We start from the raw sequence: 47,197 nt of genomic DNA on the forward strand, positions 1-47,197 counted from the left end.
CCACCGCGGTCCTGGAAGTCGCCTCCCAGGACCCCTACCGCTCCGTCCCGGTGCGTGTGCTGCCCGGGGTCACCGCCGCCAATGCCGCCGCCGCCCGCGCCGGCGCCCCGCTGGGCCACGACTACGCGGTCATCTCACTCTCCGACCGCCTCAAGCCCTGGGACGTCATCGCCACCCGCCTCCGTGCGGCGGCCTCCGCCGACCTGGCCCTGGCCCTGTACAACCCCGGCTCCCGCTCCCGTACCTGGCAGGTGGCCAAGGCCCGCGAACTCCTCCTGGAGCACCGCGCGCCGGACACCCCGGTCATCCTGGCGCGCGACGTCGGCGGCCCGGAGGAGTCCCTGCGGACCGTCCCGCTCGCCGACCTGGACCCGGACCAGGTCGACATGCGCACCATCCTCCTCGTCGGCTCGTCGCAGACGCAGGCGGTGCGGCGCGACGACGGGACCCAAACCGTGTGGACGCCCCGGAGATACCCGGAGTCCTAGGTCCTGCCCGATGGGCCAGGGGGGGGTGGAACATCCCCAAGTCTGCTCGTTCTCAGCCGAGTTGGCGGGTGACGCGCGGCAGTCCGAGGCCCGTCCGCAGCCAGTCCGCGGCCTCCTCCGGCCCCGCGGCCACCGGTACCCCTTCCGGGGTGGGTGGCCGCTGGACGACCACCACCGGGATCCCGGCCTCCCGCGCCGCCGTCAACTTGGGGGCGGTCGCCGCCGCGCCGCTGTCCTTGGTCACCAGGACGTCGATGCGGTGGCGGCGCAGCAGGTCCCGCTCCCCGTCCAGGGTGAAGGGGCCGCGGTCCAGGACGGCCGTCATACGGGGTGGGTGTGGCGGCTCGGGCGCGTCGACGGAGCGGACCAGGAACCAGAGGTCGGTGAGGTGGGCGAAATGGGACAGCCCCATCCGGCCCGTGGTGAGGAAGACCCGGGACCCCAGATCGGGGAGGGCGCGGGCGGCATCGGCCAATGAGGGGACCTGGTGCCAGTTGTCGCCGGGTCCGGGGACCCAGCCGGGGCGGCGGAGCGCCAGCAGGGGAATATGGGCGGTGGCGGCGGCCCGGGCCGCGTGGAAACTGATCGTGCCGGCGAAAGGATGGGTGGCGTCGATGAGCGCGTCCACCGCATGCTCGCGCAGCCAGCGGGCGAGGCCCTCGGGGCCGCCGAACCCGCCGATGCGCACCTCCCCTGCGGGCAGCCGCGGCGCCGCCACCCGCCCGGCGAGCGAGCTCGTCACCCGTACCGCCGGCTCCTGCTCCAGGACGGCGGCCAGGCGGCGGGCCTCCGTGGTGCCGCCGAGGACGAGTACGTGGCGGGCGGTGTCGTTCATCGGCATGGGTAGCGGGTTCCTCCGTGGCTGACGCGCAACCGAAGGGTACGGGAGGCCGCAACGCACAGCTCGCGCACACCGGACTGCGGCCTGGGTGGACGACCGGGGCGTGTGCCACCGCGGCGAGCAGCGCCGCGTACACGGCACTGCTGAGCGGAGAGTTCCCGGACCCGGTGACAATCACGCTGCCGAAGGGGCAGACGCCGTCCTTCGCCCTCGCCGTCGAGGAACTGACAGCTCCGGGACCGGGGCCGGTCCGCGCCATGGCCGGGGTGGTGAAGGACGCCGGGGACGATCCGGACGTGACGCACGGGGCGTTGGTGCGCGCCACGGTGCGCGCGCTGCCGGCCGGTTCGGGCGTGGTGTTCCGGGCCGGTCCCGGGGTCGGGACGGTGACCCGGCCGGGGCTGCCGCTGGATGTCGGCGAACCCGCCATCAACCCCGTACCACGCCAGATGATCCGGGAGCATCTGGCGGCCGTGGCCGAACGGTACGGCGGCGGGGGAGCCGCGGCGGACGTCGAGGTGGAGGTCTCCGTCGACCACGGGGAGGAGATCGCCCGCAGTACGTGGAATCCGCGGCTGGGAATCCTGGGCGGGCTGTCGATCCTGGGGACGACCGGGATCGTCGTGCCGTACTCCTGCTCCGCGTGGATCGACTCGATCCGGCGCGGGGTGGATGTGGCGCGCGCCGCGGGACGGCGGCATGTGGCCGGGTGTACGGGATCGACGTCGGAGAAGGTCGTCGTCGCGCTGCACCATCTGCCGGAGGACGCGCTGCTGGACATGGGGGATTTCGCAGGGGCGGTGCTCAAGTACATCCGCCGCCATCCCGTCGACCGGCTGACGATCTGCGGCGGTTTCGCCAAGCTGTCCAAGCTGGCGGCCGGCCATCTGGATCTGCACTCGGCGCGGTCCCAGGTGGACAAGGGCTTCCTGGCCCAGCTGGCCCGGCGGGGCGGTGCGGACGAGGCGCTGGCGGAGGCGGTGGCCGAGGCCAACACCGGCCTCGCCGCACTCCAGTTGTGCGCGGCGGCCGACGTTCCGCTCGGCGACCTGGTGGCGACCACGGCACGTGACGCGTCACTGGCCGTGTTGCGCGAGGCGCCGGTAGCGGTCGATGTCATCTGTATCGACCGGGCTGGACTGGTGGTGGGACGGGCAGAGCCGCGCGGGCCGGGAGGCTGAACGGGCCGCTGCCGGACGGTTTCACGTGAAACCGCCGCGGCGGTCGGACGCCGGCGGAAACCGGCGCCCCGCCGCGCGGCCCGTCGCCACTACTGCGACATCTCGCTCCGACGCCCGAAATCGCCCTCACGGTCAATGTCCGTGCGCTGGCGAGCGCTTCTCTCGTGGTGCCCGATGGGTCCGTAACCGTGGTCCCGCCAGCAGCTGGCATCACCACCGGTCAGCGCGCCCAGCGCCGTCCCGAGGGCACATGCGGCCATCCTGATCGGGCTTTCCTTCATCTCGGGGTGATGGCGCCTGGCCTTCCCGGGGACGTCGTCCCTGCCGTCGGCGCTGGCGGCGGTGGTGCCGCAGAGGGACAGCAGGATCGCGGCGACGGCCGCGCCCGCGGCCATTTTGGTACGCATCGTGGCGTGCTCCTTTGCATCGGTCCCCCCGGTGTCGCAGCTTCCTTACCGGCAGCCCCGAACACGGAAACGGACATTCACCCCGATGCGGTCATATAATCAGCCGGACAGGCTCGATGGGCCCCTCACGGCGCTGACACGCCCTCAGCGACCGCCGGTTCTCCGCACGGTGCGTGCGGGCGCTCCCGCTCCGCCGAGTAGAGGTGGCTGTCGCGGAACTGCTCGGCGCCCAGCGTGCGGCCGACCATGATCACTGCCGTCCGGACCACCTCCGCGTCCTTCACCTGGCCGGCGATATCGCCGAGCGTGCCGCGCAGGACGAGTTCGTCGGGACGGGAGGCCATCGCCACGACGGCGGCCGGGCAGTCCGCGCCGTAGTGCGGCAGGAGTTCGTCCACGACCCGGTCGACGTACCGGGCCGCGAGGTGCAGCACCAGCAGCGCACCGCTGCGCCCCAGGGTAGCCAGGTCCTCGCCGTCGGGCATGGGGGTGGCGCGCTGTGCGATGCGGGTGAGGATGACGGTCTGCCCGACGGTGGGCACCGTCAGTTCGCGCTTGAGGGCCGCCGCGGCGGCGGCGAACGCGGGCACGCCGGGCACGACCTCGTACGGCACCCCGGCAGCGTCCAGCCGGCGCATCTGCTCGGCCACCGCGCTGAAGACGGACGGGTCGCCGGAGTGCAGCCGGGCGACGTCGTGGCCCTCCTGGTGCGCCCGCACCATCTCCGCCGTGATCGTGTCGAGGTCGAGCTGCGCGGTGTCGATCAGCCGGGCCCCGGGCGGGCATTCGGCGAGCAGTTCGCGCGGCACCAGGCTGCCCGCGTACAGGCACACGCCGCAGGCGGCGAGAGTACGGGCGCCGCGCAGGGTGATCAGGTCGGCGGCGCCGGGACCCGCGCCGATGAAGTGGACGGTCATGGTTCCTCGGTCTCCTGGAGGACGGGGTGCACGGAGGTTTCCCGGGCACCGGGTTGTGCGGGTTTCACCGCCGACCACTGGGTGACCGGCATCGCCTGCCGCCAGCCCGTGAAGCCGCCGACCGGCACCGCGTGCGCCACCGCCAGCCGCACCAGTTCGCCGCCGAACCGCCGGTACCGGTCGGCGAGCAGCGCCTCGGACTCCAGCGTCACGGTGTTCGCGACAATCCTGCCGCCCGGCGGCAGCGCCGCCCAGCAGGCGTCCAGCAGCCCGGGGGCGGTCAGGCCGCCGCCAATGAACACCGCGTCCGGGGTCGGCAGCCCGTCCAGTGCGGCGGGCGCGGGGCCGTGCACCACACGCAGTGCCGGTACGCCGAGGGTGTCCGCGTTGCGGCCGATCCGTGCCGCTCGTTCGGCGTCGCGCTCGACACTGACCGCACGGCAACTGCGGTGCGTGCGCAGCCATTCGATGGCGATGGAGCCGGAGCCGCCGCCGATGTCCCAGAGCAGTTCGCCGGGCGCGGGCCCCAGCGCGGCCAGGGTGGCGGCCCGGACATGACGCTTGGTCAGCTGGCCGTCGTGTTCGTAGGCGTCGTCCGGGAGCCCGGGAACGGCCGGCAGCCGCAGTGCGCCCGGCGCGCGGACGCAGTCCAGCGCGATGACGTTCAGCGGATCGCCGGCCGGTGCGTCCCAGCCGTCGGCGGTGCCCTCGGCCATCCGCTCGCGCGCGCCGCCGAGTTGCTCCAGGACACGCATCCGGGTCGGCCCGAAACCCCGCACCCGCAGCAGCGCCGCGACCTCGCCGGGCGTCCCGGCCCCGGCCGACAGCACCAGCACCCGCCGTCCGTCGTGGAGCGCACCCGTCAGATTCCCCGCGGGCCGCCCGACAAGCGTGACGACCTCGGTGTCCTCCACCGCCCACCCCAGCCGGGCGCAGGCGTAGGACACGGACGACGGATGCGGCACCACCCGCAGCGGCCGGGGCGCCGCCGCTCCCTCCGCCAGCACCTCGGTCAGCGTCCGGCCGATCCCGTGGAACATCGGGTCCCCGCTGGCCAGTACGCATACCCGGCGGCCTTCGTACGCGGCGAGCAGCCCCGGTACGGCGGGCCGCAGCGGCGAGGGCCACGGCACCCGCTCACCCGTGCACTCTGCGGGCAGCAGCCCGAGTTGCCGCGCCCCGCCGATCAGCACCTCGGCCGTGGACAGGTCCCGCCGGGCGGCGGCGGACAGGCCGTCCCACCCATCGGCCCCGATGCCTACGACGGAGAGGGGTGGTGGGGCGCTCACTGCCGGTACCTCAAGGGGCGCGAAGGGACGGGTGCCGAACTCTACTGACCGGTGGGGCCGCGCCCTCCCGCGGGGAGGCCGCAGCGCGTCCGCGGGGCGACCGAACGCCCCTATTGCACATAGGTTGCAATTACTTGCTATTACTGTCCGGGGACACCGAACAGGACACGACGCGAGGGGAGTGCGGTCCATGAGCTCGCCAGTGGTGCTGGGCATCGAATCGTCCTGCGACGAGACGGGCGCCGGCCTGGTGCGCGACGGGCGGCTGCTCGGGCACGCACTCGCGTCGAGCATGGACGAGCACGCCCGGTTCGGCGGCGTGGTGCCGGAGATCGCGGCACGGGCGCATGTGCACGCGCTGACCCCGGTGGTGCGCGGCGCGCTGGCCGACGCGGGACTGCGGGCCGCCGACATCGGGGCGGTGGCGGTGACCACCGGACCGGGGCTGTCCGGTGCGCTCCAGGTGGGACTGGCCGGGGCCAAGGGACTGGCGTATGCGCTGGGGGTGCCGCTCTACGGCGTGCACCACCTGGCGGGGCATGTCGCCGCGGACACCCTGGAGCACGGACCGCTGCCCGACCCCTGCGTGGTGCTGATCGTCTCCGGTGGGCACACCTCGCTGCTGCTCGTACGCGACCTGGCCCGCGACCGCATCGTGCACCTCGGCGAAACTCTGGACGACGCCGCCGGGGAGTGCTTCGACAAGGTCGCCCGGGTCTTCGGGCTGCCCTATCCCGGCGGCCCGGCCATTGACCGGACAGCGCGCGAGGGGGATCCGCGCGCTGTCCCCTTTCCCCGCCCGCTCACCGCGGGCCCGCCCGAGAAGCGGTTCACCTTCTCCTTCTCGGGGCTGAAGACCGCAGCGGCGCGCTGGGCGGAGGGCCACCACGCCGCGGGGCGTCCGCTGCCGGTCGCCGACGGGGCGGCGGCGCTCCAGGAGGCGGTCGCCGATGTGCTGACCCGCAAGGCGGTGGCCGCCTGCACCGAGCACGGTGTGGGGACGCTGGTGGTGGTCGGCGGGGTGGCCGCCAACTCCCGGGTCCGCGCGCTGGCGGAGGAGCGGTGCGCCGCGGCGGGCATCGCGCTGCGGGTACCGCCGCTGCGACTGTGCACGGACAACGGCGCGATGATCGCCGCGGTCGGCGATCTGCTCGTCCGGGCGGGCGCAGAGCCCGCTCCGCTCGATGTCTCGATCGACCCGTCGGCGCCGCTGGAGTATGCCGCGCTGCATCCGGTGGCGGCGGGGCGGGCGCTCTCCGCATGACAGGCGCCCGGTGCGCGGCGCGGTGGGCGCGCCGCTTCCGGGACGGCGTTGTCTCCGGCATGGCGTGTTTCACGTGAAACTGCGGCCGGCCGCGCGCCGAGGCCGGCCTGCGCCGCTTGGCAGCGGTCCGTGCCGTTGGCCCACCACACCGCTCTGACCAGGGAAGATACGCCGTTCGACGGTAATGACAACGGTCACCGGTGCAGCCTTTGGATCTTTTGTCGAAGTGCGGTTTGCTTCGCAGCGAGGACCCAGGAAGGAGCGCGCCCATGACCGAGCACGCCCACAGCGGCCACAGCCACGCGCACGGCCACTCGCACGCCGTCTCCCCGGACGCCGACCGGCGCTGGCTGCGGGCCGCACTCGTCCTGCTCACCGCCTACATGGCGATCGAGGTCTCCATCGGCTTCCTGGCGCAGTCGCTGGCGCTGATCTCGGACGCCGCCCACATGCTCACCGACGCGGTCTCGATCGTGCTGGCGCTGGTCGCGATGCGGCTGGCCGCGAAGCCCGCCCGGGGTGGATACACGTACGGCCTCAAGCGCGCCGAGATCCTCTCCGCGCAGGCCAACGGCATCACCTTGCTGCTGCTGTCCCTCTGGCTGGCCTACGAGGCGATCCAGCGGCTGATCTCGCCGCCCGCGGTCACCGGCGGGCTGGTGGTGGTCACCGCGCTGTCCGGTGTGGTGGTGAACCTGATCTGCACCTGGTTCCTGTCGAAGGCCAACCGGTCCAGCCTCAACGTGGAGGGCGCCTACCAGCACATCCTCACCGACCTGTTCGGCTTCATCGCCACCGCGATCTCCGGTCTGATCGTGCTGACCACCGGCTTCGAACGGGCCGACGCGATCGCGTCGCTGGTCGTCGTCGCGCTGATGCTGAAGGCCGGTACGGGCCTGGTGCGGGAGTCCGGCCGGATCTTCATGGAGGCTGCCCCGGCCGGGATCGACCCGGACGCGCTGGGCGATCACCTCGTCGCCGCCGACCAGGTCGTCGAGGTCCACGACCTGCACATCTGGCAGATCACCTCCGGGCAGCCGGCGCTCTCCGCGCACATCCTGGTCGCGCCCGCCGGCGACTGCCACAAGGTCCGCCGCAATCTCCAGGAGCTGCTGAGCGGGGAGTACGGCATCACCCACGCCACCCTCCAGGTCGACCACATCGGCGAACAGGACGACGACGAGTTGCTGACGCTCGGACCGGGCCCCGGGCCCGAGCCGGCCGCCGGCCACTGCGACGACTCCCACGGGCCGGTGCACCGCCCGGGACCGCACGAGCACTGAGCCTGCCGCACGGGCCGCCCTCACTCGGGTGAACCCGGGCCCGCGAGCGCCCGGCAAGCCACCGGCCCGGGCGGCCCCGGTGCTCGGATGACGGCATGAGAACCGCCGTCGTCTGCGCGCTGCTGTACGCCGCCACGCTCCCCGCACCACCGGCCGCCCCGGTCCCGCCCGCCGTTTCGGTGTCGGTGTCGGTGACCCACGGGGTCGACCGGGCCGATGCGGGCAGGCGGCTCGACTACCGCATCACCGTCCACAACCTGGGCGCCGCCGACGTCCACCGGGCCCGCATCGAGCAGGAGATGCCGGCCACCACCGTCTCCGCCACGGCAGCCGGCGGCACCGTCGACGGTCACGGGACAGGCCGCCAGAAGGTCGTCTGGCGCGCCGATCTGCCCGCGCACGACATCCAGGTCTTCACTGCGGGCGCGGTGCTCGGCGCCCCCCGCGACCTCGACACCACCGCCGCTCCCGGCACCCTGCGGGCCGCCTCCACGGTCTGCGTCTACGCCGGACCGTCCGCCGCGCCCACCGCCTGCTCCGGCAACCTGGACGACCTGCCGACGTCCCGGTCCGGTCCGGAGCGCCGGGACCAGTGGGTGTGGCGGGGCGCGGCGGCCCTGATCTGCGCGCTGTTCGTCCTCGGGGCGGTCCAGGCCATCCGGCGCGGCCGGGCCCGGCGGTCCGGCTGACCGCGGCGACCGCCGGCTGTCCGGGAGCCCGGACGGTCGTCCACCCGTACGGTCACCCATTGGCACCGGCCCCGCTCGCGGCCGGCCGCCCCACGCACTTGCCTGGAGCGTGGCCGTAGTCCGCCGTTTCAGGAAGGACCGGGAGGCGATGTCAGCGAGCGCACCCGTACGCGCCGACGGCCGGGTGGCGGCGGCGCGGTGCCCTCCTCGGCAGCCGCCGCACCGCGGACGCTCGCTGGCCGGCGGGGTACTGCTGCTGGTCGGAACGCTGCTGCTGCCGCTGAGCCTGGCCGCCGTATGGGCCCGCGCGGAACTCACCGACACCGACAGCTATGTGGACGCGGTCGCCCCGCTCGCCGGGAATCGCGCCATCCAGAACGCCATCGTCGACGACGTCACCAACGGCGTGATGCCGCACATCCGGCTCGACGGGCTGCTCAAGGTCGTCCCGCGAGCCGAACGGCCCGCGCTGCGGCAGAAGTTCACCCGCGGCATCCGCGAGTTCGTCGACAAACAGGTCCGCCAGGTCGTCACCGGCCGCACCTTCCCCTCCGTCTGGACCGGCGTGCACCGCACCGCGCACCAGACCCTGGACGGCACGCTGGCCACCTCGGTCGACGCCCCCGTCACCCTCGACCTCACCCCGGTCCTCGCACGCGTCAAGCACCAGCTGTCCGGCAACGGCCTGGGCATCGACATCGCCCGCCGGGTGCCGCGCACCGGTGCCACGATCGTGCTGCTCAGACCGCCGGACGTGCCGCGGTTCCGCACGGTGTTCCAGGCCGCGCGCACCGGCGCACTGGTGCTGCCACCGGCCACCGCGCTCTGCCTGCTGGCCGGGCTGCTCCTGGCGCGGCGCCGGCGCCGGGCGCTGATCTGCGCGGCGGCGGGCTGCACGGTGGCCTGTGCGCTGCTGGCCGCGGCGCTGGCGCTGGTCCGCACCCGGATCCTGGACGCGCTGCCCGCCTCGGTCTCCCGGCCGGCCGCCGATGCGTACGCGGACGCGCTGACCGACCCGCTGCGGACCGGTGCGTGGTGCGCCGTCGGCACCGGAGCGCTCGTCATCGCGGTCGCCGCCGCGGGCCCGCCGGCCGCCCGCGCACTCCGCTCACCGACCCGCCCGCCCGCTCCCGCCGAGTCCTCCTGACCGCGGCGCCCGCAGCCGCGCCATCGAGGAACAGCAGCACCTCACCGACGAGCAGAACGCGCACCGCACCGGGGCCCTGTGTGCTGGGTGCGACCGCCCCAATGCCCCGAAGAGTGGGAGGAGTTGACGGTACCGGGGGGAGGCCGGCCTCAGATCGCCAGGACGGTCTTCCCCTGCGCCCGGCCGGTGCGACTCGCCGCCAGTTCCTCGGGGGCCTCCTCCAGCGGGACCTCGCGGCCCACGAGCACCGTCAGGCGGCCCGCGTCGAGATGGCCGGCGAGGATGTCCAGCAGCTGCGGGGACGGGCGGTTGACGAAGTTGAAGCCGCGCAGATTGTGCTCGGTGAGCACATCGGCGTCGGCCGAGCCGATGAGCGAGACGGCCGTGCCACCGTCCCGCACGGTCCGAGTCAGCTCGATGAACTCCTCCGGGCCGCTGGTCATGTCGATCAGGACGTCCACCCCGTCCGGATGCGCCGCCAGCACCTGGTCGGCGACCGAGCCCGCGGTGTGGTCCACGGTCTCCGTGGCGCCCAGGGTGCGCATCAACTCCGCCTTGGACGGACGGGCGGTGGCGATCACCTCGGCCCCGCGGCCCGCCGCGAGCTGGGTGGCGAAGGTGCCGACCCCGCCGGTCGCGCCGACGATCAGCACCCGGCGGCCCTCGCCGATCCGGGTCTCCTCGACGAGGTTGTAGGCGGTCATCCCGGCCGTCGGCACGGCGGCGGAGGTCGCGTAGGTGACGCTGCGGGCGGCCGGCGCGACGGAGTTCTCGTCGGCGACGGCGAGTTCACAGTACGAGCCGCCGCCCCGCTCCGGCCGCTGGAACTGGCCGAACACCGGGTCGCCGACGGTGAACCGCCGTACGCCGGGCCCGACCGCGACCACCTCTCCCGCTCCATCCGTCCCCATGACCAGGGGGAAAACGGCCTGCACGGCGTCCCCGAACATGCCGTCGGCCAGCTTCCAGTCGACCGGGTTGAGCCCGGCGGCGGCCAGCCGCACCAGGACCTCCCCGGGCCCCGGCTCGGGCTGCGGCAGGTCCATGAGCTGCGGCTGTTCACCGAATGCGCTGACTGCTACGGCTCTCATGCAGCGTTCCCTTCCACCCGTCCGAGGAGGCCGGGTGGATCGTAAGCACGCGGGCCGGGCCGGACACGGCAGGACGGGAGGCGGTGCCTCGGAAGCAACTCTTACGGCCCCCGTCCCGTCTCGGCTTCCCCACTCGATTGCCCGCATGACGGGACCGGCGGCGGACCGCGGGATTCAATGGCGCAATGATCCGGTTCGAGTCCGTCACCAAGCGCTACCCCGACGGGACCACCGCTGTCGACGACCTCTCCTTCGAAGTCGGCGAGGGCGAGTTGGTGACTCTCGTCGGACCGTCCGGCTGCGGCAAGACGACGACCATGATGATGGTCAACAGGCTCATCGACCCCACACACGGCCGGATCTTCGTCGAGGGCTCGGACATCGCGGGCGTCGATCCCGTCAAGCTCCGCCGCCGCATCGGCTACGTCATCCAGCAGACCGGCCTCTTCCCGCACCGCACCGTCCTCGACAACACCGCGACCGTGCCGTACCTGACCGGCTGGAAGAAGACGCGGGCGCGCGAGCGGGCCGCCGAACTCCTCGACCTGGTAGGGCTGGACCCCGCCGTCTACGGCTCGCGCTATCCCGACCAGCTCTCCGGCGGACAGCGCCAACGGGTCGGTGTGGCCCGCGCCCTGGCGGCCGACCCGCCCGTGCTGCTGATGGACGAGCCGTTCGGCGCGGTCGACCCGGTCGTCCGCGATCGCCTGCAGAAGGAGTTCCTGCGGCTCCAGGCCACCATGCACAAGACGGTGCTGCTGGTCACCCATGACATCGAGGAGGCCATCCGCCTCGGGGACCGGATCGCGGTCTACGGACAGGGCCGGATCGAGCAGTACGACACCCCGGCGAGCGTGCTCGGCGCCCCCGCCACGCCCTATGTCGCCGAATTCGTCGGCACCGACCGGGCGTTGAAGCAGCTCTCGGTCACCGGTATCGACCGCGACGACCTGGAGCACCCGCCGTTCGCCCGGCTCGCCGAACCCGCAGCCGAGGCGGTGACCCGGTTGCGGTCCGAGGGCGCCCGCTGGGCGGTGGTGCTGGACAGCGACGGCGCACTGCACGGCTGGGTGGCAACGGAGAAGCTGGCCGGGGCCGGCGGCACCGTCGCCGACCACGCCCGGCGGATGGAGGCCTGGGTCCCCGTGACCGGCACCCTCAAGGCGGCCTTCAGCGAGATGCTCAAGCATGACGCCGGCTGGATCGCGGTCCTGGACGGCCGGCGGTTCCTGGGCGTCCTGACCCCCACCACCCTCCACGAGGCGCTGCGTCGCACCATCTCCCCGGACGAACGGGGAGTGCCGCGAGGGCGGGCAGAGGTGGACTCGGTCCCCACGGAGTGAGGCGGACCGGACGCCACCGCACAGCAGGAACGTGGCGTTTCACGTGAAACGTGTCGGATGGCGCACCGTTTCACGTGAAACACCGGCATATCGCTGTTGTTTCACGTGAAACAACGGCCCACCCCCGTCAGTGCTTTCCCAACAGCCCTTTCGACACCAGGTAGTTGTGCGCAACGTCCGCCGGAAGCCGCCGCCAGCTGTCGACCTGTTCGTTCAGGTTTGCCAGATCGGCGGTGGTCAGCACGGTGTTGAGGCGGTTGAGCGTGGCGGCCGGACGGGCGCTGCCGGCACGGGCGCGGTTGACGACGGGGACGACATAGTCGGCGTTCTGGAGTTTCTTGTCGTCGTCGAGGACCACCAGCCCGAACTGGTCCAGGGTCGCGTCCGTGCTGGTGGTCAGCACCATCTGGTCCTGCCCGTTCTGCACGGCCTGCTTCGCGGGCGTGGTGCCGACCCCCTTCGGGTCGACGGCGGTGATGTCGATCCCGTACGTCTTCCGCAACCCCGGTGCGCAGAAAGGCCGCTGGACGCATTCGTCGCCCGCCGCCAGCCGGACCGGCAGCTTGGCGCGGCCCAGGTCGCCGAGGGTCCTGAGACGGTGCCCGGCGGCATACGCGGCGCTCACCGCGAAGGCGTTCTGGTCGACGGCCCGGCCCGCCGGGAGCACGGTCAGGCCGCGCGGGGTGGCCAGTCGGCGCAGTGCGGCCATGGTCGCGCCGAGGTCGGGGGAGGCGACCGGGGTGGCCTTCGGGCCGTGCTCCTTGGCGTTGAGCCAGTCCGCGAGGGTGGCGGCGTATTCGGGCACCACGTCGATCTGGCCGGACTCCAGCGCCGGCTCGTACAGCTCGCGGTTGCCGACGGTGAGGATGTCGGTGTGGTAGCCGGCCTGGCGGAGCAGCGCCGCGTACATCTGGGCCAGCAGCTCGCTCTCGGTGAAGCCGGCCGAACCGACGGACAGATCACGGCTGTTGCCGGGCGAGGCGGTGATCGCGCCGCGGTTCTCCAGGGAGGGCCCGCCGGTGCACGCCGTCAGCCCCGCCAGTGCGACCAGCGCGAGCAGCACCGCCGGGAGAGCGCTGCGGACCGTGGGCACCGAGCCCGGCGCACGGGACGGTCTCACCGGGTCCGCCCCCACACCCACCCCGGCGCGAACCGCTGTACCAGCTCGAAGACGGCCTCCATCAGCAGCGCGAACACCGCGACCACCACCGCCCCGGCCACGACCTGCGGAGTGCTGGCCAGGTTGAAGCCCGCGGTGATGATGCGGCCGAGTCCGCCGCCGCCGACCAGCGCTGCGAGCGTGGCGGTGGCGACCAGCTGCACGGCGGCGATCCGGACGCCGGTCAGCACGAGCGGAAAGGCAAGCGGCGCCTCGACGCGCCACACCAGCTGCGTCCCGGTCATCCCCATGCCCCGCGCGGCCCGCACCACGTCCCGGTCGACCTCGCGCATTCCGACGTACGCGTTGGTCAGCAGCGGCGGAATGGCGAACAGCACCAGCGCGATGACCGTCGGCCACTGCCCGTGCCGCCCGATGGGCGTCAGCAGCAGCAGGACGAGAACGGCGAAGGTGGGCACCGCGCGGCCGACATTGGCGAGGTTGACCGCGAGCGCGCCGCCCCGCCCCAGATGTCCCAGCGTCAGTGCGATCGGCAGCGCGATCAGGGCGCTGATGGCGAGACAGGCGAAGGTGAGGACGAGATGCTGCTCCAGCCGGTGGCCGATGCCGTTCTCGCCCGACCAGTTGGCGGCGGTGGTCAGCCAGGCCCAGACCGCGGAGAGGGTGTTCATGCCCGCTGCCCGGGGGCGAGCAGCTGCCTCCCGCGGCCGGTCCGGGGCCTTCGGCCCGCCCGCCGCCACGGGGTGAGCAGGCGTTCCGCACCGAGCAGCAGCACGTCGAAGACCACCGCGATCAGCACGCAGAGCACGGACGCGGTCAGCACCTGCGCCTTGAAGAACGCGTTCATGCCCGCGTAGATGAGGTTGCCCAGCCCGCCGTAGCCGACGATCGCCCCGACCGTGGTCAGCGCGACCGCGGAGACCGTCGCGATCCGCAGCCCGGCCATCGCTGCCGGCACCGCCAGTGGCAGCTCCACCGTCAGCAGCTGCCGCATCGGCCCGTACCCCATGCCGCGGGCGGCCTCCTTGGCCTCGGCCGGGACGCCGTCCAGCCCCGCCAGGATGTTCCGGACGAGCAGAGTGAGGGAGTAGAGGGCGAGTCCGACCACGACGAGGGTGGCGGAGAGCCCGTAGACCGGCAGCAGCAGCGAGAACATCGCCAGCGACGGGATCGTGTAGATGACGGTGGTGATGCCGAGCACCGGCCCGATCGTCCAGCGCCTGCGCCGGGCCAGCAACGCCAGCGGGAGAGCGATCACCAGCCCCAGCGCCACCGAGACCACTGTCAGCTGGACGTGCTGCCCGACCGCGTCGAGCAGGATCTGCCGGCGGGAGCTCAGGTAGTCGCCACAGATCCAGTCGTTACGGGCCAGGCAGTCGTCCGGCGGTGCGGTCACGGTAGAAGTCCACCCCGGGCCGGGCGGGGTGTCGCGCGGGGAGCGTCCGATCGGGCTGTCGCCGGCCTCGCACCACGTATCCACTGCATCTATACGCACAGTGTGTACTGTCTATGTATAGTCGCCGGGGTCCGTACGCCCCGGATCGGCGCATCGGGCCACGGCTCGTCCGTGCCGGCTTCGTCATGCCCGAAAGCGCAGGTCACGGACGTACCCGCGGCGCCCGCGCCCGCAACGCCCCGCAAAGAGCCCGCACGAACCCCGAGAAGAGACCCAGGAAAGACATCGCATGCCGAAGCACAGATCCGCGGCCCGCCGTACCGCCCTCGCCGGGCTGCTGACGACCACCTCCCTGGTTCTCGCCCTCAGCGGCTGCGCCTCGTACGACGTGACCACGCCGGCCGACGCACGGGCCGACGCCCCCGCGTCCGGCAGCACGGCCCAGGACACGAAGGCCGCGGGCGCCAAGGGCCGGGGCGCGGACGGCGGCAGCGACGTCGACTGCCGCAAGGCCAAGTGCGTGGCGCTCACCTTCGACGCCGGCCCCAGCGAGAACACCAACCGCCTGCTGGACATCCTCAAGGAGAACAAGGCCCACGCGACCTTCTTCATGCTCGGCAAGAACCACATCGCCGAGCGCCCCGCCGAGGTGAAGCGGATCGACGCCGAGGGCCATGAACTGGCCAACCACACCTGGTCGCACCAGATCCTGACGGAGATCAAGCCGGACGAGGCCAGGCGCGAGATGTCCCGCGTCCAGGACGCGGTCCGCAAGATCACCGGCAAGACGCCGAAGCTGATGCGCCCGCCGCAGGGGAGGACCGACGGAGAGGTCTCAAAGATCAGCAAGGACCTCGGCCTGGCACAGGTCCTGTGGAGCGTGACCGCCAAGGACTACCAGACCAACGACTCGGCCCTGATCACCAAGCGGGTCCTCGACCAGACCGAGCGCGACGGCATCATCCTGCTGCACGACATCTACCAGGGCACCGTGCCGGCCGTCCCCGGCATCCTCAAGGAACTGAAGAAGCGCGGCTACACGGTCGTCACGGTCTCCCAGCTGCTGTCCCCGGCGAAGCCGGAGCCGGGGATGGTCTACCGGCCCTGAGCGGGGCCCCGTTGGGGCGGGGAGTACGGCCGTGCCCGGCCGACGGCCGTACACGCAAGGGGGGCGCCGGACCCGGTCCGGCGCCCCCCTTCGCGCTGTGCCGCGCGCTACGGCGTACGCATCACCCCTGCGGGCTCTCCGCCTCAACCCGCTTGTGCGCCTTGTCATCGGCGGGCGGCTGCCCCTTGGACGGCATGCTCCTCGCCTGCCCCGGCGCCGGCTTCTGCGGGGCACCCGCCTCCGTGTCCTGCGGGAAGGTCAGCTGCTGGCTCTGCCACTCCAGGGCCGGTACGACCTCGCGGCGCCAGGTGCCGAACTGGTGGCTGCCGTGCGGCAGGATGATGGAGTCGATCGTCATCGGCGGCTTCGCCGCGTGGATGAGCTTCATCGTCTCGCCGTAATCCGACTCGCCCCGGCGGCTGCTGGCCACCAGCGCGGAGATCTGCGGCGCCGGCAGGTTCTCCAGCCGCCACAGCAGGTCGTGCTCCCGCTCGCGCTGGGCGCCCTCCGGGCCGGGGCCGAAGAGGCTGCCGGTGGTGAGGTCGTCCTTGATCGCGTAGTCACCGGACAGCGAGACCGCCGAGGTGTACGCCTTCGGGTTGCGCATCGCCAGCTGGAGCGCGCAGGTGCCACCGGACGAATACCCGAACGCGCCCCAGGCACTGGGGTCGTGGCCGACCCGGTAGGCCGACTTCATCGCATCCGGCAGATCCTTGGTGAAGAACGTCTCCGCCTTCGGTCCGCCCGGCACATCCACACACTCGGTGTCCCGCGGCGGCGCGATCGTCGGCCTGACCATCACGATCACCGTCGGCTGCATCTTGCCGTCGGCAATCAACCGCCCCGCATTCTGCGGAATCTGGAGATGCTGGGCGAGATTCATGATTCCGCCCGGATAGCCGCTGATAACGACCATGACGGGGAACCGTTGCCGGTGGAACTGCTGCTGGAAATACTGCGGCGGCAAATAGACAAAGGCCGGGTTAATGGCCCGTGTACGACGGCCGACGATCCGTACGGACTCGACCTTGCCCACCTTGTCGGCGGGGCCCTCCGGCAGTCCGGTGACCCGGTCGAGGCCCTGTGGGCCTGCCGGTTGGACCAGCCCGCCCTTCATGTTTCCGACCGTGGCGTACTGCCCGTCGCCCTGGCTCACCGACGCCGGGGCCTGGTCGTTGTTGCCCAGCAGCTCGTCCCAGTTGCCGTAGAACTCGAAGTTCGCATTCACGGCGAGGGCGAGCGCGGAAACGATCGCCACCTGGGTCACCAGGATGGCCCCCAACCTGCCCAGCACCTGCCGCCATCCGTTCCGCGACAACCGCGGCCAGAGCCACACTGTCGCGGCCACGGACGCCACCGCCAGCACGACCACCGTGATTTCGAGCGACTGACTGGTCAGCCCCATGCGCCCACATCTCCCGTCACCCTCGAAAGGGTTCTTGCCTTCTTATCGGCCGCCCCCGAGGCACAACGGCGGCCCAGGACAATGGTCACCGGAGAAGACGAGCCCGTCCGGGAATCGGATACCTGCGCGACTTACTTCTTACCGACCTCTTGCCCGTTCGTTTCCCCGGCGTGATGTGTGCGAGCGGGGAAGGCACGTACGTGCGAGATGGCAGAACCGCGCACACGTTTCACGTGAAACGTGGCACCGGCAACTCCACCGGCCGGTGGCGCCGATCGCCGTCGGCACGCCGCCGGCGGACCAGGGGTACGCCTCTCCGAACTAGGGCCGATGCCCGGCGAGTTGACGCTACGGTCAGCATCGTCCCCCACCACCCCGGCGACATCACCGACACATTCACCATTCCTCGCATTCAGCGCCCCACACACAACTACCGCACCACACAAGGGGTCAAGACCCATCACAGGAACGATCACAACCGTCCTTTATCAACGATCACGTGTCTTTCTCCCCAAGACCGATCCCGCCATTTCCCCCGCGGACCACCTCCCTTTCCCTGCCTACGACGCGCTGGCCGAAACCACATCCCCGCACAACACGCCCGTATGGCCCACCATGCGAGGCGCGGGTTCCCACGAAGAGGCCGGTGCAGGCCGCTACCCTTACGTATCCGTCCTGGTCAGGGACATGTCCGCGCTTCACGGACATTCGCCGCACCCACCACACGCAAGAGAGGTCCGCCGATGGGCATTCGGAGTCTGCTGCGCAACGCTTTCGGTCGCTCCAAGGCGACCCGCGACGAATCCGGCGCGGCCCGGAGCGGCGCCGACAAGCCGGAATCGGCAACGATCCCGGAGGCCCGCGAGGAGTCCACCCCGACCCCGGCCACCCCCGCTCCCGAGGCAGAGGTCCCGGCGGCCCGTACGGCACCGGGCGAGAGCCCCGAACCGGCACCGCTGCCGGCGACGGCCACACTGCCGGCGCAGGGAAGCCCGGTTGACCGCGCGCCGGAGCCTTCGGTGCGCGAGAAGGGCGTCGTCCGGGACGAGCCGGCCGCCGAGCCGGAGGCGGTGCAGCCGGCCGGGAAGACCGAGGACCGGGCCGCGGAGAAGGCCAGGGACGCGGCGGGGGAGACGGTCGAGGACGAGGCGGTCTCCGACCTCGTCAGCCGGGCTTTCGACACCCCGGCGCGGGTCGCGCCGACCGAGAAGGCGCAACCCGAGGCCGAGACCGGGTCCACGACCGAGGTCGAGGACCAGGCCGAGCACGCGGTCGAGGACGAGCCGACGGCGAAGCCGGCGGACGAGGCGCAGGCCGAGGAAGCCGGAGCCGCGGAAGAGCCGGCGAAGGGCGAAGAGGCCGCGGCCGAAGAGGCCACGGCTGCGCCGGCGCCCCAGGCCGAGGCGGCGGCAGAGACCGAGACTGCGGCCGAGGCCGTGGTCACGGCTGCCGAAGCCCCCGAGGACGCTCCCGTGGCGGAGCCGGCCGCCGAGCCGGCCGCAGCGGAGACCGAGGCCGCCGCCGCGGCCCCCTCCGAGGTCCCGGCGCCCGGCGCCCCGTGCCCCCTCGCGGCCACCGCCCCCGCGCTCCTCCCCCTCTACGACTCCGCCGCGGCCACCCTGGAGAAGCACCAGCTCACCTCCCAGCGCGCCACCGTGTACCTCGTCCTCGACCGCTCCGGCTCGATGCGCAACTACTACAAGGACGGCACGGTCCAGCACCTCGCCGAGCAGGCCCTCGCCCTCTCCGCCCACTTCGACGAGAAGGCCACCGTTCCGGTCGTCTTCTTCTCGACCGATGTCGACGGCACCGCCGAACTGGACCTCACCGGCTACGAGGGCCGTATCGAGGAACTGCACTCCGGCCTCGGGCACATGGGCCGTACCAACTACCACTGGGCGATCGAGTCCGTCGTCGAGCACTACAAGAAGTCCGGCTCCACCGACCCCGCGTTCGTCATCTTCCAGACCGACGGCGCGCCGACCTCCAAGCCGGCCGCCGAGCGGGCGCTGTGCGAGGCGGCCGGGCTGCCCGTCTTCTGGCAGTTCATCGGCTTCGGTGACCCGGACGCCAAGGGCTTCGACTTCCTCCGGAAGCTCGACGACCTGACCGTCCCTGAGAAGCGCGCCGTCGACAACGCGGGCTTCTTCCACGCCGGCCGCGACCCCCGAAGCCTCTCCCACGACGAGTTCTACCAGCAGCTGATGGTCGAGTTCCCCGAGTGGCTCGCCGAGGCCCGTATCGCGGGCGTCCTCAGGGACAACTGACCCGCCACGCAGCCATCCCACCGGCCGCGGCCGGGCCCCACCGGGCCCGCCCGCGGCCGGTGCCGTTTTTTCCCGCACAGCACCGGCTGCGCATCGCAGCACGGCCCGCACAACGGGCGATTCCTCACCCCCTTACCTACGCTGATTGGAAGCGCTCCGTTTGAACCGGTTGCGAGGCGGGTCGTAATGAGGAACCCGAGCGGCGAAGGTGAAGAGGACAGCGCCGGAGTCCGTCCGGGCGCCGGCGCCGGTACCCCCGGTGGTGTCCCGCCCGCCGAGCCCGATCCACGGCGGTGGTGGGGGCTCGCCGTGATCGCGATGGCGCAGTTGATGGTGGTGCTGGACGCGACCATCGTGAACATCGCGCTGCCGTCGGCACAGCAGGCGCTGGGGATCTCCGACGCGAACCGGCAGTGGGTGATCACCGCCTACACGCTCGCCTTCGGCGGGTTGCTGCTGCTGGGCGGGCGGATCGCCGATCTGGTCGGGCGGAAGCGGACGTTCATGGTCGGACTGGTGGGGTTCGCGGTCGCGTCGGGGATCGGGGGTGCGGCCACCGGGCCGGGGATGCTGTTCGGGGCCCGAGCCCTCCAGGGGTCGTTCGGGGCGCTGCTGGCGCCGTCCGCGCTGTCGCTGCTCACGACGACCTTCACGCGGGGGCGGGAGCGGAGCAAGGCGTTCGGGGTGTACGGGGCGATCGCGGGCGGCGGTGCGGCGATCGGGCTGCTCGCCGGCGGGCTGCTGACCGAGTACCTGAACTGGCGGTGGTGCCTGTACGTGAACGTCCCGGTCGCGGTGGTCGCCTGCACCGGGGCGGCCGTCCTGCTGCGCGACCGGGGTGGCCGCGGGCGGGTGCACCTGGACGTGCCGGGCGTGGCGCTGGGGTGCGGTGGCCTGGTCTCGATCGTCTACGGGTGCAGCGAGGCGGCATCCCGGGGATGGAAGGACGGCCTGGTCGTCGGCATGCTGGTGTGGGGCGTGACGCTGCTGGGCGCCTTCACCTGGTGGCAGACCCGCGCACAGCACCCTCTGCTGCCCTTGCAGGTCGTACGGGACCGGAATCGCGGCGGTGCGTTTCTGACGATGGCACTGGCCGTGATCGCGATGTTCGGGATGTTTCTGTTCCTTACCTACTACCTGCAGGCCGTCCTCGGGTATTCGCCGATCAAGGCCGGGCTGGCGTTTCTGCCGATGACGGCGGCGATCGTCGTCGGATCGACGCAGATCTCGGCGCGGCTGCTGCACCGGCTCGCACCGCGACTGCTGATGGTGCCGGGTGCGCTGCTCGCGGCGACGGGGCTGTTCACACTGAGGTTCCTGACCGCGGCTCCCGCCTACGCCGCGCATGTCCTCCCCGCCGAGCTCCTGGTCGGCCTGGGCATGGGCCTGATCTTCATGCCGGTGATGGCGACGGCGACGGCCGGGGTGGCCCCGCAGGACGCCGGGGTCACTTCGGCGACGGTCAACACCGCGCAGCAGGTGGGGGGTTCGATCGGTACGGCGCTGCTGAACACCATCGCGGCGTCGACGAGCGCGACGTATATCGCCGGTCATCTGGCGCGCGCAGCCCGTAGCACCAGGCGGCCCGGTCTGGATCCGGCGATCCGGGCGGGGATCGTGAAGGACGGGGTGGTGCACGGGTTCACCACGGCGATCGGGGTGGGGTCGGGGATCATGCTGCTGGCCGCCGTCGTCGCCGGTGTGGTGGTCAACGGGAAGGCACCGCAGCGCAGGCCGGCACGGGCGGCGAACGGCGCGGAGTCGGCGGAGGCGGGAGTCTGACACCCGGCGGCGCGGCGCGGCGAGCGGTGGACCGCAGACTGCGAAACCGGGGCTGTTTCACGTGAAACACGCCGTACCGATCGCTTGCGGTGCGCGTGACGATGGGGGATGCAGGCGTGCGTTTCACGTGAAACGGACCGGCCCGCGATTTCCGCCCATTCCCGGCCCCGGACCCCCGTCCGCCCGCGAAAATCCCCGCGCCACCGCCCCCACCCCGTCCAGTACGATATTGACGTTCCGTAAAGCAAATCCTCACTCACCGTAGCGACTTGGGAGCAGCCGGCAATGGCTCGACACCTCATCACCAGCGCCCTTCCGTACATCAACGGGATCAAGCACCTGGGCAACATGGTGGGGTCCATGCTCCCGGCCGATGTCTATGCCCGGTATATGCGGCAGCGCGGACATGACGTGCTCTACATCTGCGCGACGGACGAGCACGGGACGCCCGCGGAGCTGGCGGCGAAGGAGGCGGGGCAGTCGGTCGACGCGTTCTGCGCGGAGCAGCACGACAAGCAGAAGGCGATCTACGACGGCTTCGGGTTGGAGTTCGACTACTTCGGACGCAGCTCGTCGCCGGAGAACGTGGAGCTGACCCAGCACTTCGCGCGCAAGCTGCACGAGAACGGCTTCATCGAGGAGCGGGCGATCCGCCAGGTCTACTCGAACGCCGACGGCCGCTTCCTGCCGGACCGCTACATCGTCGGCACCTGCCCGCACTGCGGCTACGACAAGGCCCGCGGCGACCAGTGCGAGAACTGCACCCGGGTCCTCGACCCGACCGATCTGATCGACGCGCGGTCGGCGATCAGCGGCAGCGGTGATCTGGAGGTGCGCGAGACCAAGCACCTCTTCCTGCTCCAGTCGCAGCTCCAGCACGAGGTCGAGGGCTGGCTGGAGGGCAACGGCAGCAAGGAGTGGCCGACCCTCGCCTCCTCCATCGCGCACAAGTGGCTGACCGAGGGCCTCCAGGACCGGGCGATCACCCGCGACCTCGACTGGGGCGTCCCGGTGCCGGCCGACGTGTGGCCGGAGCTGGCCGCCGAGGGCAAGGTCTTCTATGTCTGGTTCGACGCGCCGATCGAGTACATCGGCTCGACGAAGGAGTGGGCGGACCAGGCGCCGGAGGAGCGCGACTGGAAGTCGTGGTGGTACGAGGCCGATGACGTCCGGTACACGGAATTCATGGCCAAGGACAATGTGCCGTTCCACAGCGTGATGTTCCCGGCGACGCAGCTGGGGACCCGCGAGCCGTGGAAGAAGGTCGACTTCCTCAAGGCGTTCAACTGGCTCAACTACTACGGCGGGAAGTTCTCGACGTCGCAGAAGCGCGGCATCTTCACGGACGCGGCGCTGGAGCTGCTGCCGGCCGACTACTGGCGCTACTTCCTGATGGCAAACGCCCCGGAGTCGGACGACACCTCCTTCACCTGGGAGCTTTTCTCGTCCTCGGTCAACAAGGACCTGGCGGACACGCTCGGCAACTTCGTCAACCGCGTGCTGTCGTTCTCCCGCAAGCGGTTCGGCGACGAGGTGCCGGCCGGCGCCGAGGCCGGGGCCGCCGAGCAGAAGCTGGGCGAGGAGATCGCCGGGCTGCTGGCGGAGTACGAGGGCCACATGGAGGCGCTCCAGTTCCGCAAGGCGTCCGCCTCGCTGCGTGCGCTGTGGAGCGCGGGCAACTCCTACCTGGAGGAGAAGGCCCCGTGGCTGGAGATCAAGACCGACAAGGACGCGGCGGCGCTGACGCTGCGGACCGCGATGAACCTGATCCACCTGTACGCGGTGGTCTCCGAGCCGTTCATCCCGGCGTCGGCCAAGGCCATGCGGAACGCCTTCGCGCTGGAGAACGACACCGCCCGATGGGTCTCGCAGGACGAGGCGAAGGCGCTGGCGGCGGTTCCCGCCGGGACGCCGTTCACGGTGCCGCCGGTGCTGTTCGCGAAGATCACCGAGGATGATCTGGCGGCGTACCGGGAGCGGTTCGGCGGCGAGGAGCAGTAGGCCGCACCCCGAGCATGCGCGAAGCCCCCGGGCCGGGTTCGGTCCGGGGGCTTCGCCGTGTGTGCGGCCGGCAGGCGAAGGGGCCGGACCCGAGCGGTTCCGGCCCCCGTCAGGTCCTCGGCGTCACTTCGTCGGCTTGTACGGCGTCGGCTTCGCGGGGCCCGTGCGGATGCTCAGGTGCAGCTCCTTGAGGCGCGCCTCGTCAACCTCGCTCGGGGCGCCCATCAGGAGGTCCTGGGCGTTGCCGTTGAGCGGGAAGGCGATGGTCTCGCGGATGTTGGGCTCGTCGGCCAGCAGCATCACGATGCGGTCGACGCCGGGGGCGATGCCACCGTGCGGCGGGGCGCCGAACTTGAAGGCGCGGAGCATGCCGCCGAACTCGGCCTCGACGGTCTCCTTGTCGTAACCGGCGATGGCGAACGCCTTGTACATGACGTCCGGCTCGTGATTGCGGATCGCGCCGGAGGACAGCTCGGTGCCGTTGCAGACGATGTCGTACTGCCAGGCGAGGATGTCCAGCGGGTCCTGGGTCTCCAGCGCCTCCAGACCGCCCTGCGGCATGGAGAACGGGTTGTGGGAGAACTCGATCTGGCCGGTGTCCGCGTTCTTCTCGAACATCGGGAAGTCGACGATCCAGCAGAACCGGAACTCGTCCTCGACGAAGTGGCCGGCGCGCTTGGCGGCCTCGACGCGGACCGCGCCCATGATCTTGGAGACCTCGTCGAACTCACCGGCGCCGAAGAACACCGCGTGGCCCGGCTTGAGGTCCAGGGCGACGACCAGCGCCTTGACGTCCTCGTCGGTGAGGAACTTGGCGATCGGGCCGGTCAGCGCGATGGGGGCGCCTCCCTGGCCCTCACGGCCTTGGGGGACTTCGCCGACGCGGATCCAGGCCAGGCCCTTGGCGCCCTGCTGAACGGCGAAGTCGCCCAGCTGGTCGAAGAACTTCCGCGGCTGGTCCGCGGTCTCCGGCACGGCCAGGGCGCGCACGTGCTTGCCGGCGAACGCCTTGAAGCCGGAGTTCTCGAAGACGCCGGAGACATCCACCAGTTCCAGCTCGGCGCGCAGATCCGGCTTGTCGGAGCCGTACTTGAGCATCGCCTCGCGGAACGGGATGCGCGGGAAGGGCGAGGTGACCGTGCGGCCGTTGCCGAACTCGGTGAACAGCTCGGTCATCAGCTTCTCGACGGGCCGGAAGACGTCCTCCTGCTCGACGAAGCTCATCTCGATGTCGAGCTGGTAGAACTCGCCCGGCGAGCGGTCCGCGCGGGCGTCCTCGTCGCGGAAGCACGGCGCGATCTGGAAGTAGCGGTCGAAGCCGGCGATCATCAGCAGCTGCTTGAACTGCTGCGGGGCCTGCGGCAGCGCGTAGAACCTGCCGGCGTGCAGGCGGGAGGGGACCAGGAAGTCGCGGGCGCCCTCGGGGGAGGTCGCGGACAGGATCGGGGTCGCCATCTCGTTGAAGCCGAGGGCCACCATCTTGTGGCGGATGGCGGAGATCACGGCGGTGCGCAGCATGATGTTGCGGTGCATGCGCTCGCGGCGCAGGTCGAGGAAGCGGAATTCGAGCCGCTTCTCCTCGTTGACGCCGTCCTCCGCGTTGATCGTGAACGGGATCTGCTCGGCGGAACCGAGCACCTCGACCTCGGTGACCTCGATCTCGATCTCACCGGTCGGCAGGTCGGGGTTCACGTTGTCGGCGCCGCGGGTGCTGACCTTGCCGTCGACCCGGACGACGGACTCCTTGGTCAGCGATCCGAGCGCTTCGTTGGCGGGGGTGCCGGGACGGGCGACGAGCTGCACGAGACCGTAGTGGTCGCGCAGATCGATGAAGAGGATGCCGCCCAGGTCACGTCGATTGTGCAGCCAGCCGCTGAGGCGGACGTCGGTGTCGACGTCCGCGGCTCGGAGCTCGCCGCAGTTATGGGACCGGTACCGATGCATCGCTCATCCAAGTCGTCGCGAGTCGAGGTGGGGAGCTGTCGGGAGAGAAGCGGCGACGCGAGGCTCGAACACCCGATCGATCGCCTTGTGGATCACCCGAAGACCACCCCAGGAAAGGCATAACCGCTCCAGGTTACCGCCCGGCTCCCATGACCTGGTTGACATATCCCCATCAGGCCCTCCCCGGCCGGAGACGGGCACCCCCGCTGCGAGGATGGTCACGTCCGGCTCGTTGGCCGGGCTTCGGCAAACCCACATAAAGTGATGCAATGCGCACCGAGGATCTCCTGGCCGCCATCGCGACCGGCCTGTGGCGCTGGGACAACGCATCGAGCCGGGTGACCCTCGACGCCGAGGCGGGCCCGCTCCTCGGGCTTCCCGCCGAGCCGGTGGAGCTGTCCGAGGCGGCGGTGCGCTCCCGTTTTCATCCCGTGGACTTCGCCGAGATCAACGGCGTCGTCCAGCTCGCGGTCTCCGAAGGGACCCTCGCCGAGGCCCGGCTGCGCATCGTCGACGAGCGCGGGCGGGTGCTGCGCATCGTGCGCACCCGCTCCCGGCCCCGGCTCGTCGACGGCGACTTCGAGCTGGTCGGCACGCTCCAGGAAGTCCCCAGACCGCAGCCCGGCACGTCCGCGGCGCACACCCCGATCACCGGCGACTGGCGCCGCTCGCGCGAGGCGTTCCTCCTGGACGCGGGCCGGGCGCTGGCCGAGGCGCGGTCGACCGCCGAAGTGCTGCGGGTCGCGGCCGGGCTGTCCATGCCGGGGTTCATGCCGGACGGCCTGGCGGTCTTCGGCATCGACGGGGACCGGCTCTCGGTCATCGGCCACCACGGCCACCGTCCCGGCGACGAGCGGCCGTTCTCCGACATGACGCTGGAGACCGACTATCCGGCGGCCGAGGTCATCCGTACCGGCCGGGCCATCTACCTCCCCACCCCCCAGGAGTACCGGCGCCGCTACCCCTCCACCTGGCCGCTGGCCGCCCGCTTCCAGCGGACCTCATGGGCGTTTCTGCCGCTGGTCAACGCCGGCCGCACGATCGGTGCCTGGATGGCCGGCTTCGCCCAGCCGGTCGCCTTCACCCCCGACGAGCGCTCGGTGCTGACCACCATCGCCCGGATGCTGGCCCAGGCGCTGGCCAGGGCCGGTGTGCAGGAGTCGCAGCACGAACTGGCGGTGGGGCTGCAACGCAGCATGATGCCGACGGTGCAGCCCGACATCCCGGGGATGACGGTCGCGGCCCGCTATGTGCCGACCGGCGGCGGGCTGGAGGTCGGCGGCGACTGGTACGACATGATCCCGCTGCCCTCCGGCCGGATCGCGCTGGTCATCGGGGACGTCCAGGGCCACGACGTGCGGGCCGCGGGCCTGATGGGGCAGCTGCGGATCGCGCTGCGCGCCTATGCCTCCGAGGGCCACCACCCCGACGCGGTGCTCTCCCGCGCCTCGCGCTTTCTCGCCGGGATCAACGAGACCGAGTTCCGGGGCCACGGTGAGGACCAGCGCTTCGCGACCTGCCTGTACGTCGAGGTGGACCCGGCCACCGGGCTGCTGGACATCGCGCGGGCCGGCCACCCCGATCCGGCGATCCGGATGGCCGACGGCACGATGCTGGTCCGGCCCACCGCGGGCGGGCTGCCGCTGGGCATCGACCCGGACACCGACTACCCCACCACCCGGCTCGTCCTGGAACCCGGCGAGACCATGCTGGTGTGCACCGACGGGCTGATCGAGACCGGCGGGCACGATCTGGAGACCGGCTGGGCCCGGCTGCGCGACATCGTCGAAGGACATGCCCCGGGGGCGGACGAGACCGGCGGCGAGGGCCTGGAACGGCTGGCCGACACCCTGGTCCAGGCCGTGCACGGCCCCTCCTCGCACCACACCACCGGGCCGCTGGTGGACCGCCGTGAGGACGACATCGCCGTCCTGCTGCTCTCCCGCGACGGCGGCAGCTGCGGGGTGGGCACCGGCGAACGGCCGGCGCAGCAGCCCGTACGGCGCACCGTGTTCTCCGTCGCCCAGGCCGAGCCGGAGCGGATAGCGGAGGCACGCCGGCAGATCCGCGCGGTGCTGCACGACTGGGCCGACCCGGACCAGGTGGACTCGGCGGTGCTGATGGTCTCCGAGGTGGTCACCAACGTGCTGATGCACACCGACGGGGATGCACTGCTGGTCGCCGAGATCTCCGGTGAGTGGGGCCGGCGGCGCATCCGGGTCGATGTCTCCGACGGCAGCGACGAGCTGCCGCACCGCCGCCGGCCCGGCGAACTGGCGTCCTCGGGCCGCGGTCTGGTGCTGATGGAGCTGCTGGCCGGCGCGTGGGGAGTGGATCCGCGCGGGGACGGCAAATCGACGTGGTTCGAGCTCTACGAGGACGCCGGGTTGGTGGTGGAGCCGTCCGGCCCCGTGTCACCGGGGCCCGAGGAGCCGGCGCCGGAGTCCGCCGCGTAGCCCTTGCGCAGCTCGTGGAGGACACCGGAGGCAGCCGCGGTCAGCGGTACGGACAGCAGCATGCCGATGATGCCGGCGACGCTCGCCCCCGCCGTGATCGCCAGCATGACCACCGCCGGGTGCATCTGCACCGTACGGCTCTGGATCATCGGCTGGAGCACATGGCCCTCCAGCACCTGCACGGCCACGACAACGCCGAGCGCCCAGAGCGCGATCACGATGCCGCGGTCCGCGAACGCCACCAGGATCGCCACCGCACCGGAGATGAACGCGCCGAGGTAGGGGATATAGGCGCCGACGAAGACCAGCGCGCCCAGGCCGAGGGCGCCCGGCACCTTCAGGATCAGCAGTCCGACGGTGATGCAGATGGCGTCGATCAGCGCGATGAAGGTGGTCCCGCGCATGAAGCCCTCGATGGACTGGAAGCCGCGTCGGGCCATCCGTTCCAGTTGCGGCGCCGAGTCGCCGGGCGCCCAGTCGTGCAGCGCGCGGACGGCCTTGTCCGAGTCCCGCAGGAAGAAGAACGTCAGCAGCAGGGCCAGCACCGCCGCGGCGATGAACTGGCCGACGATGCTGACCCCGGCCAGCAGTCCGGAGGCCGCTGTGCCGCCGAACTTGGTGACCAGACTCTTGGCGTGGGTGGCGAGGTCGCTGAGCGAGTTGCCGGCCATGCCGAAGTGCCGGGACAGGTCCGACGCGGCGTCCTTGAGCGACGCGAGGATCTGGTCACCGGTGTCGACCAGCGCGCTGATCACGATGTATCCGGCACCGCCGACCACGACCACCAGCACGGCGGAGGTCAGCCCGGCCGCCAGCGAACGGTTGAGTCTTATCGCCACCAGCCGCCGGTAGAGCGGCCCGAGCAGTGCGCTGCCGAGCAGCGCCAGCAGGACGGGCGTGACCGCCGCGCTCAGCTCGACGCACAGCCAGACCCCGACGCCGAGCACGGCCGCGACCAGGAGCACCGTCGCGCACCAGGCCGCGGCGCGACGGGCCTCGATGGGCAGCAGCGGCTGCCTGTCGTGCGGCGGCCGGCCGGGCTCGGCGCCACCCCGGTCTTGATCCGAGTCGTTTCGCACCCCGACAGTGCACCACGCCGATGCGGCAGTTGACGGGTATTGGGCGCGAGGGAAGCGGTGCGCGGGCAGCACGCACGGACCGGCGTTTCACGTGAAACTCGCGTGCGGGGGCGGCGTTTCACGGGAAACGCCGCCCCCGACTCCCTGCCGTGGCGGGGCGCTCAGCGCGCGTCGGCAGGTATGGTTCCCAGCCGTCCGGCCTGGAAGTCCTCGACGGCCTGGGCCAGTTCGGCGTGGGTGTTCATCACGAACGGGCCGTAGTGCATCATCGGCTCGCGGATCGGCAGCCCGCCCAGCAGCACGACCTCGAAGTTCGGGCTGCGCGACTCCTGGCTCTCGTCCGCCCGGATCGTGATCGCGTCTCCCCCACTCCCGGCTCCGCTCGAGGGGGAGGTGCCCCCACCCCCGAAGACGACCGCCTGCCCCATGTGGAACGGGCGGCCTTCCGCACCGGCCGTACCGCGGCCGGCCAGGGCATAGGCGAGGGCGTTGAAGTCCGCACGCCAGGGGAGAGTCACCTCGGCGCCCGGGTTCACCGTCACATGCATCATCGTGATCGGGGTGTGGGTCACGCCCGGCCCCCGTCGGCCGTCGACGTCACCGGCGATCAGCCGCAGCAGCGCCCCGCCGTCGGCGGAGGCCAGCAGCTTCACCTGGCCCCCGCCGATGTCCTGGTAGCGCGGCGCCATCATCTTGTCGCTCTTCGGCAGGTTCACCCACAGCTGGAGGCCGTGGAAGAGGCCGCCGGACATCACCAGCGACTCCGGCGGCGCCTCGATGTGCAGCAGGCCGGAGCCCGCCGTCATCCACTGGGTGTCGCCGTCGTTGATGACACCGCCGCCACCGTGCGAGTCGCGGTGCACGAACGTGCCGTCGATCAGATACGTGACGGTCTCGAAGCCGCGGTGCGGATGCCAGGGGGTGCCCTTGGGCTCTCCGGGCGCGTACTCCACCTCGCCCATCTGATCCATCATGATGAAGGGATCGAGGTGCTGGTAGGGGATGCCGGCGAATGCCCGGCGCACGGGGAAGCCCTCGCCCTCGAATCCGCTCGGAGCGGTGGCGACGGTCAGCACCGGTCGGATGTGCGCGCCGGCGGGCGCGGCCACCCGCGGCAGGGCCAGCGGGTTCTCTACGGTCACAGCAGGCATCACGGCCTCCTCGGTCGTTCGCGATTCAATAAGTTAGTTGAATGCTGAACAAACTGCAAGGCGTGCGGCATTCCCGACCGTGCCCTGTCGCCGTTTTCGCAGGTCAGGCGGGATCAAGCGGAAGAAAGGTGAGGTACGGAGGGCCGAGGTCAGCCGTACATGCGCCGCATCGCGAAGTCGACCATCTGCTCCACGGCCTTGGCGTCGAAGACCATCCGGTGGTCGCCCTCCATGTCGAGGACGAAGCCGTAGCCGGTCGGCAGCAGGTCGAGCACCTCGGCACCGGTGATCACGAAGTACTTGGACTCCTTGCCCGCGTACCGCCGCAGCTCCTTGAGCGAGGTGAACATCGGGATCACCGGCTGCTGGGTGTTGTGCAGTGCCAGGAACCCGGGGTTGTCGCCGCGCGGGCAGTAGACCTTGGAGGTCGAGAAGATGCCCTGGAAGTCCTCGGCCGACATCGAGCCGGTGGTGAAGGCGCGCACCGCGTCGGCGAGGGAGGGCGGGGACGGCTCGGGATAGAGCGGCTGCTCGCCGTAGCCCCCGGGGGCCGGTTGCTGCGGCGGGGGCGGCGGAGCTCCATACTGCTGCTGCCCGGCGCCCGCGTTCTGGTCGTAGCCGTACATGCGGCACAGCGTACTGATTCGGGGATGGCGCGGGGGACGCTCGTCACAGATCGGCCCGTAGGGGTTGCTTCTTATTACCCACGGGTAGCATCATCGTGGCTACTTGCTGGTATTGCGTATCGAGGTCCCTTCCTCGCGTCGAGGTCCTTCCTCGCACAGAGGCCCTCCTGAACCCTTACGGAGCCGTACCCATGGGGCACTACAAGTCGAATCTCCGCGACATCGAGTTCAACCTCTTCGAGGTGCTCGGCCGTGACAGCGTGTACGGCACCGGACCGTTCGCGGAGATGGACGTCGACACCGCCAAGAGCGTGCTGTCCGAGATCGCCCGGCTGTCGGAGAACGAGCTGGCCGATTCGTACGCGGACGCCGACCGGAACCCCCCGGTCTTCGACCCGGACACCAACACCGCGCCGGTCCCGGACACCTTCAAGAAGAGCTACCAGGCGTACATGGACGCCGAGTGGTGGCGCCTGGGCATCCCGGAGGAGATCGGCGGCACGACCTCGCCGCGCTCGCTCCTGTGGGCCTTCGCCGAGACCATCCTGGGCTCGAACCCGGCCGTGTGGATGTACGCCTCCGGCCCGGCCTTCGCCGGCGTCCTCTTCGAGGAGGGCACCGAGCAGCAGAAGCACATCGCCAAGGTCGCGGTGGAGAAGGGCTGGGGCTCCACGATGGTGCTGACCGAGCCGGACGCCGGCTCGGACGTCGGCGCCGGCCGCACCAAGGCCGTCAAGCAGGAGGACGGCTCGTGGCACATCGAGGGCGTGAAGCGCTTCATCACGTCCGGTGAGCACGACATGGCGGACAACATCCTCCACTACGTCCTCGCCCGCCCGGAGGGCCACGGCCCCGGTACCAAGGGCCTGTCGCTCTTCCTCGTGCCGAAGTACGAGTTCGACTTCGAGACCGGCGAGCTCGGTGAGCGCAACGGCGTCTACGCCACCAACGTCGAGCACAAGATGGGCCTCAAGGCGTCCAACACCTGCGAGATGACCTTCGGCGACCGCCACCCCGCCAAGGGCTGGCTGATCGGCGAGAAGCACGACGGCATCCGCCAGATGTTCCGGATCATCGAGTTCGCCCGCATGATGGTCGGCACGAAGGCCATAGCCACCCTCTCGACCGGCTACCTGAATGCCCTGGAGTACGCCAAGGAGCGCGTGCAGGGCCCGGACCTGGCCGCGTTCACCGACAAGGCCGCGCCGCGCGTCACCATCACCCACCACCCCGACGTGCGTCGCTCGCTGATGACGCAGAAGGCGTACGCCGAGGGCATGCGCGCCCTGGTGCTGTACACCGCCACGGTCCAGGACGAGATCCTCATCAAGGAGGCCGCGGGCGAGGACGCCTCCGCCGAGAACGCGCTGAACGACCTGCTGCTGCCGATCGTCAAGGGCTACGGCTCGGAGAAGTCCTACGAGCAGCTGGCCCAGTCGCTGCAGACCTTCGGCGGCTCCGGCTACCTCCAGGAGTACCCGATCGAGCAGTACATCCGGGACTCCAAGATCGACACCCTCTACGAGGGCACCACCGCGATCCAGGGGCAGGACTTCTTCTTCCGGAAGATCGTCCGCAACCAGGGCGCGGCGCTGACCCAGCTCTCGGAGACGATCAAGAAGTTCCTGGCCGACGCCGACGGCGGCCCGGAGCTGGAGCAGGCCCGCGACGAGCTGGCCAAGGCCGCCGCCGACCTGGAGGCGATCGTCGGCGCCATGCTGACCGACCTCGCCGCCACGGAGAAGGACGTCAAGTCCATCTACAAGGTCGGTCTGAACACCACCCGCCTGCTGCTGGCCTCCGGTGACGTCGTCATCGGCTACCTGCTCCTCAAGGGCGCCGCGGTGGCGGCCGGGAAGCTGGCCGGTGCGTCCTCGAAGGACAAGCCGTTCTACGAGGGCAAGATCGCCGCCGCGAAGTTCTTCGCGCACAACGTCCTGCCGGGCGTCGCGGTGCAGCGCGGGCTGGCCGAGTCCGTCGACCAGTCGCTGATGGAGCTCGACGAGGCCGCGTTCTGAGCAACGCGGTCAAGACCCGGCGGTCCGGGGCCTGTTCCCGGACCGTCACGCCGTTCTTAGACGCCTCTCAGAATCGGCGGCCAGACTGATCGGTGCCCGCCTCCCTTCCCCCGAGGAGGCGGGCACCGCCGTTCCGGACCGGATGAGGCGGACGAGCCGGCTGGGGCCGGGGCGCCCGGCCGGAAACGGAATCATTCGCTCCAGTGGGGTCCGCGGCCTGGAATGCGGAAATCGTGGCCGGAAGGCAACGGAGTCGCGCCCCCGCGGCACGGGGATTAGCGGACTTCGCTCCTTATGCTGAATCCATGACCAACTCCACCCGCTTCGACCGCGGCCACACCGACGACCTGATGTCCTTCCTCGCCGCCAGCCCGTCGCCTTACCACGCGGTGGCGAACGCGGCGGAGCGGCTGGAGAAGGCCGGCTTCCGGCAGCTGGCGGAGACCGACGAGTGGGGCGGCGAGAGCGGTGGCAAGTATGTGCTGCGCGGCGGCGCCATCATCGCGTGGTACGTACCCGAGGGCGCGGGCGCCGCGACGCCCTACCGCATCGTCGGAGCGCACACCGACTCGCCCAATCTGCGCGTCAAGCCGATCCCGGACACCGGTTCCCGCGGCTGGCGGCAGATCGCCGTGGAGATCTACGGCGGCACGCTGCTCAACACCTGGCTCGACCGCGACCTGGGGCTCAGCGGCCGGGTGACGCTGCGCGACGGCAGCCACCGGCTGGTCAACGTGGACCGGCCGCTGCTGCGGGTGTCGCAACTCGCCGTCCACCTGGACCGCTCGGTGAACACCGAGGGGCTGAAGCTCGACAAGCAGCGCCATATGACGCCGATCTGGGGCCTCGGCGAGGTCGCCGAGGGCGATCTGATCTCGTTCGTGGCGGAGGAGATCGGCGTCCCGGCGGACGACGTCAAGGGCTGGGACCTGATGGTGCACAGCGTCGAGCCCCCCGCGTATCTGGGGCGCGACCGCGAGCTGGTCGCCGGGCCGCGGATGGACAACCTGCTGTCCGTGCACGCCGGTACGGCCGCGCTCGCCGCGGCGGCAGCCGTCGGCAGCGCACTGACCGGCATCCCGGTGCTGGCCGCCTTCGACCACGAGGAGAACGGCAGCCAGTCGGACACCGGCGCCGACGGCCCGCTGCTCGGCACGGTGCTGGAGCGTTCGGTCTTCGCCCGCGGCGGTGCGTACGAGGACCGAGCGCGGGCCTTCGCCGGCACCGTCTGCCTGTCGTCCGACACCGGCCACGCCGTCCACCCCAACTACAGCGAGCGGCACGACCCCGGGCACCAACCGATGCCCAACGGCGGGCCGATCCTCAAGGTGAACGTCAACCAGCGGTATGCGACGGACGGCAGCGGGCGGGCGGTCTTCGCGGCGGCGTGCGAGCGCGCCGGTGTGCCCTGGCAGTCGTTCGTGTCCAACAACGCGATGCCGTGCGGCACCACGATCGGGCCGATCACCGCGGCCCGGCACGGCATCGCGACCGTCGACATCGGTGTGGCGATCCTGTCCATGCACTCGGCCCGCGAGCTGTGCGGCGCCCAGGACCCGTATCTGCTGGCGAACGCCCTGACGGCCTTCCTGGAGAGCTGAGTTGGAATTCTCACTGCTCGGCCCGATCGCCGTGACGACCGGCTCAGGGGAGCTGTCGCTCGGGCCCGCCAAACGGCGCAGTGTGCTGGCGCTGCTGCTTCTGCAGCCCAACACCACCGTTCCGCTGGAGCAGTTGATCGACTCCCTGTGGGAGGGCGAGCCGCCCGAGCACGCCCGTACGGTCGTCCAGGGGCATGTCTCGCGGCTGCGCGCGACGCTGGCCGCGGGCGGCGCCGAGACGTACGGCATCGAGCTGGCCACGCACGGCTCCGCCTATCTGCTGCGGCTGCCGGAGCAGTTGATCGACGCGCACCGCTTCAGTGAACTGGTGGCGCTGGCACGTCCGGAGGCGGCACCGGCCGACGCCGTGCCGCTGCTGCGCGAGGCGCTGGGGCTGTGGCGCGGGCCCGCGCTGACCGGTACGGTCACCAGCCCGCCCTTCGCCGCCGCCGCGCATGCGCTGGAGGAGCGCCGGCTGACCGCCGTCGAGGCTCTGGCGCGGGCCCATAGCGCGCTCGGCGAGCACGAACAGGCCGCGGCGATCCTCTACTCCGCGGCCGTCAACCACCCGCTGCGGGAAGGTCTGATCGCGGCGCTGATGCGGGCGCTGTTCCGTACGGGGCGGCAGTCCGACGCGCTGGAGTGGTTCCACCGCACCCGGCGGCTGCTCAACGAGGAGCTGGGTGTGGACCCCGGCGAGCGGCTGCGCGAGGCGTACGAGGAGATTCTCCGTGCGGAGGCGGCGGGCCGCGGCCGGAAGGCGGCGCCCGCGGGCGGGTCGTCGTTTCACGTGAAACACGGGCAGGAGAAGCCGCCGTCCGCGGACGCAGCCGGTGCGGCTCCCGCGGACGCCACGACGACGGGAACGGGCAGCGGGGCCGGGCGGACCGGTACGGCACCGCGGCTGCTGCCCCGGCCGCCCGCCCGCTTCCTGGGCCGGGAGGGCCAACTCGGCGCACTGACCGATGCGTTGACGGACCGTACGACCGGCGAGAGTCCGCTCGCGGTGGTCGCCGGACCGGCCGGTGCCGGCAAGACCGCATGCGCCGTGCAGTGGGCGCATCTGCATGCCGGGGCCTTCCCCGACGGGCAGCTCTTCGCCGACCTGCGCGGTTTCGGCGAGGGCGACGAGGCGGCGCCGGCCGAGATCCTGCGCGACTTCCTGCTGGCACTGGGCACCCCGCCCGAGCGGGTGCCCGGCTCCGCGCAGGCCGCCTCGGCGCTGTTCCGCTCGCTGGTCGCCGACCGCCGGCTGCTGGTCGTCCTCGACAACGCGCGGAGTTCGGCGCAGGTGCGCCCGCTGCTGCCCGGCGGCCCGCACTGCGCCACGGTCGTCACCAGCCGCAGCCGGCTCGACGGGCTGGTCGCCACGGACTGTGCCCGGCCGGTGAGCGTCCAGGCGCTCGGCCACGAGGAGGGCGCGGCACTGCTCGGCGCCATGCTCGGGCCGGAGCGGGTCGCGGAAGACCCGGCCGCTGCCGAGGAGTTGGTGGCGCTGTGCGACGGGCTACCGCTGGCGCTGCGGGCCGCCGCCGCCCAGCTGACCGCCCGGCCACGCTGGAAGCTGGCCCGGCTGGCCGCGGCGCTGCGCGACGAGCGGCGGCGGCTGGCGCTGCTGTCGGCGGAGGACACCGGGATCGCGGCGGCGCTGCGGATGTCGGTCGCCCGGCTGTCGGCGGATGACGCCCGGCTGCTGAGCGCGCTGGCGACCAGCGCCGACGGCCATCTCAACGCGTCCGTGGCGGCGGCGCTCGCCGGATACGACCCCGAGCGCACCCAGGACGGCCTGGAGCGGCTGGCCGAGATGCATCTGGTGGACGAAGAGGCCACCGATGTCTACACAATCAGTACGCTGACGCAGCTGTTCGCGCGCGATGAGCGCGGTGAACGCGGTGAGGGTGATGAGGGGCGCGGTGGGAAGAGCGGGCAGGGCGAGGGTGCCGAGGGCGGCGCCGGCTGAGCACCGCGGCGGCGGACGGCGGCCGTTAGGCAAGCGTTAGTGGCACGCCAGCGGCTGGCGGCAGTCTTGTGGACGGACCGCAGGACAACCAGGCCGGGCGGGGCGCGTCCGGCCGCACCGCAGAGCGCACCGCACGGCGCGCTGCCCACCGGGGAGAGACCGACATGCCGCACACCGATGCCCGCACCCGCACCGCCCGTACGCCCCGTGCCGCCGGCCGCCGTACGCTGCGGGTCGCGGCGGCCGGGCTGACCGCGGTCGCCGCGCTCACGCTCACCGCCTGCGGCCAGGACAACCCGCTGAAGACCAGCGCCGCCAAGCCGTTCAACCCGGCGCCCCAGGACTCCAAGGACCCGGCGGCCAACGGCGCGAAGGGCACGCAGGACGCCAACGCCTCGGTGAGCGGCGGCAAGAGCGCCCCGGCGGGCAAGGCGTCCGGTGGCCGCGACGGCAACGCGACCGTGACGGACAGCTCGGCCGGCGCCGCCGGGCAGCGCGGCCCGCATGCACCGGGCGGGTCCACCGCCGGCCGGGGCCGGGGCGCGGGCGGCGGGCACATCGCCTGCGACGCCGCCCGGATCCGCATCGTGGCGAAGCCGCTGACCCGGCCGATCAACCATCTGCTGCTGGAGGCCACCAACACCTCCGGGACCACCTGCGACCTCCACGCCGCCCCGTTCCTGCGGTTCGACGACGCGCAGGCGCCGGTCCCGGACCTGCCGGACAGCAAGCCGCAGGCCGTGGTCACCCTCGCGCCGGGCCGGTCCGGCTATGCCGGGGTGCTGACGTCCGGTGCCGACGGCGGTGCGCACGGCCGCACGGTGACCTCGCTGTCCGTCAGTCTCGCGGGCCGCGACGGCGGGGGCGGCACCGGCGGCACGGCGAAGGTGGCGCTGCCGGGCGGCTCGGCTTACCTCGACGACAGCGCCCGGGTGTCGTACTGGCAGGCGGACCCGGGCGACGCGGCCTCCTGGTAGGCCGGCCCGCCTCCTGGCAGGCCATCCGCCGCTCCCTTGAGCAGGGCGCCCGCGACTCCCCCCGCGGGCGCCCTTTCCGCTGCCGCCGCGCGGGCCGGCCGGGCGGCCACCGCACGGTTCGCGGCCGGCCGCCGGGCGGCCTCGGACCGGCGGCGGCTGTCCCGTCATGTCCCACGACGCCCGCCCGGTGTCCCGCATCGCCGCCCCGCCCCGCCGCATCCGTGCAGCTCACAGCGGTGCGCGGCGGTCGGTACGTCCCATGGGACGCGGACCGGCGGGCCCGTGCCGTGCGCCCGCCCCACCATGGTCTCCGTCGCCGCAACCGGCCATCCGGGCCGGACCGATTCGGAGGGAACCGGCATGGACGAGCACGGCACCACGTACCCGGGGGACCGCACAACCCCCGCGGCCGGCAGGGCATCCGCGATCCGCCGGACCGTGGTGCGCCGGGCGCTGCCGGCGGTCGCCGTGGCCGGCATCGGCGTCGCCGGGATCGCGGGGGTCGCGCACGGCAGCGAGACCGCGTCCCCGGAAACCGCCACCGCCGGCTTTCCGACCTGGGGCACCCAATGGATCGTGCACGCCACGGCCGACACCGCTTCCCCCGCGGTCGCAATGATCAACAAGACCGCGGCGGGCCAGGACCGGATCACCGCCGACTACCAGGTCGACACCGGGCACCGGGTGTGCGAGGGCAGCGCCTGCTCGACGTACCTGGCGCATCTGACCGGACCGGTCAGCGGGTTCCTCAGCGTGGTCTCGGTGGCCATCCCGCAGGACCGGCTGCCGGGCATACCGGTCCGCGGCGCGCCCCCGCACCCCGGCCGCAGCCGCCAGGAGGTGCTGGCGCGCGCCGCGACCTGGCTGACCGCCGACCACGGCTCCCAGGTCCCGTACAGCCAGGTCAAGTACTGGACGGACGGCTACCGCCAGGACTGCTCGGGCTATGCGTCGATGGCCCTCGGGCTGCCGGCGCCGGGCACCAACACCGTGGGGCTGGCCACCGACCGCGGCCTGACCCGGCCGATATCGCTCGGCGCACTCAAGCCCGGCGACCTGCTCATCGACGCGATCGGCGACCACAACAGCCGGCATGTCGTGATCTTCGAGAAGTGGAACAACGCCGCGCACTCCTCGTATACCGCGTTCGAGCAGCGCGGTGGCCATGGCACCGATCACCGGAGCCTGACCTACGGACTGCCGGGCGGCGACGCCCGGTTCAGGCCCTACCGTCCCGTGGAGTTCGGCGACTGACCCGATTCGGGGGCGCGTTCCGGGATGGATCCGGGACGCGGAATCTGTTGCAACTTCACAGAGCGGTCCGGATTCGTTCCGGATCGCGTAACGAGGGGCACTTCCGTCACAGGGGAGCGGAAGTGCCCCTCGCGCGCGCATGTCCGCTGTGCTGGAATGCGAGACGTGCCTGGCCATGAGAACGACGCTGCAAAAAACCGCCGCAAGCCACTGGCCCCGCTTCCCGCCGAACTCTCCGGGCCTGTACGGGACTTCGTCGCCGCCCTGCGCCGGATGCACGGCGAACTGGGCTACAGCCTTCAGGAGTTGTCGGGACGGCTGCCCGCCAGCCGGTCGTCCCTCTCGCGCTATCTGCGCGGCCAGAGCCTGCCCGACGAGCGGCTGCTGGTGCAGTGGTGCAAGCTCTCGTTCACCGGTGAGGACCGGATGCCCACGCTGGTGGAGCTGCTGCACCGCGCCCAGGAGGCGGCGGACGTCCCGCCGGTGCGCGCCCCGGAACCCGGCGACGCGGCCGGGCCGGGGCCCGGTGACCGGACGGACCCGGCATGGACGAGCACGGCACCGGCCCGGCGCCGGCTGCGGCTGCTGCTCGCCGCGCTCTGCACCGCCGCCGTACTCGGCGGTGCCGCCTTCGCCGTCCTGGCACTGACCGGCCCGGACCGCGGGGGTGCGCGGGAGGGCGGCGGCCGGGCACCGGCCGCGGTGAGCGCGTCGACCGGCACCGGATCCGCCATGATCACGGTCAACAACGTCGAACGCGCCTGCCGGCACAGCCGCAGCGACTACTGCGGGCTCGGGCTGGCCCGCGATCCGTACGCGCCGTATCTGCCGCCCAATATCGTGGACCATGTCTGGCACGGCGATGTGCTGCACGCGGTCTGCGAGGTCGCCAACGGTGTCACCGTCACCGATGAGATGGGCGGGCACAGCAGTATCTGGTTCCGCGTCGACCACGGAGGCGGGCAGGTCTGGGTACCGGGCATCCGAATCCGTCCGGAGCAGCTGACCAACGCCCAACTGCCGCGCTGCCGGGACGGATCGTGAAGGTCCGGCCGTATCCCGTCCCCCCGTACGGATACCGGCCCGAAGCGCACCCGTCCTGTTCACCTGAGCCCCGGTGACTATCGTGGCGATGCCATGACAGACGGAGATACCCGACCGCCGTGACTCCCAGGGGGAACCTCTCATGACCGCACGCCGCACCCGCCGCCGCTCCGCCGCCTACGCCGCGCTGGCCCTCGGACTCGTCGGCCCGCTGGCCCTGACCGGCTGCAAGGGCTCGAAAACCCACCGGAGTTCGTCCTCGTCCTCCGCGGGCGGCAAGAGCAGGCACCGCGTCATCGGCGGTGCGGGCACCACGGCCCATCGCAACCGCCATGTGTCGAACTGCTCGCTCTCCACGTCCCGGCTCCAGTTCGGCCAGCAGACGGGGCCCAAGGGGTACGTCACCGTGCGGTACCGGAACTCCTCCGGCACGCTGAGCTGCACGCTGTACGGCGCACCGCTGCTGTCCTTCAACCAGGCGAAGACCCCGCTGCCGCCGGTGCGGGCGGGCTCCAACCACCAGGTCACCCTCCGCCCCCGCGACACCGCCTACGCGGTCATCCCGACCGACACCCCCGCCGCGCTGGGCACCCGGCAGGAGAACGTGGCCATCCGGTTCGCGCGGTCCACCGGGTCGCCGGTGACGTTCGACTTCGCCGAGAAGCGCGATGTCATCTCCGTCGGCCGGAGCAAGGTCAGCGACTGGAACAGCAGCCTCTCGGGCGCCAAGCTGGAGGCCGGCGTCGGCAGTTGATCCCACACGGGCGGCCCCGGCTCCCGCGCCGGGGCTACTCCGCGTCCAGCCCCGCCAGGACGAGCCCCAGCCGGGCCGCGCCGCCGTCGGTGACCCGGACCGGAACGCCCCAGTCCTGCTGGTGCACATGGCAGGCCGGGTACTCGATGTCCGGGGCGTCGTCGCAGGACGCGGCCATCGCCGAGACGTGCAGCACACCCTCGGTGACACCGTCCGCCAGCACCAGCTCCCGGGCGAGGTCGGTGCCCGCACCGGCGCCGTCGGCGAGCAGCTCCGGCGGCGTCGCGCTCACCAGCAGCCGCGTCGAGGGGCCGTAGCGGGTGTCGAGCTTCTGGCCGGCCGGGGCCCGGAAGACCACGTCCAGGCGGAGGCTGCCCGGGGCGACGTCGGTGGCCGCGCGCCGGGTGCGGTGGGCCACCGCCTCGACGCGGACCGCCTCTTCGGGGAGCCGCAGGCGGGTCAGCCGGTGCCGTGCGGACTCCACGACCACGATGTCGTCGTCGGCGAGCACCGCCGCGGACGGTTCGCGCAGATCGGTCGCGAGCGTCGTCACCTCGCCGCTCGCGGGGTCGAAGCGGCGCAGTGCGTGGTTGTAGGTGTCCGCGACGGCGACCGAGCCGTCGGGCAGCGCGGTGACGCCCAGCGGGTGCTGGAGCAGGGCCTGCCCGGCGGCGCCGTCGCGGTGCCCGAAGTCGAAGAGCCCGGTGCCGACGGCGGTGCGGACCACATGGCCGTCGCCGTTCGCCGCCCGCTCGATCCAGCGCACCGCGCTGGTCTCCGAGTCGGCGATCCACAGCCGGTCGCCGGCCGCCGCGAGCCCGGAGGGCTGGGCGAACCACGCCTCCGCCGCGGGCCCGTCCACCAGCCCCTCGTTGGTCGTGCCGGCCGCGACCGCGACCGTGCCGTCCGCCGGGTCGTACGTCCACAGCTGGTGCACACCGGCCATCGCGATCCACAGCCGGTCCTGCCACCAGGCGAGGTCCCACGGCGAGGAGAGGTCCACCGCGCGGGCCGGCCCGGAGGACGGCGAGCCCTGCCACCACTGCCTTCCGGTGCCGGCCACCGTCTCCAGCACACCGCTGCGGGGGTCGAGGACCCGGACGGCGTGGTTGACGGTGTCCGCGACGGCGACCGTGCCGTCGGGCAGCAGCGCCAGACCCTGCGGCTCGTTGAAGGAGTCCGGGCCCAGCCCGCGTTCACCGGTCCCGATCCGGCGCAGCACCTGCTCGCCGTCGGCCGCCAGCTCCACCAGCTGATGCCGGGTGGTGTCCGAGACGAGGAAGGTGCCGCCGGGCAGCCGCACCGCCTTGCCGGGGAACCGCAGGTCGGTGGCGACCGGCTCCGGCGGTACGTACGGGCCGTCGCCGCGCCGGAGGGTGCCCTTCGCCCCGTGCTCGGCGATCAGCTCCTCGACGAGCTTCCCGATGGCGTGCGCATGGCCCTCGCCCGCGTGCTGGGCGACCACATAGCCCTCGGGGTCGATCACCACCAGCGTCGGCCAGGCCCGCACCGCGTACTGCTTCCAGGTCGCCAGCTCGGGGTCGTCGAGGACCGGGTGCTCGACGCCGTACCGCTCGACGGCGTCCACGACCGCCTGGTGCTCGGCCTCGTGCACGAACTTCGGAGAGTGCACACCGATGATCACGACCGAGTCGCGGTGCCGCTCCTCCAGCTCCCGCAGCTCGTCCAGGACATGCAGGCAGTTCACACAGCAGAAGGTCCAAAAATCGAGGATGACAATGCGTCCTCGCAGGTCGGAGAGGGTGAGAGCATTTCCGCCGGTGTTGAGCCAGCCGCCCTTGCCGATCAGCTCGGGGGCCCGGACGCGCGCACGTGAAGCCATGTGGACATTCAACGTCACTCCCGTACGTGCGCATTCCGCAGGGGCCGTGGGGAACACGTCACCCATGCTGCAATCCCACGGGGACCGCTCCCCGCGCCCCGCCAAGTACTTCGTGCACGACCGGATCTTCGGCATCGGTGAGGACTACTGGGTCGACGACGATCACGGCCGGCACGCCTTCCTGGTGGACGGGAAGGCGCTGCGCCTGCGGGAGACCTTCGAACTCAAGGACACCGAGCGGCGGGTCCTGATCACCATCCGCAAGAAGATGCTCAGCCTGCGCGACGCGATGACCATCGAGCGGGACGACGCGCCGCTGGCCACGATCAGGCGCAAGCGGCTGTCGCTGCTGCGCCACCACTACCGCGTCGAGCTGGTCGACGGCACCGAGCTGGACGTCAGCGGCAAGATCCTGGACCGGGAGTTCCTGGTCGAGTACGACGGTGAACTGCTCGCCGAGATCTCCCGGCGCTGGCTGACCGTACGCGACACCTATGCGGTCAATGTCGTACGGGAGGACGCCGATCCGCCGCTGCTGATCGCCATCGCGGTGTGCGTGATCCGGATGGCCGAGCGGGAGCGTGGGGAGGGCTGAGGGCGTGGGAACGGGGCGGCCAAGCCCCCTACCACCGAAGGGAATTGACCGTTTTCTCCGGTTCCGCACCGTTCGGGATCGGCGAACCGCGCACAGTACCACCGCCAAAGCTTTCGAACGGCCCGGCCGTCAAACATCCACCTACGATGGTCACCCGAAAGCACTGCCGGGGTGCCCGTGCGCAAAGTAACTTAACTGCACAGACAGCAGCCCGCGTACGAACCGTCCGAGGGGTCCCGTGACCGTCCATCCCAGCCTTCAGTCCTCCATCGATGCCTGGACGCATTCCATAGAAGCGATAACCGAGCTGGTGACGCCGCTCGTCGAGGGTGAGTGGAACCGGGCGACGGACCTCCCAGGTTGGTCCGTGCGCGATGTCGTCTCCCACGTCATCGGCCTGGAATGCGAGATGCTGGGCGACCCACGGCCGATCCACACCCTGCCGCGCGACCTCTACCACGTACGGAGCGAGTCGGCCCGCCGCATGGAGGTCCAGGTCGACGTCCGCCGGCACCACACCGCACCGGAGATGCTCAGCGAGCTCGAATACACCGTCATCCGGCGGTCCCGGCAGCTGCGCAACGAGTCCCGCCAGCCGGACGCCGTGGTGCGCAGCCCGCTCGACGAGGACCGGACGCTGGAATTCGTGCTGGAGCAGCGGGCGTTGGACGTCTGGGTGCACGAGCAGGATCTGCGCCGGGCGCTCGGCAAGCCCGGCAACGCCGACTCCCCCGGCGCGCACGTGACCCGCGATCTGCTGGTGCGGGCGCTGCCCGGCATCGTCGCCAAGCGGGCGCAGGCACCCACCGATTCGGCCGTCGTCTTCGACATCACCGGCCCGGTGGAGTTCATGCGCACGGTGCGGGTCGGCGCCGACGGCAAGGCGACGATCGACGGCAGCGTCTCGCTCGGCCCGACGGTGACACTGGCCATGGACTGGGACGCCTTCCACCGGCTGGCCTGCGGCCGGATCCGCCCGGCGGCCATCGCCGGGCAGATCAAGATCGACGGCGACCACGAGCTGGCCCAGGCCATCCTCGACAACTTCGCGGTGACGCCGTAGCAGGCTCCCCGGCAGCGCGCCCCGCCGGGAACGGGTCATCCTGGCGGGGCGTACCACTGGGCGCGGACCCGCGGGACTTTCGAAAACGCGAACCTCGAAAACGCCGAACCACGCGAGCGCACACACCACCGCAAGACGCAGCGACGCGGAAGCGCAGAAACGCGCATGCACGGCCTCACGGTGCCCGTGCCACTGCCCGTCGGACGGGCGGCGCGAGGGGAGTTGGCCGTTTCACGTGAAACTGCCTGCGCGTTTCACGTGAAACCGGAGCCGGTGCCGGTCCGCCAACTCCCAGCGTTTCCCGGGGAGATGGCGCATCCTCCGGATGACGCTCCTACGCTCTCCGGCCCACGACGGCACCGGCACCTCTCACGCGGGGACGTGCACCGCCTCCACCCTGCTGACGACCAGCCGTTCCCGCTCGCGCCGCGCCGCCCTCCGGCGCAGCCGCAGTATCTGCGAGAGGCCGATGGCCTCCAGGACGAAGACCGAGGAGAAGGCGATCCGGTAGTTGTCGCCGGTGGCGTCCAGGAGGACGCCGATGGCCAGCAGGGTCGTCATCGACGCGGTGAAGCCGCCCATGTTGACGATGCCGGAGGCGGTGCCCTGGCGCTCCGGAGGGTTGGCGGGCCGGGCGAAGTCGAAGCCGATCATCGAGGCGGGACCGCAGGCGCCCAGCACCAGGCAGAGCACGACCAGCAGCCACATCGGGGCGTGCGCGGCCGGCCAGCACACGGTGAGGGCCCACAGCAGGGCGGTGGCGGCGACGGTGCTCAGGGCCAGCGGCGTACGGGCCGCATGGTGGCGGGCGATGACCTGCCCGTAGACCAGTCCCACGCCCATGTTGGAGAGCACCACGAGCGTGAGCAGTTCACCGGCGGTACCGCGGGAGAGGCCCTGCGCCTGGACGAGGAACGGGAGCCCCCACAGCAGCAGGAAGACCATCGCCGGGAACTGGGTTGTGAAGTGCACCCACATCCCCAGCCGGGTGCCCGGCTCGCGCCAGGCGTCCGCGATCTGCCGGCGGACGAACGCGGCTCCGCTGTGCGCGGCGGGCGCGGGCGGCGGCGCGAAGCCCTCGGGGTGGTCCCTGAGGAAGAGCAGCAGCAGGACCAGTACGCCGACCCCGCCCAGCGCGCTGCCCGCGAAGGTCGTCGTCCAGCCGAAGGTGTGCAGCAGCCGGGCCAGGACGAGAGTGGAGATCAAGTTGCCCGCCATGCCGACGAGCGCGGCGATCTGCGCGATCATCGGGCCGCGGCGGGCCGGGAACCACCGGGAGCCCAGCCGCAGCACGCTGATGAAGGTCATCGCGTCACCGCAGCCGAGCAGCGCGCGCGAGCCGAGCGCCATGGTGTACGACGCGGAGAGCGCGAAGCCGAACTGCCCGACGGTGTACAGGACGACGCCGAGGGTCAGCACCTTCTTGGCACCGAGCCGGTCGACGAGCAGGCCGACGGGTATCTGCATGCCCGCGTACACGAGCAGCTGGAGGATCGAGAAGGTGGACAGCGCCGAGGCGTTGATGTGGAAGCGCACGGCGGCGTCCAGGCCGGCCACGCCCAGGCTCGTGCGGTAGGTGATCGCGACGAAGTAGACCGCGACGCCGATGCCCCAGACGGCCATCGCCTTACGGCCGCCGGGCGGGTCCGAGGGCAGCAGCCGGGAGGCGCCTCCGCCTATGCCACCGCCTGCGGACGCGTCGGTGCCGGCGCTCATCGCTCGTCCCCCTGCGCGAGGTTGCGGACCCAGCTGACGTGCCGCTGTACGGCCTCGGTGGCCGCGTCGGAGTCGCCCGCACGCAGCGCTTCGAGGATTTCCGTGTGCTCGGCGATGTTCTTGGCGATCCGGTCGGGGTGGGCGTGCATGACCGCGACGCCCATCCGCAGCTGCCGGTCGCGCAGTTGCTCGTAGAGCCGGTCCAGGATCTGGTTGCCGGCGCTGCGCACGATGGCGGCGTGGAAGGCGCGGTCGGTGACGGAGACGGCGGCCAGATCGCCGGCCGCGGCCTGTTCCCGCATGGTCTCCACCAGCGCGCCGAGTTCCTCGATCAGCGACTCGCTCGCGGGTACCGCCTTGGCCGCCGCGTGTTTCTCCACCAGCAGCCGGGTCTCGACGACGTCGGCGATCTCCTGCGCGGAGACCGGCAGGACCAGGGCGCCCTTCTTCGGGTAGAGCTTGATGAGCCCCTCGACCTCCAGCCGCAGCAGCGCCTCGCGGACCGGGGTCCGCGACACCCCCACGGCCTCGGCGAGCTCCCCTTCGGTGAGCAGCATTCCGCCCTCGTAGCGGCGCTCCAGAACGGCGTCCTTGATGTGCGCGTAGACCCGCTCGGCGGCGGGTGGCTGTTTGGCGGGAACGGGACCGGTCTCCCTTGCGGGTGCGGTGGACGCTGATGGCATGCGCACAGGATAGATACAACAGGTATGCGACCGTCACGCCGTTCCGCGATACGGACGATCATCGGGGTGTTTGTCCTGGTAGAAGCGTTATGGTCGGGGCGGCCAGGGTCCCCGGCCGCCCCGTACCTCAGCCGCGCATCAGCCCCTGGGCGACCAACCGGTCGATCACCTGCCCATGGGCGGGCGCGCACCGTGTCCGTGCCCCCTCGCGGTCGAACCAGGCGTACTCGGCGATCTCCCGGCCGGGGACCGGTGCGATGTCCTGGGGCCCACCGGTGAAGCAGGTCATGTGCAGCCGCCGGCCGTTCTTGCCGTGTGCGACGGCGTGGATGACGAACGCCTCCGTCAGCTCCGGCTCGGGAACGTCCAGGCCGAGCTCCTCGGACAGCTCGCGGGACAGCGCCTCGCGGGCCGTCTCTCCCGGCTCGTACTTGCCGCCCGGGAGGTAGAAGGTGTCATTCCCCCGCGTCCGGACGCTCAGCAACCGCCCGTCGCGGACATGCAGCCAGGACACCGACCTCAGCGGCGCCTGGCGCTCCAGGGCGATCCGCGGATGGCCCGTCCGCTCGTCGGTCCGCCGCCCGCGTTCCGTGAAGCCCAGGTGCGCGAAGAAACGGCGGGCGCGGACGTTCTCCTCGAAGACCTCCAGGGACAGCGCGCCGTGCCGGGCCGCCGCGTGCTCCAGGAGCTCTCGCCCGGTGCCGCAGCCCTGCGCCTCGGGCGCCACGAACAGCCCGCCGACCTCGGCACCGCCGCCGTCTCCGCTCTCGGCGCTCAGCGGACCGAGCAGCCCGATGACGGCGCCCTGGCGCTCGGCGACCCAGTTCTCGGCCCGGACGAGATACATCTCGCGGAGGAGGCGGGCCCGCTCGCCCTCGCCCTCCCCCTCGATGAACGGATGCGTCTGCCGTGCAGCACGGGACCACAGGTCGGTCACCGCGTCCTGATCGGCGGGCCGATAGCGCCGGATGATCGTTTGACTGCTCATTTCGCCGACCGTAAGCAGCCCGACCGGAGGCGGCAAGTCCTTTCCGGCCGCCCCCGCCCCCGCCCCCGGCCGAAGGGGGACTCCAGGGGGACCATCGGTCCGACTCAAGGCTGACGAAAGTCCGTACCTGGCGCGTACGGACGGGCCGGGATCCCGTGGGTCAATGGAGGCATGGAGTCGATGAGGCTCCGCAGGACAAGGAGAGTTGACCATGCAGCCCAGCACGAACACCGGCCGCCGTGCCCGGAACGCCGTCGTACTGGCCCTGATCGTCGCCGCCGTGTGGGCGGGCACCGCACTGACCCGCGGCGCCGCAGAGGCCGATCCGTCCGCCCCGACGGGGCCCGTGGCGCACTTCGGTCGCGCCGTGGAGATCATCCGGGGCTGAGCAACGGCCAGCTGAGCAACGGCCAGGGGCGGGGGGGG

At 71.8% G+C, this 47,197-nt stretch carries 39 protein-coding genes; 22 read left to right on the plus strand and 17 right to left on the minus strand.

The window, feature by feature from the left end; translation table 11 throughout:
• Positions 1-488 (plus strand): SAM-dependent methyltransferase (locus RZ84_RS41320; RefSeq protein ID WP_241777752.1); only part of this gene is annotated, 488 nt, incomplete at its 5' end.
• Between the two features lie 52 nt (positions 489-540).
• Here RZ84_RS41320 and RZ84_RS17860 read toward each other — a convergent pair.
• A complete protein-coding gene (locus RZ84_RS17860) occupies positions 541-1,323 on the minus strand; it encodes a cobalt-precorrin-6A reductase (RefSeq protein WP_043270193.1) in 783 nt (260 codons plus the stop codon).
• A 23-nt stretch (positions 1,324-1,346) separates the two neighbouring features.
• Between RZ84_RS17860 and RZ84_RS17865 the strand changes: the two genes are divergently transcribed.
• Positions 1,347-2,510, plus strand: coding sequence for a cobalt-precorrin-5B (C(1))-methyltransferase (locus RZ84_RS17865; protein WP_043265133.1), 1,164 nt, complete (start codon positions 1,347-1,349; stop codon positions 2,508-2,510).
• Positions 2,511-2,599: 89 nt separating this feature from the next.
• On the opposite strand, the gene RZ84_RS38180 is transcribed toward RZ84_RS17865, so the two are convergent.
• The 3 genes from RZ84_RS38180 to RZ84_RS17880 form a co-directional block, all read right to left on the minus strand.
• A complete protein-coding gene (locus RZ84_RS38180; protein ID WP_052230002.1) occupies positions 2,600-2,917 on the minus strand; it encodes a hypothetical protein in 318 nt (105 codons plus the stop codon).
• A 125-nt stretch (positions 2,918-3,042) separates the two neighbouring features.
• Positions 3,043-3,834 carry a precorrin-4 C(11)-methyltransferase gene (cobM, locus tag RZ84_RS17875; protein WP_043265134.1) on the minus strand — a complete coding sequence of 264 codons (792 nt, stop codon included), beginning with the start codon at positions 3,832-3,834 and terminating at the stop codon, positions 3,043-3,045.
• Positions 3,831-5,123 carry a bifunctional cobalt-precorrin-7 (C(5))-methyltransferase/cobalt-precorrin-6B (C(15))-methyltransferase gene (locus RZ84_RS17880; protein WP_043265135.1) on the minus strand — a complete coding sequence of 431 codons (1,293 nt, stop codon included), beginning with the start codon at positions 5,121-5,123 and terminating at the stop codon, positions 3,831-3,833. Before RZ84_RS17880 ends, cobM begins: the two co-directional genes overlap by 4 nt.
• 190 nt (positions 5,124-5,313) lie before the next feature.
• Here RZ84_RS17880 and tsaD point away from each other — a divergent pair, with 190 nt between their 5' ends.
• From tsaD to RZ84_RS17900, 4 genes are all read left to right on the plus strand, one after another.
• On the plus strand, positions 5,314-6,387 hold the full coding sequence (gene tsaD / locus RZ84_RS17885; protein WP_043265136.1) for a tRNA (adenosine(37)-N6)-threonylcarbamoyltransferase complex transferase subunit TsaD: 1,074 nt from the start codon (positions 5,314-5,316) through the stop codon (positions 6,385-6,387).
• Between the two features lie 269 nt (positions 6,388-6,656).
• Entirely contained in the window at positions 6,657-7,670 is a 1,014-nt protein-coding gene (locus RZ84_RS17890; RefSeq protein ID WP_043265137.1) for a cation diffusion facilitator family transporter, read from the plus strand.
• 95 nt (positions 7,671-7,765) lie between these two features.
• Positions 7,766-8,359: a hypothetical protein gene (locus tag RZ84_RS17895; protein WP_043265138.1), complete on the plus strand. Its 594-nt coding sequence runs from the start codon at positions 7,766-7,768 to the stop codon at positions 8,357-8,359.
• 148 nt (positions 8,360-8,507) lie between these two features.
• A complete protein-coding gene (locus RZ84_RS17900; protein WP_052230003.1) occupies positions 8,508-9,506 on the plus strand; it encodes a hypothetical protein in 999 nt (332 codons plus the stop codon).
• 149 nt (positions 9,507-9,655) lie between these two features.
• Here RZ84_RS17900 and RZ84_RS17905 read toward each other — a convergent pair whose 3' ends face one another.
• Positions 9,656-10,597, minus strand: coding sequence for an NADP-dependent oxidoreductase (locus RZ84_RS17905; RefSeq protein ID WP_052230004.1), 942 nt, complete (start codon positions 10,595-10,597; stop codon positions 9,656-9,658).
• Between the two features lie 185 nt (positions 10,598-10,782).
• Between RZ84_RS17905 and RZ84_RS17910 the strand changes: the two genes are divergently transcribed.
• The gene (locus RZ84_RS17910; protein WP_043265140.1) at positions 10,783-11,940 is read left to right on the plus strand and encodes a betaine/proline/choline family ABC transporter ATP-binding protein; all 1,158 of its coding nucleotides are present in this window, start codon (positions 10,783-10,785) and stop codon (positions 11,938-11,940) included.
• Positions 11,941-12,067: 127 nt separating this feature from the next.
• Here RZ84_RS17910 and RZ84_RS17915 read toward each other — a convergent pair whose 3' ends face one another.
• Genes RZ84_RS17915 through RZ84_RS17925 form a run of 3 tightly spaced genes read right to left on the minus strand, consistent with a single transcriptional unit; the run spans position 12,068 to position 14,456 of the window.
• Positions 12,068-13,033 (minus strand): ABC transporter substrate-binding protein, encoded by a 966-nt coding sequence (locus RZ84_RS17915; RefSeq protein WP_107068289.1) that lies wholly within the window; start codon positions 13,031-13,033, stop codon positions 12,068-12,070.
• 23 nt (positions 13,034-13,056) lie between these two features.
• Complete coding sequence (locus tag RZ84_RS17920) at positions 13,057-13,731, minus strand: ABC transporter permease (RefSeq protein ID WP_043265141.1); 675 nt, start codon at positions 13,729-13,731, stop codon at positions 13,057-13,059.
• Positions 13,728-14,456, minus strand: coding sequence for an ABC transporter permease (locus RZ84_RS17925; protein ID WP_043265142.1), 729 nt, complete (start codon positions 14,454-14,456; stop codon positions 13,728-13,730). Before RZ84_RS17925 ends, RZ84_RS17920 begins: the two co-directional genes overlap by 4 nt.
• Before the next feature lie 289 nt (positions 14,457-14,745).
• Between RZ84_RS17925 and RZ84_RS17930 the strand changes: the two genes are divergently transcribed.
• A complete protein-coding gene (locus RZ84_RS17930) occupies positions 14,746-15,564 on the plus strand; it encodes a polysaccharide deacetylase family protein (protein WP_043265143.1) in 819 nt (272 codons plus the stop codon).
• A gap of 121 nt (positions 15,565-15,685) precedes the next feature.
• Here RZ84_RS17930 and RZ84_RS17935 read toward each other — a convergent pair whose 3' ends face one another.
• Positions 15,686-16,969 carry an alpha/beta hydrolase gene (locus RZ84_RS17935; protein WP_043265144.1) on the minus strand — a complete coding sequence of 428 codons (1,284 nt, stop codon included), beginning with the start codon at positions 16,967-16,969 and terminating at the stop codon, positions 15,686-15,688.
• 743 nt (positions 16,970-17,712) lie between these two features.
• On the opposite strand from RZ84_RS17935, the gene RZ84_RS17940 reads away from it, so the two are divergent.
• The 3 genes from RZ84_RS17940 to metG all read left to right on the plus strand — a co-directional run bounded on the left by RZ84_RS17940 (position 17,713) and on the right by metG (position 23,019).
• Positions 17,713-19,236 carry a vWA domain-containing protein gene (locus tag RZ84_RS17940; protein WP_043265145.1) on the plus strand — a complete coding sequence of 508 codons (1,524 nt, stop codon included), beginning with the start codon at positions 17,713-17,715 and terminating at the stop codon, positions 19,234-19,236.
• A gap of 318 nt (positions 19,237-19,554) precedes the next feature.
• Positions 19,555-21,018: a DHA2 family efflux MFS transporter permease subunit gene (locus tag RZ84_RS17945; RefSeq protein ID WP_043270201.1), complete on the plus strand. Its 1,464-nt coding sequence runs from the start codon at positions 19,555-19,557 to the stop codon at positions 21,016-21,018.
• Positions 21,019-21,303: 285 nt separating this feature from the next.
• The gene (gene metG, locus RZ84_RS17950) at positions 21,304-23,019 is read left to right on the plus strand and encodes a methionine--tRNA ligase (protein WP_043265146.1); all 1,716 of its coding nucleotides are present in this window, start codon (positions 21,304-21,306) and stop codon (positions 23,017-23,019) included.
• Between the two features lie 123 nt (positions 23,020-23,142).
• Here metG and aspS read toward each other — a convergent pair whose 3' ends face one another.
• Positions 23,143-24,963 (minus strand): aspartate--tRNA ligase, encoded by a 1,821-nt coding sequence (gene aspS / locus RZ84_RS17955; protein ID WP_043265147.1) that lies wholly within the window; start codon positions 24,961-24,963, stop codon positions 23,143-23,145.
• 269 nt (positions 24,964-25,232) lie between these two features.
• On the opposite strand from aspS, the gene RZ84_RS17960 reads away from it, so the two are divergent.
• The gene (locus RZ84_RS17960; protein ID WP_043265148.1) at positions 25,233-27,419 is read left to right on the plus strand and encodes an ATP-binding SpoIIE family protein phosphatase; all 2,187 of its coding nucleotides are present in this window, start codon (positions 25,233-25,235) and stop codon (positions 27,417-27,419) included.
• On the opposite strand, the gene RZ84_RS17965 is transcribed toward RZ84_RS17960, so the two are convergent.
• The 3 genes from RZ84_RS17965 to RZ84_RS17975 form a co-directional block, all read right to left on the minus strand.
• Positions 27,335-28,498 (minus strand): AI-2E family transporter, encoded by a 1,164-nt coding sequence (locus tag RZ84_RS17965; RefSeq protein WP_043265149.1) that lies wholly within the window; start codon positions 28,496-28,498, stop codon positions 27,335-27,337. The genes RZ84_RS17960 and RZ84_RS17965 overlap by 85 nt on opposite strands.
• A 161-nt stretch (positions 28,499-28,659) precedes the next feature.
• Entirely contained in the window at positions 28,660-29,649 is a 990-nt protein-coding gene (locus RZ84_RS17970; protein WP_043265150.1) for a pirin family protein, read from the minus strand.
• Between the two features lie 149 nt (positions 29,650-29,798).
• Positions 29,799-30,275 carry an SseB family protein gene (locus tag RZ84_RS17975; protein ID WP_043265151.1) on the minus strand — a complete coding sequence of 159 codons (477 nt, stop codon included), beginning with the start codon at positions 30,273-30,275 and terminating at the stop codon, positions 29,799-29,801.
• Between the two features lie 191 nt (positions 30,276-30,466).
• Between RZ84_RS17975 and RZ84_RS17980 the strand changes: the two genes are divergently transcribed.
• The 7 genes from RZ84_RS17980 to RZ84_RS18010 all read left to right on the plus strand — a co-directional run bounded on the left by RZ84_RS17980 (position 30,467) and on the right by RZ84_RS18010 (position 39,883).
• Entirely contained in the window at positions 30,467-32,293 is a 1,827-nt protein-coding gene (locus RZ84_RS17980) for an acyl-CoA dehydrogenase (RefSeq protein ID WP_043265152.1), read from the plus strand.
• A gap of 305 nt (positions 32,294-32,598) precedes the next feature.
• The gene (locus RZ84_RS17985) at positions 32,599-33,894 is read left to right on the plus strand and encodes a M18 family aminopeptidase (protein WP_043265153.1); all 1,296 of its coding nucleotides are present in this window, start codon (positions 32,599-32,601) and stop codon (positions 33,892-33,894) included.
• Position 33,895: 1 nt separating this feature from the next.
• Positions 33,896-35,854: an AfsR/SARP family transcriptional regulator gene (locus RZ84_RS17990; RefSeq protein WP_043265154.1), complete on the plus strand. Its 1,959-nt coding sequence runs from the start codon at positions 33,896-33,898 to the stop codon at positions 35,852-35,854.
• 164 nt (positions 35,855-36,018) lie between these two features.
• Positions 36,019-36,831, plus strand: a complete 813-nt coding sequence (locus tag RZ84_RS17995) for a DUF4232 domain-containing protein (protein ID WP_052230005.1) — start codon at positions 36,019-36,021, stop codon at positions 36,829-36,831.
• 360 nt (positions 36,832-37,191) lie between these two features.
• A complete protein-coding gene (locus tag RZ84_RS18000) occupies positions 37,192-38,085 on the plus strand; it encodes a hypothetical protein (RefSeq protein ID WP_043270205.1) in 894 nt (297 codons plus the stop codon).
• Between the two features lie 165 nt (positions 38,086-38,250).
• The gene (locus RZ84_RS18005) at positions 38,251-39,129 is read left to right on the plus strand and encodes a helix-turn-helix domain-containing protein (protein ID WP_107068131.1); all 879 of its coding nucleotides are present in this window, start codon (positions 38,251-38,253) and stop codon (positions 39,127-39,129) included.
• 142 nt (positions 39,130-39,271) lie between these two features.
• Complete coding sequence (locus RZ84_RS18010; RefSeq protein WP_043265156.1) at positions 39,272-39,883, plus strand: DUF4232 domain-containing protein; 612 nt, start codon at positions 39,272-39,274, stop codon at positions 39,881-39,883.
• Positions 39,884-39,917: 34 nt separating this feature from the next.
• Here RZ84_RS18010 and RZ84_RS18015 read toward each other — a convergent pair whose 3' ends face one another.
• Positions 39,918-41,726, minus strand: coding sequence for an NHL domain-containing thioredoxin family protein (locus RZ84_RS18015; protein ID WP_043265157.1), 1,809 nt, complete (start codon positions 41,724-41,726; stop codon positions 39,918-39,920).
• Positions 41,727-41,790: 64 nt separating this feature from the next.
• Here RZ84_RS18015 and RZ84_RS18020 point away from each other — a divergent pair, with 64 nt between their 5' ends.
• Together RZ84_RS18020 and RZ84_RS18025 are read left to right on the plus strand one after the other, a co-directional pair.
• Positions 41,791-42,321: an LURP-one-related/scramblase family protein gene (locus tag RZ84_RS18020; protein ID WP_052230006.1), complete on the plus strand. Its 531-nt coding sequence runs from the start codon at positions 41,791-41,793 to the stop codon at positions 42,319-42,321.
• 238 nt (positions 42,322-42,559) lie between these two features.
• Positions 42,560-43,384, plus strand: a complete 825-nt coding sequence (locus tag RZ84_RS18025; protein WP_043265158.1) for a maleylpyruvate isomerase family mycothiol-dependent enzyme — start codon at positions 42,560-42,562, stop codon at positions 43,382-43,384.
• 369 nt (positions 43,385-43,753) lie between these two features.
• Here RZ84_RS18025 and RZ84_RS18030 read toward each other — a convergent pair whose 3' ends face one another.
• The 3 genes from RZ84_RS18030 to RZ84_RS42340 form a co-directional block, all read right to left on the minus strand.
• Positions 43,754-45,007, minus strand: a complete 1,254-nt coding sequence (locus tag RZ84_RS18030) for an MFS transporter (protein ID WP_043270209.1) — start codon at positions 45,005-45,007, stop codon at positions 43,754-43,756.
• Between the two features lie 89 nt (positions 45,008-45,096).
• Complete coding sequence (locus RZ84_RS18035; RefSeq protein WP_043265159.1) at positions 45,097-45,783, minus strand: GntR family transcriptional regulator; 687 nt, start codon at positions 45,781-45,783, stop codon at positions 45,097-45,099.
• A 127-nt stretch (positions 45,784-45,910) separates the two neighbouring features.
• Positions 45,911-46,771, minus strand: coding sequence for a GNAT family N-acetyltransferase (locus RZ84_RS42340; protein ID WP_043265160.1), 861 nt, complete (start codon positions 46,769-46,771; stop codon positions 45,911-45,913).
• Positions 46,772-46,982: 211 nt separating this feature from the next.
• On the opposite strand from RZ84_RS42340, the gene RZ84_RS39815 reads away from it, so the two are divergent.
• Entirely contained in the window at positions 46,983-47,159 is a 177-nt protein-coding gene (locus tag RZ84_RS39815; protein ID WP_198540004.1) for a hypothetical protein, read from the plus strand.
• The last annotated feature ends 38 nt before the right edge of the window (positions 47,160-47,197 follow it).

The sequence above is a fragment of the Streptomyces sp. CT34 genome (assembly GCF_000805335.1).
Lineage (GTDB): Bacteria > Actinomycetota > Actinomycetes > Streptomycetales > Streptomycetaceae > Streptomyces.

Excerpts from the sequence above, each read along its gene's own strand:
- aspS (WP_043265147.1), bottom strand. The coding sequence starts at position 24,963 with ATGCATCGGTACCGGTCCCATAACTGCGGCGAGCTCCGAGCCGCGGAC.
- RZ84_RS17970 (WP_043265150.1), bottom strand. The coding sequence starts at position 29,649 with ATGCCTGCTGTGACCGTAGAGAACCCGCTGGCCCTGCCGCGGGTGGCC.
- RZ84_RS38180 (WP_052230002.1), bottom strand. The coding sequence starts at position 2,917 with ATGCGTACCAAAATGGCCGCGGGCGCGGCCGTCGCCGCGATCCTGCTG.
- RZ84_RS18010 (WP_043265156.1), top strand. The coding sequence starts at position 39,272 with ATGACCGCACGCCGCACCCGCCGCCGCTCCGCCGCCTACGCCGCGCTG.
- RZ84_RS18000 (WP_043270205.1), top strand. The coding sequence starts at position 37,192 with ATGGACGAGCACGGCACCACGTACCCGGGGGACCGCACAACCCCCGCG.
- RZ84_RS17905 (WP_052230004.1), bottom strand. The coding sequence starts at position 10,597 with ATGAGAGCCGTAGCAGTCAGCGCATTCGGTGAACAGCCGCAGCTCATG.
- RZ84_RS17940 (WP_043265145.1), top strand. The coding sequence starts at position 17,713 with ATGGGCATTCGGAGTCTGCTGCGCAACGCTTTCGGTCGCTCCAAGGCG.
- RZ84_RS18030 (WP_043270209.1), bottom strand. The coding sequence starts at position 45,007 with ATGGCCGTCTGGGGCATCGGCGTCGCGGTCTACTTCGTCGCGATCACC.
- RZ84_RS17920 (WP_043265141.1), bottom strand. The coding sequence starts at position 13,731 with ATGAACACCCTCTCCGCGGTCTGGGCCTGGCTGACCACCGCCGCCAAC.
- RZ84_RS17980 (WP_043265152.1), top strand. The coding sequence starts at position 30,467 with ATGGGGCACTACAAGTCGAATCTCCGCGACATCGAGTTCAACCTCTTC.
- RZ84_RS39815 (WP_198540004.1), top strand. The coding sequence starts at position 46,983 with ATGCAGCCCAGCACGAACACCGGCCGCCGTGCCCGGAACGCCGTCGTA.
- metG (WP_043265146.1), top strand. The coding sequence starts at position 21,304 with ATGGCTCGACACCTCATCACCAGCGCCCTTCCGTACATCAACGGGATC.
- RZ84_RS18020 (WP_052230006.1), top strand. The coding sequence starts at position 41,791 with ATGCTGCAATCCCACGGGGACCGCTCCCCGCGCCCCGCCAAGTACTTC.
- RZ84_RS17910 (WP_043265140.1), top strand. The coding sequence starts at position 10,783 with ATGATCCGGTTCGAGTCCGTCACCAAGCGCTACCCCGACGGGACCACC.
- tsaD (WP_043265136.1), top strand. The coding sequence starts at position 5,314 with ATGAGCTCGCCAGTGGTGCTGGGCATCGAATCGTCCTGCGACGAGACG.
- RZ84_RS17960 (WP_043265148.1), top strand. The coding sequence starts at position 25,233 with ATGCGCACCGAGGATCTCCTGGCCGCCATCGCGACCGGCCTGTGGCGC.
- RZ84_RS17930 (WP_043265143.1), top strand. The coding sequence starts at position 14,746 with ATGCCGAAGCACAGATCCGCGGCCCGCCGTACCGCCCTCGCCGGGCTG.
- cobM (WP_043265134.1), bottom strand. The coding sequence starts at position 3,834 with ATGACCGTCCACTTCATCGGCGCGGGTCCCGGCGCCGCCGACCTGATC.
- RZ84_RS17935 (WP_043265144.1), bottom strand. The coding sequence starts at position 16,969 with ATGGGGCTGACCAGTCAGTCGCTCGAAATCACGGTGGTCGTGCTGGCG.
- RZ84_RS17945 (WP_043270201.1), top strand. The coding sequence starts at position 19,555 with ATGGCGCAGTTGATGGTGGTGCTGGACGCGACCATCGTGAACATCGCG.
- RZ84_RS17895 (WP_043265138.1), top strand. The coding sequence starts at position 7,766 with ATGAGAACCGCCGTCGTCTGCGCGCTGCTGTACGCCGCCACGCTCCCC.
- RZ84_RS17995 (WP_052230005.1), top strand. The coding sequence starts at position 36,019 with ATGCCGCACACCGATGCCCGCACCCGCACCGCCCGTACGCCCCGTGCC.
- RZ84_RS17985 (WP_043265153.1), top strand. The coding sequence starts at position 32,599 with ATGACCAACTCCACCCGCTTCGACCGCGGCCACACCGACGACCTGATG.
- RZ84_RS17900 (WP_052230003.1), top strand. The coding sequence starts at position 8,508 with ATGTCAGCGAGCGCACCCGTACGCGCCGACGGCCGGGTGGCGGCGGCG.
- RZ84_RS17975 (WP_043265151.1), bottom strand. The coding sequence starts at position 30,275 with ATGTACGGCTACGACCAGAACGCGGGCGCCGGGCAGCAGCAGTATGGA.
- RZ84_RS18035 (WP_043265159.1), bottom strand. The coding sequence starts at position 45,783 with ATGCCATCAGCGTCCACCGCACCCGCAAGGGAGACCGGTCCCGTTCCC.
- RZ84_RS17890 (WP_043265137.1), top strand. The coding sequence starts at position 6,657 with ATGACCGAGCACGCCCACAGCGGCCACAGCCACGCGCACGGCCACTCG.
- RZ84_RS42340 (WP_043265160.1), bottom strand. The coding sequence starts at position 46,771 with ATGAGCAGTCAAACGATCATCCGGCGCTATCGGCCCGCCGATCAGGAC.
- RZ84_RS18015 (WP_043265157.1), bottom strand. The coding sequence starts at position 41,726 with ATGGCTTCACGTGCGCGCGTCCGGGCCCCCGAGCTGATCGGCAAGGGC.
- RZ84_RS17860 (WP_043270193.1), bottom strand. The coding sequence starts at position 1,323 with ATGAACGACACCGCCCGCCACGTACTCGTCCTCGGCGGCACCACGGAG.